This window comes from Mammaliicoccus sp. P-M58, assembly GCF_022386165.1.
GTDB classification, from domain to species: Bacteria; Bacillota; Bacilli; order Staphylococcales; family Staphylococcaceae; genus Mammaliicoccus; species Mammaliicoccus sciuri.
Map to the genome: position 1 here is coordinate 403,701 of NZ_JAJNJI010000001.1, position 46,753 is coordinate 450,453.

At 32.0% G+C, this 46,753-nt stretch carries 43 protein-coding genes and 18 tRNA genes (1 of these 61 running past the window's edge); 11 read left to right on the plus strand and 50 right to left on the minus strand.

Annotated elements, in window-relative coordinates; all coding sequences use genetic code 11:
* Together ecsB and LQ694_RS02040 are read right to left on the minus strand one after the other, a co-directional pair.
* A protein-coding gene (gene ecsB, locus LQ694_RS02035) for an ABC transporter permease EcsB (protein ID WP_058612720.1) crosses the window boundary here: on the minus strand, positions 1 to 473 show its beginning. The gene continues 748 nt to the left of window position 1, outside the view; 473 of the gene's 1,221 nt are visible here — the first part of the coding sequence; its start codon is at positions 471 to 473; its stop codon lies beyond the left edge, outside the window.
* Positions 466 to 1,203: an ABC transporter ATP-binding protein gene (locus LQ694_RS02040; RefSeq protein ID WP_058612719.1), complete on the minus strand. Its 738-nt coding sequence runs from the start codon at positions 1,201 to 1,203 to the stop codon at positions 466 to 468. The genes ecsB and LQ694_RS02040 overlap by 8 nt, the downstream gene beginning before the upstream one ends.
* A gap of 128 nt (positions 1,204 to 1,331) precedes the next feature.
* Here LQ694_RS02040 and LQ694_RS02045 point away from each other — a divergent pair, with 128 nt between their 5' ends.
* The 5 genes from LQ694_RS02045 (at position 1,332) to LQ694_RS02065 (ending at position 4,483) form a co-directional block, all read left to right on the plus strand.
* Positions 1,332 to 1,754, plus strand: coding sequence for an HIT family protein (locus tag LQ694_RS02045; RefSeq protein ID WP_049320886.1), 423 nt, complete (start codon positions 1,332 to 1,334; stop codon positions 1,752 to 1,754).
* Positions 1,755 to 1,818: 64 nt separating this feature from the next.
* Positions 1,819 to 2,196: a YtxH domain-containing protein gene (locus LQ694_RS02050; protein ID WP_025904818.1), complete on the plus strand. Its 378-nt coding sequence runs from the start codon at positions 1,819 to 1,821 to the stop codon at positions 2,194 to 2,196.
* 96 nt (positions 2,197 to 2,292) lie between these two features.
* A complete protein-coding gene (locus LQ694_RS02055; RefSeq protein WP_025904817.1) occupies positions 2,293 to 2,838 on the plus strand; it encodes an HTH-type transcriptional regulator Hpr in 546 nt (181 codons plus the stop codon).
* Between the two features lie 38 nt (positions 2,839 to 2,876).
* Positions 2,877 to 3,440: a DUF3267 domain-containing protein gene (locus LQ694_RS02060; protein ID WP_025904816.1), complete on the plus strand. Its 564-nt coding sequence runs from the start codon at positions 2,877 to 2,879 to the stop codon at positions 3,438 to 3,440.
* Positions 3,441 to 3,511: 71 nt separating this feature from the next.
* Positions 3,512 to 4,483 carry a peptidylprolyl isomerase gene (locus LQ694_RS02065; protein WP_048539850.1) on the plus strand — a complete coding sequence of 324 codons (972 nt, stop codon included), beginning with the start codon at positions 3,512 to 3,514 and terminating at the stop codon, positions 4,481 to 4,483.
* 51 nt (positions 4,484 to 4,534) lie between these two features.
* Here LQ694_RS02065 and yhaM read toward each other — a convergent pair whose 3' ends face one another.
* From yhaM to LQ694_RS02115, 10 genes are all read right to left on the minus strand, one after another.
* Positions 4,535 to 5,476, minus strand: a complete 942-nt coding sequence (gene yhaM, locus LQ694_RS02070; protein ID WP_065381351.1) for a 3'-5' exoribonuclease YhaM — start codon at positions 5,474 to 5,476, stop codon at positions 4,535 to 4,537.
* Entirely contained in the window at positions 5,473 to 8,406 is a 2,934-nt protein-coding gene (locus LQ694_RS02075; RefSeq protein WP_096791776.1) for an ATP-binding protein, read from the minus strand. Before LQ694_RS02075 ends, yhaM begins: the two co-directional genes overlap by 4 nt.
* A gap of 4 nt (positions 8,407 to 8,410) precedes the next feature.
* The gene (locus tag LQ694_RS02080) at positions 8,411 to 9,595 is read right to left on the minus strand and encodes a metallophosphoesterase family protein (protein WP_239771797.1); all 1,185 of its coding nucleotides are present in this window, start codon (positions 9,593 to 9,595) and stop codon (positions 8,411 to 8,413) included.
* Between the two features lie 493 nt (positions 9,596 to 10,088).
* Positions 10,089 to 10,454, minus strand: a complete 366-nt coding sequence (locus LQ694_RS02085; protein WP_025904811.1) for a YlbF/YmcA family competence regulator — start codon at positions 10,452 to 10,454, stop codon at positions 10,089 to 10,091.
* 74 nt (positions 10,455 to 10,528) lie between these two features.
* Positions 10,529 to 11,659, minus strand: coding sequence for a DUF445 domain-containing protein (locus LQ694_RS02090; protein ID WP_058612556.1), 1,131 nt, complete (start codon positions 11,657 to 11,659; stop codon positions 10,529 to 10,531).
* 75 nt (positions 11,660 to 11,734) lie between these two features.
* A complete protein-coding gene (xdrA, locus tag LQ694_RS02095) occupies positions 11,735 to 12,193 on the minus strand; it encodes an XRE family transcriptional regulator XdrA (protein ID WP_025904809.1) in 459 nt (152 codons plus the stop codon).
* A 162-nt stretch (positions 12,194 to 12,355) separates the two neighbouring features.
* Positions 12,356 to 13,633, minus strand: coding sequence for a dicarboxylate/amino acid:cation symporter (locus LQ694_RS02100; protein ID WP_135016582.1), 1,278 nt, complete (start codon positions 13,631 to 13,633; stop codon positions 12,356 to 12,358).
* A 159-nt stretch (positions 13,634 to 13,792) separates the two neighbouring features.
* Positions 13,793 to 14,422 (minus strand): response regulator, encoded by a 630-nt coding sequence (locus LQ694_RS02105; protein WP_037589723.1) that lies wholly within the window; start codon positions 14,420 to 14,422, stop codon positions 13,793 to 13,795.
* 18 nt (positions 14,423 to 14,440) lie between these two features.
* Positions 14,441 to 15,550 carry a GAF domain-containing sensor histidine kinase gene (locus tag LQ694_RS02110; RefSeq protein WP_049320877.1) on the minus strand — a complete coding sequence of 370 codons (1,110 nt, stop codon included), beginning with the start codon at positions 15,548 to 15,550 and terminating at the stop codon, positions 14,441 to 14,443.
* A gap of 17 nt (positions 15,551 to 15,567) precedes the next feature.
* Entirely contained in the window at positions 15,568 to 17,106 is a 1,539-nt protein-coding gene (locus tag LQ694_RS02115; RefSeq protein ID WP_025904805.1) for a bifunctional GNAT family N-acetyltransferase/carbon-nitrogen hydrolase family protein, read from the minus strand.
* Positions 17,107 to 17,210: 104 nt separating this feature from the next.
* Here LQ694_RS02115 and LQ694_RS02120 point away from each other — a divergent pair, with 104 nt between their 5' ends.
* Complete coding sequence (locus LQ694_RS02120) at positions 17,211 to 18,032, plus strand: RluA family pseudouridine synthase (RefSeq protein WP_218697381.1); 822 nt, start codon at positions 17,211 to 17,213, stop codon at positions 18,030 to 18,032.
* Positions 18,033 to 18,079: 47 nt separating this feature from the next.
* On the opposite strand, the gene LQ694_RS02125 is transcribed toward LQ694_RS02120, so the two are convergent.
* The 6 genes from LQ694_RS02125 to nagA form a co-directional block, all read right to left on the minus strand.
* Positions 18,080 to 20,245, minus strand: coding sequence for an RNA degradosome polyphosphate kinase (locus LQ694_RS02125; RefSeq protein WP_196968346.1), 2,166 nt, complete (start codon positions 20,243 to 20,245; stop codon positions 18,080 to 18,082).
* A gap of 71 nt (positions 20,246 to 20,316) precedes the next feature.
* Complete coding sequence (gene ppx, locus LQ694_RS02130; protein ID WP_239771799.1) at positions 20,317 to 21,843, minus strand: exopolyphosphatase; 1,527 nt, start codon at positions 21,841 to 21,843, stop codon at positions 20,317 to 20,319.
* 88 nt (positions 21,844 to 21,931) lie between these two features.
* Complete coding sequence (gene fumC / locus LQ694_RS02135) at positions 21,932 to 23,320, minus strand: class II fumarate hydratase (RefSeq protein WP_096791768.1); 1,389 nt, start codon at positions 23,318 to 23,320, stop codon at positions 21,932 to 21,934.
* 152 nt (positions 23,321 to 23,472) lie between these two features.
* Positions 23,473 to 23,685 (minus strand): SAS053 family DNA gyrase inhibitor, encoded by a 213-nt coding sequence (locus LQ694_RS02140; protein WP_370688581.1) that lies wholly within the window; start codon positions 23,683 to 23,685, stop codon positions 23,473 to 23,475.
* Positions 23,624 to 24,223 (minus strand): 6-phosphogluconolactonase, encoded by a 600-nt coding sequence (locus LQ694_RS02145; protein ID WP_025904800.1) that lies wholly within the window; start codon positions 24,221 to 24,223, stop codon positions 23,624 to 23,626. Before LQ694_RS02145 ends, LQ694_RS02140 begins: the two co-directional genes overlap by 62 nt.
* A gap of 48 nt (positions 24,224 to 24,271) precedes the next feature.
* Positions 24,272 to 25,423, minus strand: a complete 1,152-nt coding sequence (gene nagA / locus LQ694_RS02150) for an N-acetylglucosamine-6-phosphate deacetylase (RefSeq protein WP_096791767.1) — start codon at positions 25,421 to 25,423, stop codon at positions 24,272 to 24,274.
* 86 nt (positions 25,424 to 25,509) lie between these two features.
* On the opposite strand from nagA, the gene LQ694_RS02155 reads away from it, so the two are divergent.
* Positions 25,510 to 25,650, plus strand: a complete 141-nt coding sequence (locus LQ694_RS02155) for a hypothetical protein (protein WP_162841915.1) — start codon at positions 25,510 to 25,512, stop codon at positions 25,648 to 25,650.
* A 34-nt stretch (positions 25,651 to 25,684) separates the two neighbouring features.
* Here LQ694_RS02155 and trmL read toward each other — a convergent pair whose 3' ends face one another.
* The 9 genes from trmL to LQ694_RS02200 form a co-directional block, all read right to left on the minus strand.
* Positions 25,685 to 26,158 carry a tRNA (uridine(34)/cytosine(34)/5-carboxymethylaminomethyluridine(34)-2'-O)-methyltransferase TrmL gene (gene trmL / locus LQ694_RS02160; protein WP_025904798.1) on the minus strand — a complete coding sequence of 158 codons (474 nt, stop codon included), beginning with the start codon at positions 26,156 to 26,158 and terminating at the stop codon, positions 25,685 to 25,687.
* Between the two features lie 3 nt (positions 26,159 to 26,161).
* Positions 26,162 to 27,289: a tRNA epoxyqueuosine(34) reductase QueG gene (queG, locus tag LQ694_RS02165; RefSeq protein WP_048539836.1), complete on the minus strand. Its 1,128-nt coding sequence runs from the start codon at positions 27,287 to 27,289 to the stop codon at positions 26,162 to 26,164.
* A gap of 451 nt (positions 27,290 to 27,740) precedes the next feature.
* Positions 27,741 to 28,502 carry an acetylglutamate kinase gene (gene argB / locus LQ694_RS02170; protein WP_049320866.1) on the minus strand — a complete coding sequence of 254 codons (762 nt, stop codon included), beginning with the start codon at positions 28,500 to 28,502 and terminating at the stop codon, positions 27,741 to 27,743.
* Positions 28,503 to 28,516: 14 nt separating this feature from the next.
* Positions 28,517 to 29,755 (minus strand): bifunctional glutamate N-acetyltransferase/amino-acid acetyltransferase ArgJ, encoded by a 1,239-nt coding sequence (argJ, locus tag LQ694_RS02175; RefSeq protein WP_218697378.1) that lies wholly within the window; start codon positions 29,753 to 29,755, stop codon positions 28,517 to 28,519.
* Between the two features lie 15 nt (positions 29,756 to 29,770).
* Positions 29,771 to 30,805 (minus strand): N-acetyl-gamma-glutamyl-phosphate reductase, encoded by a 1,035-nt coding sequence (gene argC, locus LQ694_RS02180; RefSeq protein ID WP_218697377.1) that lies wholly within the window; start codon positions 30,803 to 30,805, stop codon positions 29,771 to 29,773.
* A gap of 25 nt (positions 30,806 to 30,830) precedes the next feature.
* A complete protein-coding gene (locus LQ694_RS02185) occupies positions 30,831 to 31,556 on the minus strand; it encodes an amino acid ABC transporter ATP-binding protein (RefSeq protein WP_048539832.1) in 726 nt (241 codons plus the stop codon).
* Complete coding sequence (locus LQ694_RS02190; protein WP_070368830.1) at positions 31,549 to 33,012, minus strand: ABC transporter substrate-binding protein/permease; 1,464 nt, start codon at positions 33,010 to 33,012, stop codon at positions 31,549 to 31,551. Before LQ694_RS02190 ends, LQ694_RS02185 begins: the two co-directional genes overlap by 8 nt.
* A 97-nt stretch (positions 33,013 to 33,109) precedes the next feature.
* Positions 33,110 to 34,108: a D-2-hydroxyacid dehydrogenase gene (locus LQ694_RS02195; protein WP_065381356.1), complete on the minus strand. Its 999-nt coding sequence runs from the start codon at positions 34,106 to 34,108 to the stop codon at positions 33,110 to 33,112.
* 456 nt (positions 34,109 to 34,564) lie between these two features.
* A complete protein-coding gene (locus LQ694_RS02200; RefSeq protein WP_058612568.1) occupies positions 34,565 to 35,617 on the minus strand; it encodes a PTS sugar transporter subunit IIC in 1,053 nt (350 codons plus the stop codon).
* Positions 35,618 to 35,757: 140 nt separating this feature from the next.
* On the opposite strand from LQ694_RS02200, the gene LQ694_RS02205 reads away from it, so the two are divergent.
* Entirely contained in the window at positions 35,758 to 37,851 is a 2,094-nt protein-coding gene (locus tag LQ694_RS02205; RefSeq protein ID WP_231493093.1) for a glycoside hydrolase family 31 protein, read from the plus strand.
* Between the two features lie 43 nt (positions 37,852 to 37,894).
* Here the strand turns inward: LQ694_RS02205 and uxaC are convergent, their stop codons facing one another.
* Genes uxaC through LQ694_RS02225 form a run of 4 tightly spaced genes read right to left on the minus strand, consistent with a single transcriptional unit; the run spans position 37,895 to position 42,094 of the window.
* Positions 37,895 to 39,301: a glucuronate isomerase gene (uxaC, locus tag LQ694_RS02210; RefSeq protein WP_065381358.1), complete on the minus strand. Its 1,407-nt coding sequence runs from the start codon at positions 39,299 to 39,301 to the stop codon at positions 37,895 to 37,897.
* Between the two features lie 15 nt (positions 39,302 to 39,316).
* Positions 39,317 to 40,612, minus strand: a complete 1,296-nt coding sequence (locus LQ694_RS02215; protein WP_239771801.1) for a TRAP transporter large permease — start codon at positions 40,610 to 40,612, stop codon at positions 39,317 to 39,319.
* Entirely contained in the window at positions 40,612 to 41,100 is a 489-nt protein-coding gene (locus tag LQ694_RS02220; RefSeq protein WP_096791759.1) for a TRAP transporter small permease, read from the minus strand. The genes LQ694_RS02215 and LQ694_RS02220 overlap by 1 nt, the downstream gene beginning before the upstream one ends.
* Positions 41,093 to 42,094 (minus strand): TRAP transporter substrate-binding protein, encoded by a 1,002-nt coding sequence (locus tag LQ694_RS02225; RefSeq protein ID WP_218697375.1) that lies wholly within the window; start codon positions 42,092 to 42,094, stop codon positions 41,093 to 41,095. Before LQ694_RS02225 ends, LQ694_RS02220 begins: the two co-directional genes overlap by 8 nt.
* A gap of 160 nt (positions 42,095 to 42,254) precedes the next feature.
* Here LQ694_RS02225 and LQ694_RS02230 point away from each other — a divergent pair, with 160 nt between their 5' ends.
* Positions 42,255 to 43,205, plus strand: coding sequence for a LacI family DNA-binding transcriptional regulator (locus tag LQ694_RS02230; RefSeq protein ID WP_218697374.1), 951 nt, complete (start codon positions 42,255 to 42,257; stop codon positions 43,203 to 43,205).
* A 28-nt stretch (positions 43,206 to 43,233) separates the two neighbouring features.
* Here the strand turns inward: LQ694_RS02230 and LQ694_RS02235 are convergent, their stop codons facing one another.
* The gene (locus LQ694_RS02235) at positions 43,234 to 43,572 is read right to left on the minus strand and encodes a nuclear transport factor 2 family protein (protein ID WP_325167125.1); all 339 of its coding nucleotides are present in this window, start codon (positions 43,570 to 43,572) and stop codon (positions 43,234 to 43,236) included.
* Positions 43,573 to 43,662: 90 nt separating this feature from the next.
* Between LQ694_RS02235 and LQ694_RS02240 the strand changes: the two genes are divergently transcribed.
* Positions 43,663 to 44,628 (plus strand): LacI family DNA-binding transcriptional regulator, encoded by a 966-nt coding sequence (locus tag LQ694_RS02240; protein ID WP_159314937.1) that lies wholly within the window; start codon positions 43,663 to 43,665, stop codon positions 44,626 to 44,628.
* Positions 44,629 to 44,688: 60 nt separating this feature from the next.
* Positions 44,689 to 44,904 (plus strand): hypothetical protein, encoded by a 216-nt coding sequence (locus tag LQ694_RS02245; protein WP_065381363.1) that lies wholly within the window; start codon positions 44,689 to 44,691, stop codon positions 44,902 to 44,904.
* 55 nt (positions 44,905 to 44,959) lie between these two features.
* Here the strand turns inward: LQ694_RS02245 and LQ694_RS02250 are convergent.
* The 18 genes from LQ694_RS02250 to LQ694_RS02335 all read right to left on the minus strand — a co-directional run bounded on the left by LQ694_RS02250 (position 44,960) and on the right by LQ694_RS02335 (position 46,752).
* Positions 44,960 to 45,044 (minus strand) — tRNA-Leu (locus LQ694_RS02250).
* Positions 45,045 to 45,196: 152 nt separating this feature from the next.
* Positions 45,197 to 45,271, minus strand: a tRNA-Gly gene (locus tag LQ694_RS02255).
* Between the two features lie 11 nt (positions 45,272 to 45,282).
* Positions 45,283 to 45,357: transfer RNA gene (locus LQ694_RS02260), tRNA-Cys, on the minus strand.
* Positions 45,358 to 45,363: 6 nt separating this feature from the next.
* A tRNA-Gln gene (locus tag LQ694_RS02265) sits at positions 45,364 to 45,435 on the minus strand.
* A 15-nt stretch (positions 45,436 to 45,450) separates the two neighbouring features.
* Positions 45,451 to 45,523: transfer RNA gene (locus LQ694_RS02270), tRNA-His, on the minus strand.
* Between the two features lie 2 nt (positions 45,524 to 45,525).
* Positions 45,526 to 45,599: transfer RNA gene (locus tag LQ694_RS02275), tRNA-Trp, on the minus strand.
* Positions 45,600 to 45,617: 18 nt separating this feature from the next.
* Positions 45,618 to 45,701: transfer RNA gene (locus LQ694_RS02280), tRNA-Tyr, on the minus strand.
* A gap of 6 nt (positions 45,702 to 45,707) precedes the next feature.
* Positions 45,708 to 45,783: transfer RNA gene (locus LQ694_RS02285), tRNA-Thr, on the minus strand.
* Positions 45,784 to 45,797: 14 nt separating this feature from the next.
* Positions 45,798 to 45,870: transfer RNA gene (locus LQ694_RS02290), tRNA-Phe, on the minus strand.
* Between the two features lie 19 nt (positions 45,871 to 45,889).
* A tRNA-Asp gene (locus tag LQ694_RS02295) sits at positions 45,890 to 45,965 on the minus strand.
* Positions 45,966 to 45,978: 13 nt separating this feature from the next.
* Positions 45,979 to 46,052: transfer RNA gene (locus LQ694_RS02300), tRNA-Met, on the minus strand.
* A 26-nt stretch (positions 46,053 to 46,078) separates the two neighbouring features.
* Positions 46,079 to 46,171 (minus strand) — tRNA-Ser (locus LQ694_RS02305).
* Positions 46,172 to 46,183: 12 nt separating this feature from the next.
* Positions 46,184 to 46,257: transfer RNA gene (locus LQ694_RS02310), tRNA-Ile, on the minus strand.
* Between the two features lie 36 nt (positions 46,258 to 46,293).
* Positions 46,294 to 46,367, minus strand: a tRNA-Met gene (locus LQ694_RS02315).
* A gap of 20 nt (positions 46,368 to 46,387) precedes the next feature.
* A tRNA-Ala gene (locus LQ694_RS02320) sits at positions 46,388 to 46,463 on the minus strand.
* A gap of 25 nt (positions 46,464 to 46,488) precedes the next feature.
* Positions 46,489 to 46,562 (minus strand) — tRNA-Pro (locus tag LQ694_RS02325).
* 18 nt (positions 46,563 to 46,580) lie between these two features.
* A tRNA-Arg gene (locus tag LQ694_RS02330) sits at positions 46,581 to 46,654 on the minus strand.
* 9 nt (positions 46,655 to 46,663) lie between these two features.
* Positions 46,664 to 46,752: transfer RNA gene (locus tag LQ694_RS02335), tRNA-Leu, on the minus strand.
* Position 46,753: the final 1 nt, after the last annotated feature.

Below are 46,753 nucleotides of genomic sequence, written 5' to 3' on the forward strand. Positions count from 1 at the left end.
TTTAACCAGAACCATTTCATCATAAGTCCTAGAATTGGAAAGATGAAACTCAAAACCATTACCGTGATATATAAATAAAATTTACCACCCATTAATTGATAGAATAATGGTAGACCTATCACTAAAATCACGACTGGTAAGTATAGTCGATTAAAATAACTATATGTTAGAGCTTTTCTAATATAGAGCGTTAAGTGTTTCTCAAATGGTAATAAATATAACTTATCCGCTTCTCTAAAGAATGTCCTCATCGGAAATATCGAACAAATAGATAATATAACCGAAAAGATTAATCGATAGTTAATATTTTGTGGAATGTCTTTTAACCAATTACTATATCCCAACGCAAAAGCGCCTATCATAATGGTTATAAATATTAAGAAATGACCATTAAAGATGAATTTATTGTAATTCATTTTCTCTAATACTTCTTCTCTTTGTCTAACCTTATATAAAGTATTTACATCATTCATACGCTTCACCTTGTGTTAAATGTATATAAATATCATCCAGTGTTGCATTGTTAAGACCTGTTTTTTCTCTCAGTTCTTCTAAGTTACCCATCGCTACTAAACGACCTTGATGTAATATAATAAATCGGTCGCAATATCTTTCAGCAGTTGCAAGTATATGTGTAGACATTAATACTGAAGAGCCTTGATTACGTCTTTCTACTATTAAATCTAACATTGTTTGTATACCTAATGGATCTAACCCTAAGAATGGTTCATCTATGATATATTGTGCCGGTTCAACTAAGAATGCACAAACAATCATAACTTTTTGTTTCATACCTTTTGAAAAATGTATCGGAAAGACTTTTAATTCATTTTCAAGTCTTAGTCTTTTCAATAACGGCATTGCCTTTTCAAGCGCTGTATCTTTATCAATACCATATGCCATTGCAGTCATGTAAATATGTTCTTCTAAAGTTAATTCATCATATAAAACTGGACTTTCTGGTATATATGTAAGATTTCTTCTATAAGATTCTATATCTGCTTTAATATCTATATTATTAATGGACATCTCACCTTGTTGTGGTGTTAATAAGCCAAGTATATGTTTAATTGTTGTACTTTTCCCTGCACCATTTAATCCAATAAGTCCCACGACTTCACTTGGTTTACATTCAAATGAGATATCATGGATAACAGCTTTTTTACCGTATCCACCTGTTAAATTATTCACTTTAATTGTCACGTGAACACACCTCCAAAATATATTGTAGCATGTTCTCAATGTTACATTCATTAAATATTATCTTTATCAGTGAGATGATATTACGAGCATGATATAATAAAACTAATATTTACATAGGAGATGATAGTATGTCAGAAACAATATTCAGCAAAATTATCGACGGTGAAATCCCATCATTCAAAGTTTACGAAAATGATTATGTATATGCATTCTTAGATATTTCTCAAGTAAGTAAAGGACACACATTACTTATTCCAAAGAAAGCTTCACCAAATATTTATGAAACAGACCCAGAAACAATGAAACATATAGCTGAAGCTCTACCGATCGTTGCGAATGCCATCAAGAAAGCTTTCAACCCTGATGGTTTAAATATTATTCAAAATAATGGTGAGTATGCTTCACAATCTGTATTCCATATCCACTTCCACTTAATTCCTAGATATAAAGAAGATATCGATGGTTTCGGTTATATTTGGAATACGAATGAAGATCAATTAGATGATGATAAAAAAGCAGAAATCGCACAAACAATTCAACAGCATTTTTAATACACTGCATGTTTACAAAAATTCAGGGTATATATTTAAATAAGAGATATCAAGGAGGATAATTATGAAATTTTCAAGACTCGCAATTGGTGTTGGTGTAGGATTTGTAACAGGTTTTACAACAGCCATATTAAATACAGACCGTTCAGGAGATGCTTTAAAGACAGATTTAAAATCAACAGCTGACGGATCTAAAATTCAATTAAGTGAAATTAAAGACAATGCTATTGAAATAAAAGATTATGTATTAAAGACTAAAGACGAAAGCCAAATCGCCATTCAATCATTAAGTGAAGAAATCAAAACGATGATTAATGAATTTAAAGCTGATATTAACCCTAATATTGAACAAATTCAGAAAAATATTGAAAATATTAGCAATCGTGGCAATGAAATTCAAAAAGAAATTCAAAATACTAAGCTTCCATTTCTAAAAAATTAGAAAACGTGTTAAAATTATTATATTATTAAAGTGTTATAACGAAGCATGATACATTAGTATCATGCTTTTATTATACAAACAAAGGGGGATTTAACTATGTCGAATGAATTGGACATGATTGAAAAAATGTTATTTACTCATAAGGTTTCACAGTTATCTAAAGCTTTATGGAAGACAATCGAGAAAGATTGGCAGCAGTGGATTAAGCCTTTCGACTTAAATATTAATGAACATCATATTTTAATTATTATTAGAAGCTTAAATGAAGCTACAATATCTGAAGTGAGTAAATATGGCGTTATGCACGTATCTACTGTTTTCAATTTCGCTAAAAATTTAGAAAAACGTGGCTATTTAACAATGCCTAAAAGTCAGCACGATAAGCGTACGACTTATTTAGAACTAACAGATAAAGGTCTTGCAGTGTTAAGAAAGACATATTTAAACTATTCAAATGATACGAACAGATTATATGAAATTGCTGCAGATTATGAGAAAGTCATGTACAATATGCCAGAATTTACAGATGTGAAATATATCGTTGGTCAAATATATGGTAGCGACTTTATTCATCACATTGAACAAAACCATGAGCAATTAAGAAAATATTTACTTGACGAACAGTCTGAGGATGATGCATAATATCAAGATAAATCATATCTTAGAAGGTGACATTAATCATGTTTTTGTGTTCTAAATCAATTAATATACAGTCTCGTTATGGATTGCAGAGAATTGTATTAATTAGTGCTTTAGTTTCATTCTTAACATTTATCGTCACTTACGAAATATTCAATTATATACAAACAGAACCTTTAAAGGACGATAAGTTTATTCTATTCTTATTCGTCCTTTGCTTAATTTATCCAATTCATAAATTGTTGCATTTGATTGTATTAATGTATTATCGTAAGTCATTTAAAATGAATAAAACGACTAAAGCTAAACGTGCTTTACCTTTATATAATATTAGAGTAGATCAACCAGTTAATAAGATTGTATTTTGTTTTGCACTTATTTGCCCGCTCGTTACGATAACTACCCTATCTATTGCACTCGTAAATATAATTCCACAATATGGACATTACATTTTATTTATCATGTCTATTAATATTGGCATATCGATTATTGACTTACTTTATTTAAAGATTATTTTATTTACAAAAAAAGGCACTTATATTGAAGAAAGAAAAAATGGTATCGAATTGTTAACAAAACGTTCACTGGATGCCGAACATTTATAGGTTATTTTTTGTATTTAAAATAGTAAATATGCTATATTTATCATTGTATTCTTACAAAAGGAGTTCTATTTATGAAATCAATTAAAAAAATAGTGTTACCTGTAACACTTTCAGCATCAGTATTAACTTTAGGCGCTTGTGGTAATGGTTCAGATAATTCTGGAGAAACTTTAGTAGAAACTAAAGCCGGAAACGTAACTTCACAAGACGTACTAGACAAAATGGGTAATAACGAAGTCGCACAAAATGCATTTCAAATTGTACTTAACAAAGTCTTAAAAGATAAATATGAAGACAAAGTTGATACGAAGAAATTAGACGAACAAGTTGATAAACAAATCGAGCAATATGGTGGTAAGAAGAAATTTGAAGAAGCACTACAACAAGAAAAACCAGGTGCTACTATTAAAGACTTTAAAGAATCTCAAAAGACTTCTAAATATCAAGAAGAATTTATCAACGATGCCGTAAAAGTTTCTGACAAAGAAATCGATGAAAACACTAAAAAAGGTTCTCATATCTTAATTAAAGTTAAATCAGAAGATTCAGAAGAAGGCTTAAGTGATAAAGCAGCTAAGAAAAAAGCTGAAAAATTACTAGCTCAAATTAAGAAAAATCCAGATGATTTCGAAAAAATCGCTAAGAAAGAATCACAAGATGAAGGTACTAAATCTAAAGGCGGCGCTTTAGGATTTGTATTGAAAGGTCAAATGGATGAGTCATTTGAAAAAGCATTATTCAAACTTAAAAAAGATGACGAAATTTCAGATGTTGTTAAATCTCAATATGGTTACCATATTATAAAAGCAGATAAAGGCGAACCATCTAAGAAAGAAAAAGCTAGCCTTAAAGAACAATATCGTCAACTAAAAATCCAAAAAGAACCTAAGATCATCATCAACGCTTACAAAAAATTATTAGATGAATACAAAGTTGACTACAAAGATAAAGATATTAAAAAAGCAATCGAAGATAATATCTTAAACGAAAAAGCATTACAGCAACAACAAATGCAAGCAGCACAACAATCATCAGCAAGCTAAAATTAAAAAGCTATGAAGAAACATTAAATGTTTCTTCATAGCTTTTTTTGATTAATCTAAAGTTTCAGGTTTATAAAATTGTCTATTTTCTAAAGCAAATATGCGCTCTGTAAATTGACCTTTATCTACTTTTTTAAGATGTTTTTCAAACATCATCATTCTTGCATCAATATTATCTATAAAATGAAGAATTTCTGCTTCTTTAACCATAGGTAATTTTGGAGATCCATACTCTAATTTACCATGATGACTTAAAACTAAATGTCTCAATAAGAGGACTTCTTCCCCTTCTATATTGTGCTCTTTTGCAACTTGAGCAATTTCATCACTGACGATTGAAATATGTCCTAATAAGTTTCCTTCAACTGTGTATGATGTTGCAACTGGTCCTGACAATTCTTTTACTTTACCTAAGTCATGTAAGATAATACCACTATATAATAAACTTCTATTTAATATTGGATAAATATCACACAATGCTTTCGCTTGTCTTAACATTGTAACAACATGATAGCTTAAGCCAGAAACAAAATTATGATGATGTGAACTAGCTGCTGGGAATGTAAAATACTCTTTTTGATACTTTTTCAGTAATATACGTGTAATTCTTTGTAATTTAGCATTTTCAATATCTAGTATATACGTCATAATTTCTTCTGACATATCGTCTATTGATAATGGCGCCGCTTCTAGAAAGTTTTCCAACTTCACATTATCTTCATCTACAGCCACTCTAAATTGATTAACTTTCATTTGTTTTCTTCCGCGATAATCAATAATGTCACCTTTCACACGAATAATCGTTTCAGGTACGAGTAATTGAATATCCTCATTTGTTACCGTCCATACTTTTGCTTCTATATCACCACTTTTATCTTTAAGATAAAGTGTCATATATGGTTTACCTTGAGCTGTAACACCTTGAGTCGCTCGATGAATCAAAAAGTAATGATCTACTGAGTCTCCTGGTTTTAATGTCTCTATAGTTCTCATTTGCTCTTAGCTCCTTCTATTTTTGTCAGCGTAATTGTTTGTTTCTGAGGTACATTTTGATCTTTATTACAAGTGAAATAAAGTATTTGAATATCATCTTTCATACTCATTAAATATTTAATCATAATTTCTTTACGATGTTTATCAAAATGCACGAATGCATCATCAACGATAATTGGAAATGGATAATATTTTTGTAAAGATTTAATTAAACTAAATCTTAACGCGATATATAATAATTCTTTCGTTGACTGACTTAATTCAGTAGGATGGAATATTTGTCCATTTTCATGTCTAACTTGTACATTTTGTTCCTCATAAATAACTTGATTATATCTACCTTCTGTTAATGCTTTTAAGATATCTGTAGCATCTTTCACAACATAAGGTAGTCGTTTATCTTTAATTTGTTTAATATGAGCTTCAACTAAGTTTTGTAAATAACTTAATGCTGCCCAATCATTTGCAGTTTCATTCACTTTATCTTTAAGTAAATGGTATTCATGTCTTAAAGCTGAAAGTGTTTCATCTGTTTCCATATGATTGATTTGCGCATTTAAATCACTTAATTCTGCTTGAACATTTAAATAACGATCATTGTATTCATCAACTTGACCTTCTAACTGAGTACGTTCATTTTCTAAGTCTGTTTTGGTCATATAACTTAGTTGTGTATTTTTATCGTAATCGTAATTTTGATTGTTCAATAAATCTGTTAAATAATTAAATCGTTTTAAATCCTCATGATAAGACACATAGGCTTTATGATGACGATAATAAGCTTCTTCATTATCTACACTAATGAAGTCAAATAATGATTGAATCACATTGTTATTTTCTTCTAAACGTTCATTCAATGCATTTATTTCATTGGTTAATAATGCTTGTTGGTCGTTATTACGTGATTGAATATTAAATTCTTTTTGATGTTCGTCTAAAGCTTGTTTGACATCATGAAATAGTGAAATCTCTTGATAATGTAATCCAGCATGACTCACAATGCTATCAGCTTCTCTATAAAATGCTTCTAAAGCTGCTTGTCTCTCATCTCTTATTTTAGTAATACGTGTAATTTCTAATCTATTTTGTTTGATTTTTCTAATTGTCGACAATGCATCATTTAATAATTGAGAAGAAATTTGATTAGAAACATGTAAACTTACTTTAGTTTCTTTAAGTGCTCTTTCTTTGTTCTCAATAATTTCTTCTACTTGTTCAAGTTCTTTGTTTAATTCAGTTTGCTTAGTAGATAAAATCTCTTGAGACTGATAATAACTTTCTAATTCTTGTCTAATTTTCGTTTGTTCATCAAGATTAAAGTCTAAATCATAAAATTGCTTTAAGTGTTGTACTTTTTCTTCTAATTCATCTATTTCCTTAGAAAATGCTTGATCATGATTTAACTCTTTAGATTTAATCATAAAGGCTAATCCAACTAATACGACACCTACAACAGCAAATATAGCACTAAATACGATTTGTGATGCGATAAACGCATAAATGGCAATTGCGATTAATAATATGCCACCAATGCCAGAAGCAAGTCTATATTGTTTACTTCTCTTTTCACTTTCTTCTTTTTGCTTATTAAAGCTTTCTTCCATTTTTTTGTATAGTGATTTCTTTTCGCCGAGCTCTAACGCTTTTTGATTATATACTTTCTTTTGTTCATAGTTTTCATCGGATACGAGATCATTATGCAATTTATCAACATTGTTAGTATAACGCTCTTGTTCAATTGATAATTGGTTGAGTGAACGTTTAATTTGTTCTCGTTCTGCAACGTTTTCTTCTCTTATACGATTGACTTCAGCTATATGTGTCTTCATCGCGTCTGACGTATCAACATCTAAAAATTCTTCATTCCAGCCGATATCTTGTCTAAGTAATTCATTATCACGTTCAGCATTATCGATTTGCTGGTTTAATTGTTTTAATTCTTGATGTTTCTCTTTAATATCAGATTCTCTTTGTCTAATACTATTGAGCGCTTTTTCATCTCGTTCAGACATAACTTTAACATTTTCTAAAGTATGTACGACTTGTCCAAGCTTTTCATTTCTTAGCGTTAAATCACGTTTAATACTTTCATTTGAACGTACAGCTGATTCGTAGCGCTCTATCCCTTGTTCAGGGAATTCATATGGTTCTATATTTAAATTGCTTTCTAACTTCTTCCATTCAACCACTTCGTTATGTAGTGAAATTTCCTTTTCTTTACTCGTTAACCTGTCAGTAAGTTTGCCGAGATTCTCTTTTAATTGATTTAATCTTCGAGATGTTTTATCACGTTCATCTTGAAGTCTTTCATATTCTGAAAGTTTCTTTTCTTCATTTTTGATCTTAATTTCTAAATCATTCAACTGCTCTAATTGAACATTTAGCACTGGATTTTTACCATTTTTCTTATATAATGCATCTTTCTCAACTTGCATTAAATCGCTCATACCAGTGAACTCAGTTGAACCTAGTGCACCTGCTTGAAGTAAATACATTTGAAGTTGGTCTTCAGATAAGTTCTTATGAATATCTTGTAATCCTAATACATTAAAAGAGAAAATACCTTGATAAGTTCGTTTATTAATGAAATTCAACTTTTGTTTCAGCCATTCTTCATCTTTAACTTTACCATTAGACAGATATACTTTAACGTCGCCTGTTACGCGACCTTTAACTCGTTCAACTTCAACAATTTGACCATCGAAGTCTAACACTAACTTACCGCCGTATTGGTTCCCTAGTCTTGGTTCCAATCTTGGTTCATTTTCTTTTTTAGTTGGAAAGCCAAATAATATAGAATGAATAAATGCTTGTATCGTTGATTTTCCTGCTTCATTCTCACCATAAATTTGCATAAAACTTTGATCAAATTTTATTTTTCTAGACATGAGTTGGCCATAGCCATAAATTTCTAAAGATTTAATTTTCATCGCTTTAACCTCTCATTCTTCTTTTTAAAATTGCTTCCCCACGTTCAATAAGTGCTTGTTTATCAACATCACTAAATGGTTCTAAAAATCGATTTGCTTTTGGATTCATATACAAATCACTGAGTGCTTCTTCAAGAATGTTCTCATCTTGTAAAATATCATCATTGAACTCATTCGCTAATGCAACTTCTGAATCTTGATCAAAGAATACATTCAACTGTTCAACGAAGATAAAGTTCGTTTGATTCTCTTCATACTCTTGAATCAATTGTATAACTTGGTTAATTTCATCTTGTTTTAAAATTTCATCATGCTTAACATAAACATCTAATTGATAAAAAGCCTTACCTTCAGTTCTCACACTATCTTTGAATTTTTGTATCGCTTCGTATAATGCGTGTTTACCTTTAGCTTGTGTTTCAATGACTGCTTTTTCAAACCTAATATATTGAGTTGGTTTGAATGATGCTTGTAATTTAGACTCATCGCCTTCAACAAGTAAATAACCCTTTTCACCTTTTTCTTTAAAATGACGGGCTTGTATATTACCAGGATAATGAACTTGAGATAACTCACTGATCATTGCTCTTTCATGAATATGACCCAATGCCCAGTAATGATATAATTTGCTATTTAAATCTTCAATATTGAATTCAGTATATCTTTGCTTCACACCTGAAGCTTGTGAATATGTACCATGTAATACACCAATATGTATCCCTTTATTACCTGTAGATTCAGGATATTCATCAATCTTATTCTCATAACTTTGATCTTTTTGATAACTAAATCCATGTAAATAAACAACTTGCCCATTTTTCGTAATGAGTTGATATGTAGAAACTTTATCAGAGAAGACTGTTACATTCTCTGGCCAAACTGTATGGACACCGACAGATAAAGGATCGTGGTTACCATGTATGATATAAACAAAAATTTGTTCATCTTGTAATCTAAGAAATTGCTCTCTTAAAAACACTTCTGCACGCAAAGTTCTATTATTTTGATCAAATAAATCCCCTGCAATTACGATGAAGTCAACTTGCTCTTTAATTGCGTCGTCAAAAATTTTTCTAAAACTATTATATGCACTTTGTTTTACATCGCTTAAAATAGAAGGGCTTAAATAATGTCTAGACTTAAATGGACTATCAAGGTGTAAATCCGCACAATGTATAAATTTAATCATATACCTAACCTCTTTCAATATTAGCTCATTTCTTAATTATTATATTCAAGCTCAACCAATAGAATAATCAGATTTATAAAGATTTTTAATGCTTTAATTTTACCATATTCCGCGCGTATACGATACATCGCACATATAAGAATGAACAACAAAAAAGTGACATATGAATTATTACTATGGAAGATAGTAATGGATATGTTATGAACACTTCTGGCTAAACTTGTTCGTAACGAGGGTGTTGGTTACAAATCTCAGTCGAAGTGTTACTATAGACCGCCTTAATTACAAATCTCAGCCGAAGTGTTACTAACGCACTCACCATTTGCAGTTCTCACCAAAATTGCTAATAACGACACCACTATTTTCAATTCTCACCACAACTGCTAATAACAGCCTACTCTCATCAACATTCCCCGCTCTTTATAACCCTTCATAAAATTCCAACAAAAAAAGCCGACAAAATCTAATGACTTTGTCGACTCATAAAAGTTAATTAACCTTGGTTTTCTTCAAGGCTACCGTAGATATCTTCTAATGGTTTCATGATAACACGGTTTAAATCTTGAATTAATTGACTCATTGCTTGTTCAGCTTGCATTAATTCAGCGATTGTTTCGTTTTGTTCAATTTCTTGAGCAGATTTTTGAGCTCTAGCGATATCTACTTCTGAAATTTCTTCGCCTTGCATTTGTTTAGTTTGTAATTCTAATTGAATTTCACGGAATTCATCGAATAATTTTTTTGTTTCTGGGTTTGCATTAACTTTTTCATATTGTTCTTTAATTTTGTTATATTCTTCACTTGCACGTAAAGTTTGTTCTAGTTCATTCGCTTTGTCGTAAATGTTTACTTCTGCCATAATTAATTCGCTCCTATAATAAATAAATGTATTAGAAAATCAATTCCAATAATACTGTATCATAATTCTAGGTCTTATACAAAAATAGCGATTATTCCTTGTAATAATCCAATAATTCCACCTAATACAAAGCCTAATAATGTAATTAATTTTAATTCTTTATTAGAGATTTCTATGACTAGTTTTTCTAAATAAGATAATTCAAATCGGTCAATTTGATCTTTAATTAATTCTGCTAATTTCATTCTTTCCAAAATTAAGCTAATATTATCTCCGACCTTACCAATCATATAGTCAATAAATCTTTCTGTTCCTCTTCCTTCCATATATACAAATAAGTTTGGAACGAGTTCATCTAAAGGTGTATTTAAATATTTATTAACATTAATAGATTCTGTAATCTCAGTTGCAAATAATGTTTTGGCTTTTTCTTTTCTTTCGTCTGTTAATACTTCTTGTAAAGGTTTAGCCATCCATTTGTCGTATTGATTATGCACTTGTAGATCAATCATATTTTTGATTTTTTCTTGTTTAATGACATTTCTTAGTTCTTTTTTAACTCTATATACGATATCTTCAGTTGTCATAAACATTTGAATCATGCCGACCATTCTACCTTTTTGTTCAAAAAATTCTTCAACCATCGAATGGATATCTTGTTCACCTTTTTCAGAAACTAAATATTCATCAATCTTTGTTAAAATTTCTGGTGTTACACGATTCAGTTGAATATTTAATTGTTCAAGTATTTCTTCTGGAATGAGTGATTTAATGTCTTCATTTTTATGAGATGTATAATATTGATCAATCTTTTCTTTAATAGTAGATTTAATCGTTTCATTTAATTTCTCTTCAAGTGGATAATCAATTCGATCCACAAAGTTTTGAATCGTATATTTTTTCTCTTTTAAAGTATTAAATTGAACTTTTATCGTATCTTCAAGTACTTTCTTCGTACTTGGGTTCACAAGTTTTTCTTTAAATACTTCAGGTGTTAAGAGATGTTTAGTAACCATCTCACCTACTTTTTCTGATAATTCATTTCTTCTTTTTGGTATTAAGCCTGGTGTGAACGGTAATTTATATCCGAACCATCTAATTTCATGGTATGGATGAAATAACATTTTAATTGCGATAAAGTTTGTAAATCCACCTATTAACGCTCCAATTACCATCATACTAAATACGGTTATAATTGTTGTCATGGAAATTCTCCTTCTAAAAAAGCTACTTCTTTAGAATAATCTAAGAAGTAGCTTTTAACAAATATTATACAAATTTTAAACAAATAATGATTGCGTTTTACGTAAGAAATAAGTTTCTGCTTCACGTTTTTTCGCAGTACCGAAGATTGGTTGACGTTCTTCGTTTAATACTCTGTAAAGATCTGATTTTTTATTAGATTGTAAAATATAGCCAGATTTAGCATCAAGTGTTACCCAGTAAATATCGCTAGTATTATCATGGTTTGGATATGCACAATGATGACGAGATATGATTTGAATAACTTCTAATGGGTCACAACCAAAAGTAGTATTTAAAACATCTGAATCTCTGAATAATGCACAAATTGATACACATGTCGTCCAGTTAGGTAATACTCTCTCTTTTTCAATTTGCACTAAAGTTTTCTTAGATAATCCTACTGTGTTCGCCATAGTATCTTGAGTGTATCCAGCCTCAATACGAACCATTTTGAATTTTGTTTGGATTATTGTTGTAAATGTTTGTTTATCCATCTATATCTACCTTTCTTTTTAATATTTATATTAATTGATTTAATATGTTGCAAAAATACACGATTTTTTCAAGCACAAGTAACATCATAATACATTTTTAACCAAATTAAAAGAGGTAAATTGAATTTAATATCAATTTACCCCTTTAATACATTAAATTGTTTATTCTTTTACAAATTTTGACTTTTCTCTTTCAGATAAAATTAATGCACATGCAGCATCTCCGGTAATATTTACAGAAGTTCTTGTCATATCTAACAATCTATCTATACCTAATATAATACCAATTGCTGCGGGGTCTAAACCGACTGAAGTCAGTACCATTGCTAACATAACAAGGCCAACACCAGGAACACCTGCAGTACCGATTGAAGCAATAACGGCAACAACGACAACAGTAATCATTTGCATAATTGTTAAATCGATACCTGATACTTGGGCTATAAATATCGTAGCAACACCTTGCATAATAGCTGTACCATCCATATTTATTGTAGCACCTAAAGGTTGTACGAATGAACTAATTTCCTTTCTCACACCCATTTCTTTAGTACATTCTAATGAAATCGGTAATGTTGCATTTGAACTTGATGAACTAAAGCCGACTGTCATAGCTGGGAAGAACTTTTTGAAGAACCAGAAAGGATTCTTACCTGCTAATAATTTAACGGCCCCACCATAGATCACAAAGAAGTGAACGGCTAACGCTAATAATACAACAAAGAAGTACATACCAAGTTGTTTAATTGCGCCAAATCCTGCGTTTGTAAAAGCTGTTGCGACTAATCCAAATGTACCAATTGGTGCGAAGTAATTCATAATCATTGTAACGATATACATGAGTATATCATTGGTCTGCTCGAAGACTTTTTTCACCGCTTCAACCTTACTACCGAGTGCAATCATTCCAATACCAATAAAGATTGCAAATGTAATAATTGGTAGCATATCTTGTTCCACCATAGATTTCATTGGATTTTGAGGGAACAAATTAATCAAAGTTTGGTCAAATGTTTGATTTTCTGGTGCAGCTTGATCTGATGATTTAGCTTTTTGTTCAGCACCATATTTTTTAACATCATCACTATTTAATAAATCTGATTGACCAACACCTGGTTTAAATACTAAAGCTAATAACATTGCGATAATAATCGCAATTGCCGTAGTACATAAGAAGAATGTAACGGTTTTTAATCCTATACCACCTAGTAATTTTGGATCACCTACGCCAATAACCCCTAATACAATTGAAACAAATACGACTGGTACCACAAGCATGAAAATGAGGTTAAGGAATATTTGACCAATTACATTAAATACGTATTGATTCGTACCTTGAACGAAACCCGTTCCGGCAAACATATTAAAAATCGATCCAACTGTTATACCTAATACTAAAGCGATAACAATTTTTAAAGTTAAGTTTTTCCTGACTTTCATATTAAACTACCCCCTATAAAGTAAGTAAAATCATTTCTCCCATGTAACATATTATACTTTAAGGGCTTTCATTTTGTAAATTTATTTTTGTAATTTTACATAAAAACGAGTAAGTATTGAATATGACAATACTTACTCGTAAAAATATTATATCTGTAATTAAATTAATAATTGGTGTTCCATTGCATAAACGGCAGCTTGTGTTCTGTCTGATACTTTTAATTTATTCAGTATGTGACTGACATGTGTTTTGATTGTTTTTTCGGATACAAATAGTGTTTCTGCAATTTCTTTATTCGTCTTACCTTTCACCAATTCTGCTAGTACTTCAAGTTCTCTTTTTGATAATTTATTTTCTCTATGTGGTTTCCGTTCACTTTCAGAAATAACAGACTGTACTTTTGGATGAATTTTCTTCTCACCATTTAATACAGATCTAATTGTTTGAATAAGTGAATCAGGTTCTACATCTTTAATTTCATAACCATCTGCACCTTTATCAATTGCTGATATGACATGTTCTTCATCATAAAAGCTTGTTAAAACTAATATCTTTATGTTTGGGTATTTCTTCTTCATGATACTTGTAATTTCTATACCATTCATATCGGGCATAACTAAATCTAACAGAACGATATCTGGTGATTCATGTTGTTCTAAATATTCTAGCAATAACACGCCACTTGAGAAATCAGCTTGTATATTGAAATCTGGAACAGTATCTAGTAAGAAACTTAATCCTTGTCGCACAATATGATGGTCATCTACTAAGATTATATTATAACTCATGTGTGATACTCCTAACATTTAAAGTGGAATAGAAATCACAATTTCTGTTCCTTCATTCAATTTTGATTTAATATCTACATGTCCCTTCATTCCTTGAACACGTTGTTTAATATTTCTCAAACCGTGAGATAGCTTATTGTCTAAATCTTGACTTTCAAATCCTTTACCGTTATCTACAATTTTAAATTTAAACGTTTTTTTATTTTGTTCTAGATATATTTTCGCACTGTTTACACCTGAGTGCTTATGAATATTATTTAATGATTCTTGAATAATGCGATAAACATTCTCTTCAATTGTATTCGGCAAATCAATAAGCCCTTCAACTTCAAATTCAGGTTCAATATGGATTAACTGGCTATATTGTTTAATAGCTGATATTAAACCTTGTTCCAATCCTATCGGTTTAAGTTGCCATATTAGTGCTCTCATTTCATTGACAGCACTTTGACTCGTCTCTTCAATTGTTTGAAAAGCTTTCTTAGCCGCTTCATGGTCATCAAGACTTTTCGCTGCATGCGCAGTGATTTTTAAAGAAAATAACATTTGATTAACAGAATCATGTAAATCTCTCGCTAACCTATTTCTTTCATTTATACGAGCTGCCTCTTTTTCTTGATCCGTTAATAATATACGTTTAATCGCAGAGCCGATTTGAAATGCTACTGACTCTAGTAATTCTAAATCTTCTTCTGAATATCGTTTCGTATTTGGTGTCGCAATATTAAGCAGTCCAAACTGTTCATTACCAGAACGCAGTGGCACAGTTGCATGATGTGTAATGCCATCCGTCTTGTCATGATGTTCTTTAGTAGCTTTTACAATTCGTGAACATGTAATAATATTTGATGCTTTCGTTAGTTTTTTATTTTGATATGCTGTTACACACCAACACGTACCTTCTGTCATGTATTGGCAGCTATTATGTGTTAAAGCGGGCGGTAACGCTTCTTCAGCAACAAGTTCATGTTTACCTTCTTCATCTATAAAAAATATCCAACCTGTATGAAAGTTACTGCCACTCACTAATTTTTTAAGTGCGCCATGCATCATACTATACATTTCAGTCTCTTCATTTAAAAATTCCGCAATTTCTTTTAAAAGGCTTGTACGCGTTGGTTTTTCCATATCAATCACCTTTATTATTATTGATTATACGTAATATTATATACGTCATGTCGTCTATCTCTAAGATGTCTAACAGTTCCGTTTTCTCTACCTCTTCGTAATACTTCTAAGTCAACTTCACCGATAGCAACCATTTCTAAATTCTCACCTGTTTCACTCACGATACCATCACGAGCAAAACCATAGTCTGAAGGAGAATATATCGCTGAAGCACTATACTGGATATCCATATTCTCAGTTTGTGGCAAGTTACCACATGTTCCTGAAGTTACTGTGTAAACTTGGTTTTCTATAGCGCGTGCCATACAACAATATTTTACACGTAAATAACTTTGTCTATCTTCAGTTGAGAATGGTGTAAATATAATTTTTGCTCCTTTTTCCATTGCGATTCTCGCCATTTCAGGGAATTCACTATCGTAACAAATTTGAATCGCTATTTTACCACAATCTGTATCGAACACTTCAACGCCATTACCAGGTGATACACCCCACCATTTTCTTTCATTTGGTGTTACATGGATTTTATATTGTTTTTCGATAGAGCCATCCCGTCTAAATAAATATGAAATATTATAAATATCTTCGCCTTCTTCAACGAAATGAGAACCACCAATAATGTTAATATTATATTTCATCGCAAACTGATTGAACATCTCAATATATTGAGATGTATAAGTTGTTAATTTTCTAATAGATTCTGCTGGATTACTTTGTTCATCAAAGCTCATTAATTGCGTCGTCAACAACTCTGGAAAGACAATAAAATCACTATCCGCATCGTATGCAACATCAATAAAGTATTCAATTTGGTTTGCAAACTCTTCAAATGAATTAATTTTACGCATCATATAGTTTACTGTACATATTCTGACAGGTTCACTCGTTTTAAAATGAACATTACTTCTTGCTATGTAATCAGGATTATTCCATTCCATCAAAGTAGCAAATTTCATACTTTTTACATCATCATTTAAATAATTGGGATTAATACGCATTAACGTAAAATCATTCATCAATTGAAATGTTAATACGGGATCTTTAATACGATGTTTAATGACACCTTGTACATATTCACGTGGCGTTAATTCATCACTATATTGATGATAGTTAGGAATTCTACCGCCTATAATGATACTCTTTAAGTTTAATTCATAGGCAATTTCTCTACGCGCTTCATACAATCTTGCGCCTACTTTCATCCCTCTATAATCAGGATGAACCATGACTTCAATACCATATAAATTATGACCGTGATCATTATGGTTTGTAATATAACCATTATTCGTAATACTATCCCAAGTATGTCTGTCATCATATTCATCAAAATTGATGATAAGTGAAGAACATGAACCTATTATTTCACCTTCAAATTCTACAACAATTTGTCCTCTCGGAAACATTCTTAAATGACTTTCAAGGTGTCCTCTCTCCCACGGTTCCATCCCTGGAAAACATTTAGACTGTAATTCAATAACTTCATCAATATCATCAAAAGTCATCTGTCTAGTATTAATACTTACGTTAAATTCATTATTATCGATTGATTTTGACATGAAACATACTCCTCATCTCTTTTTCTTGTTATAATAATTATAACTTATTTTTTGTTATAATATAATTTTTCCCGATTTTGAGAGAAATATTCCTGGAGGGCGCTATGCTAATTACAATACCATCAAAATTTGAAGGTCAAACAATCGAGGAGATGTTTAAATCTTTACATCTACCAAAGAAAGAACTTCACCTTTTAAGAATGTCAAAAGAACTTACGATAAATGATGAAGCGTGTACATTAAGAAATACTATAAATGCTGGAGATAAACTCAATATCCCATTATTTGACGAATCAAGCCAATATGTTTCTAGTTACCGATTAGCTGAAATTAAATACGAAGATGAATACTTAGCTATTGTTGTTAAACCTAAAGGTGTTAAAACACATCCAAATGATTTAAAAGAAGCAAACACACTTATGAATCACGTGATCTATACGTTAGATTCAGATTATGCTGAGCCTGTCCATAGACTTGACCAAGAAACTGTTGGTTTATTATTAGTCGCAAAACACCCTATCGCTAAAAAAATATTAGATCGTATGTTAGAAGATAGAGAAATTACAAGAACATATAAAGCACAAGTTGATAGTCTATTGCCTCTTAAACCACAAACAATTGATATGCCAATTGGTAAAGACAAGTTCCATCCAAACAAAAGACGTGTATCACCAACAGGTCAACGTGCGATCACACATATACTTGAAAGTCATATGATTGATGAACATACAGCAGAAGTAGAATTAAAATTAGATACTGGTAGAACACACCAAATCCGTGTCCACCTTGCAGAAATAGGACATCCAGTTGTCGGTGATCCACTTTACAACAACAGTAAACTTAGAAAATTAAAATTACACAGCTACAAAATAGAATTCGAACATCCATTTAAAGATGAATTGATTTCAGTTACATTAGACGATTAAATAACGCGAAAAGCCAACAAAGCTTTAACTTTGTTGGCTTTTTCTATTTATCTCTTTAATCTTTCTTTAAATTTATTAATAAAGTTACTTCTTTTACTCGTTACAGGTCTCCCTATATTTAAATGAGACTTTCTCATTTCTTTGGCTGCTAACATTGCCTCATCCATTAACATTTCTTGTGAATTCATATGTTTGTTGCCTGCATCATTATATTGATATACACCTTCATTATTTTGAATACGACCTTTTAGTCCATCATTGAGTTGTAAATCAACAATTCCTTTTAAACGTTTAACTAAATTAGGATCTAATACTGGGAATAATATTTCAACACGTTTAATCATATTTCTTGTCATCATATCAGCTGAAGAAAGATACATTTTTTCTTGTCCATTATGGTAGAAATAATAGATTCTTGAGTGTTCTAAAAATCTACCTACAATACTGATGACTTCGATATTCTCACTTACACCTTTAATACCTGGTTTAAGACAACAAATACCACGAATAATCAGTTTAATTTTAACGCCACACTGTGATGCTTCAAATAATTTTTTAATTACTTTTTTATCTGTTAACGAATTCATTTTAGCTATAATGAGACCATTACCATGTTCTTTATGAGATTCCATTTCTTGTTCAATATGTTCAACAAAGAAATCTCGTATTTCAAATGGTGCGACGATTAGCTCATTATAATCAGGCTTTAATGAATAACCACTTAAATAATTAAAGAAGTTAATCGCATCTTGTCCTATTTTCGGGTTAGTCGTAATAATTCCCATATCTGTATATATTTTAGCTGTCTTATCATTGTAATTCCCTGTTCCTAGATGCACAAAAGGTGTCACTTTTCCTTTAACTTTCTTAATAACTAGCGTAATTTTACTATGTGTTTTAAGGAATGTCATACCATAAATAACATTACAACCTGCATCCTCCAGCATTCTTGCCCACTGAACATTGTTTTCTTCATCAAATCGCGCTTTCAATTCAACAAGCACTGTAACTTGTTTACCATTTTCAGCTGCATTTTTTAAAGCTTGAATGATCGGTGAATCACTACTTACACGGTAAAGTGTTTGCTTGATAGCAAGTGTATCTGGATCTTCTGAAGCTTCTTTTATAAATTCAACAATCGGCTCAAAAGATTCATATGGATGATGGAAAAATACATCTCTTTCCAATGCTAATTCAAAAACATTATTTTTACTTAATGAGGAAGGTATTTGTGGTGTATAAGGTTTAAATAGTAGTTCTGGGAATAAATCTTCTAATTGTCCTACAAGAGAGAATAACACTGTTAAATCTAGTGGACCATTAACTCTGTATATATCTTCATTTGATAACTCAAGTTCATTCATTAAGAAAATACTCTTCACTTCTGAATCTATATGTCTACTATCAATTTCAAGTCGTACTGCTGCACCACTTTTTCTTTCTTTTAAAAATCGTTCTATTTCTATTAATAAATCTTCTGCACCTTCTTCATGAATTGTTAAATCTGCATTTCTTGTCACTCTAAATGTGTACGTATTAATTACTTCATATCCATTAAATAATTGTTCTATAAATAATGAAACGACATCTTCAAGAAATACAATATATTTAACGCCTTCATGTTCTAACTTAATAATTCTATCTAATAATGTTGGAACAGGAACGATTGCCGATTTAATTTCGCCATCATTTAGCCTAATATCTACAAATAAATTCAACATTTTATTATTTAATTTTGGAAACGGCCTGTATGCATCTATTCCTAATGGTGAAAGTGTTGGTAATATTTCAGTGTTAAATTGATGTTGAAGCTGTTCAATTAAAGGTTCTGGCAACCTTTCTGGTTGTGTAATAAATATTTTATAGCTCTTTAACAATTCTTTTAATTCATTAAATCGCTTATATTGAAGCTCGACGTTCACTCTATTTTTCTTTTCAATGCCGATTAGTTGTTCTTTAGGTGTCAATTGCGCTTTATTCTCTGGTTCATTAAAATTCATCTTAACTTGGTCTTTCAACCCCGCTACTCTAACCATAAAAAATTCATCTAAATTAGAACTATGAATTGCTAAAAATTTCAACTGTTCTAATAAAGGATTGTTAGGATCAATTGCTTCTTCAAGAACACGATAATTAAAGTCTAGCCAACTTAATTCTCGGTTGTTGTAATATTCTGGATTGTCTAAAAAAATTTGTTCCGCTTGTGCTTCCATAATTATCTCACCCTTTACAAATTTCCAATCAAGATTATAAAATCACACTACTTCATTTAAACGTAAGTTTATTAATCTTGTGTAAATATAATATTAAGTTTTTTCGGTAGTAACTTTTCTAAATGTTTTTTCTGTCTATCAGATTGATATTCTTCAGCAATTGGGTCTGTAACATATTTGGCTCTTAATTCAAATTCGTTTTTCTTTTCAATTAATGCCATAGATTCGATGCAATCGGTATTAGAAACATTTAAAGCATGCGCAAACTTAATGATGCCGCCAAGCTTTTGAATTAGTTCAATTTCTTCATCATCAAACCAAGGCGTCCCTTTTATATAGAATTTCAATAATGTCTTGTTTTTAAAACTTGCCAAAAGTGCTAATTTAACCCTTTCTTTATGCGATAAGCCATTAATACTTGAATTGGCTATAATATAATACGTATGTTGTGAACTAGAATCTGCATCAATAAATGAACCTAAATAATATAAATATGCCGCTTCTTTAAATATTTCTCTATCTTCTTTTGAAATTTTGAAACTAGTGATTTCTTCTAATTTATTTAACAAATCTTCAGCTAATTTCATGCGCTGTTTTCCGTTTGAAGCATTGATATTATATTCACTTGCTATATGTTTTAATGCATCACTTGTGACATTATTTTTATTAAATGCCTTTGGAAATTCTTCTTTAATTCTAGTCATCACGAAGCCTTCACGAAGACCTTTTCTTGAGAATGTAAAACGTTTTGCATCTGCGATATCATATAATGTATTAAAAACAATAGAACTAGGTAAAATGATATCTGTACGGTCTCTACTTAAACCATCTAAATCTTTTAATTCACTTTTATCAGATTTTTTCAAGACATCAAATACTTCTTCAAGGCCTTTTTTAGTCATGTCATACCCATGTACACCAGCAATTGGATAGTTATTTAAAGACTGATGTATACGCGCATTATTTCGGGCAGATCCACCAATACCAATAATAGGAACGTTTTTATCCTTGATCCATTTTTCAGACTCAAACTGTTCTTTAACATACTTCTCACATTTTTTTATCGCATTTTTATCATTGTGATCTTTATCAGCGAAAAACATTTTCTCTAAAGTTACAACACCAAAAGGAAAACTTATTGCCTCTTTTAACTTTTTATCTTCAAAATAAGTTATTTCTGTTGAACCACCACCTATATCAACTGTAATACCATTATTTATATTTAAAGTATGTGTTGCTGCATAAAATCCGTAAAATGCCTCATCTTGTTCTGGAATAATTTCAATGTCAAGATTCGTTTTGTCTTTTACACTTTTAATAATTTCATCTATATTTTTAGATTGTCTTACTGCTGCTGTAGCTGCAGGGACAAGTTCTTCCACTTGAAATTTTTCGGCAACTTTTTTAAAACTATTTAATGTTTCTACTAAAATATTGATTCCATCTTTGTTCATTGTTTTATCTTCTTCTAAATATTGACTCAAACGTGCTGGTGTTTTAACGTTTTGTAGTTCATTTAAACCTGTATCTTTAGAGTATTCAAAAATAACAAGTCTTATAGTATTGGAACCTATATCTATTAATCCTAATCTCTTCATAAATTGCCTCCAAAGTTATATTTTGATACAGAAAAAGGTGCCTATAGCACCTTTTTCTGTTCTTTATATTTGTGTCTTAAAGCTGCTATTATTTTTTAGAGCTTATCATATCTTCTGGTTTAATCCACTCATCGAATTGTTCTTCTGTTAGAAGTCCTGATTCAATTGCAGATTCTTTTAATGTTAATCCATTTTTGTGAGCATTTTTCGCAATTGCTGCTGCATTTTCATATCCAATATGTGGATTTAAAGCAGTAACAAGCATCAATGATTGATTTAAATATTTATCGATATTTTCTTCAATTGGTTCAATTCCAACTGCACAATTGTTATTAAATGTTTCAATACCATCAGTTAATAAATAAATAGATTGTAATGTATTGTATAAAATAACTGGTTTAAATACATTTAATTCAAAGTTACCTTGTGATGCTGCTATACCTACTGCTGCATCATTTCCTAATACTTGAACAGCAACCATTGTTAACATTTCACATTGAGTTGGGTTTACTTTACCTGGCATGATTGATGAACCTGGTTCATTCTCTGGAATTGAGATTTCAGCTAATCCAGCTCTTGGGCCAGAAGCTAACCATCTTACGTCATTTGCAATTTTCATTAAGTCACTTGCTAATGCTTTAAGTGCGCCATGAACATAAACAACTTCATCATGAGCAGTTAATGCATGGAATTTATTTTCAGATGATACAAATGGATAACCTAATTGTTCGCTAATCTGTTTAGCCACTTTATCGCCGAATTCTGGATGTGCATTGATACCAGTACCAACTGCTGTACCACCAATTGCTAAGTTTAATAATTGACCTTTAGATTCATTTAATAATGATTCACATTTATCTAACATATACCTCCAACCACTAACTTCTTGACCTAAAGTTAAAGGTGTTGCATCTTGTAAATGTGTTCTACCGATTTTAATAATATCTTTAAAATCTTCTTCTTTTTTCTTAAATGTATCTCTTAACGTACCAATTGCTGGTAATAATTTAGATTCAATTTCATGGTATAAAGCAACATGCATTGCAGTTGGATATGTATCATTTGAACTTTGAGACATATTAACATGATCATTTGGATGAACGGACTCTTCTGAACCTTTGTCTTTCAAGTATTCATTTGCAACGTAGCTCACAACTTCGTTCACGTTCATATTACTTTGTGTACCACTACCTGTTTGCCAAACTACTAGAGGAAAATGTTCATCTAAGTTCCCTTTTAAAATTTCATCAGTAGCATATACAATGGCATCTTTCTTATCATCAGATAATTTACCAAGTGCATGATTTGAAATCGCTGCTGCTCTTTTTAAATGTGCAAATCCATAAATCACTTCAATTGGCATTTGTTCTTTACCTACTGGGAAATTCTGTTTACTTCTTTGTGTTTGTGCTTTCCAATATTTCTCACTTGGAACTTTAATTTCACCAAATGTATCATGTTCAATTCTGTAACTCATTTCAATACTCCCCTTTATTTCTTGAATTCATCATTCTTTATTCATCTTTATTATATCGTATAAAGAAAGCGATTTAAACTCTCAGTTGTCAGATAATTTAAATTAACGAAAAAAAGAGACTGAGACATTACATTATGTCCCAGTCTCTTTTTTTAAGACTCTTGTTCAGATTTCTTTTCTTCAAAAGCTTCATCATTTTGTTCTGATATTTGTTCCATTTCTTTACCTAGTTCTTTAACATCTTCTAGGTCTTGAACCATTTCATTTTCTTCTTCTAGATTTTTATTCAAATTTCTCACCTTCTTATGAAAATTGAATTGAGAAGTAAGATCTAACGTCTTCAGGTAACCCTTGTGCCGCTTCATTATCTAATACAACTGTTACCATTCTATGTTGTTTTAATTTAGCGGATTCAACAGAACCATTTGCAGGTTCTTGATATAACTGACTTACTGCTTTAGCTTTTTCTTTACCAGTGACAAGTACGATAACTTCTCTTGCTGGGTGAATTGCTTGATCATAGTCTAATCCCGTTCTGCTATCTTCAGTTAAAGTGACAACATCTAACATCAATTTGTTTTTCTTTTTGTCAGTATTCACTTTTTCTTTAATAAATGCTTCAACATCACTACCGACATCAGTTTTTAATACTTGTTTAGCTGGGACACCTAATTCTGTGTAATAATCTTCTTTACCGTCAAAGTCTAAAATATGAATTTGACTGAAGTTCACAGGATTTTTCTTAACATCATCTAATAGTTCATCGAAAAATGATGTTTGTTCTGCTTCTAAATGAACACCGACAACTGAAGTGCTATCTGAATTAAATTGTTTGCGAACTACATCTGCAGCATATCGTGCAGCAATATCTTTTGTTTCAAATACTTTAAAGTTTAAAGCCATTTTGTCCACTCCTCATTTCAACTTGTCTATTTACAAAAATCATAACCTTTAGTCATTATCTATAATATACCCTTTTTTAATAGTAGTTAAAACATTTAATTCTGAATCAGCTATAACAAGATCGGCTTGTTTTCCAACTTTGATTGAGCCAATTCTATCATCAACTTTCAATCGAATAGCTTGATTTAAACTTGCAGTACGCCATGCTTCTTCAAGTGAAATATTTGCAAAGTCCATTAAATTTTTTAAGCCTTTATTCATAAGTAATATACTTCCTGCAAGTGAACCAGTTTCTAATCTTGCTTCGTTATTTTTAACAAATACATCTTGACCACCAAGATCGTATTTACCATCTTTCATTCCTTTTGCACGCATTGCATCTGTAATAATACAGAAATTCTCATTTCCTTTAGCCAGATATGCTAATTTCACTGCAGCAGGATGTGAATGAATGCCATCAACAATGACTTCTGTTGTTAATCTTTCATCAGTCAGAGCGGCACCAAATACGCCTGGTTCTCTATGTGTAAATGTTGTTTGTGCATTATATAAATGAGTAATATGCTTAAGACCATTTTGAACTGCTTTTTCAATACCATCGTAATCAGATACGGTATGTCCTGCTGAAAAAATAACATCTTCATGAAGTGCTTTAATAACTTCCTCTGCACCTTCAACTTCTGGCGCAATTGTCACTATTTTAATCGCACCATTTGATTTATCTTGAAAATCTTTAAATTTTTGTACTGTAGGTCTTGCAACAAATGCAGGATTTTGGGCACCAACTTTATGTTCTGAAATAAATGGGCCTTCTAAATGCACACCGAGTATTTCAGCACGTTTATCATCTATCGGTTTATAGTTTGCAACATTTTCTAATGCAGCACTGATGGCTTCAGTTGATTGCGTCATTGTTGTGGCTAAAAAGCTAGTCGTACCTTCAGATAATAATTTCTCAGACAATAAATTCAATGTTTCTGGTGTTGCATCCATTGCATCTTGGCCATAACCGCCATGAATATGTATATCAATAAATCCTGGAAGTACATGTTTACCATTCGCATCAATGGTTTGTAAAGTACCTGTATATTCCCCTTCTTGAATATCGTGAATACACCCATTACGCACTTCGATATAGCCATGATCAATTTTATATGTTTCAGTATAAATTTGTGCATTTTTCAAAATATAATTATCCATATCAATGTCTCCTTAAAAATGTATTTAATTATTGTCTTAATTCGTATATAATAAAGATAACATAACATTACGAGGGGGCTAATTAAATGAACACGCTATTAATCTGTATGGTTGGTGTAGCATTTATTACTGCGATGTTAACTGCTGGTCGCGATTCTAAAGACTACGGTCTTAAGGAAGAAGATTTAAACAAAGAACTTGAATCTTTAAAATCAAATAATAATTAATAACTGAGACCATATGGCCTCAGTTTTTTTATTTCTATGATAAATTAGGATAGTTTTGTTGTCTTAACGCTTCATAAATTAATATTGCAGCAGTATTAGATAAATTTAAAGATCTTACATTATCATTCATTGGAATTCTTAATGCTGTATCTTTATATTTTTCTTTAACCCAATCTGGAAGTCCTGTTGTTTCTCTACCAAATATAAAGTAATGATTTTCTTCAACATTACTGTAATCAAACTGAGTATGTGGTTGTGTACCAAACTTCGTTAGTAAGTAATAGTTGCCGCCTTCAGTCTTTTCGAAAAATTCTTCAATACTATCATAATAAACAATATTTACAAATTTCCAGTAATCTAAACCCGCTCTTCTTAACATTTTATCATCCGTACTAAAACCTAAAGGTCTAATTAAATGTAAAGTTGTATCTGTTGCTGCACAACTACGTGCAATATTTCCAGTATTCGCTGGAATTTCTGGTTGATATAAAACTACATGATTTGTCATAATTTATTTTCTCCTAATCTCTAATCCTTTTATCATTTCTTCTTGGACTTCTTCTATTTCACGTTCATAGTGTGACATAATGAATGGTCTTGCCTCTTCACCTTGTATTTGACCGATAGCCCAAAACGCAGTACCTCTTATCATTGGTCGCGGATCTGTTAACGCAACATCTTTTAAATCAGGTATTGCACTTTCTTCATTAAAGTGAGCAAGTGCGACAATAGCATTTCGTTGAATCGGCTTTTTACCTCTCCATGCTCCAGCTAAATGTCCATAAGTATTTTTAAATTCTTTATTAGACATTTTGAGTAGTGGTACAAGTCTAGGTTTTAGTACCTCAGGTTCTAATATAATGTCGTCATGTTCAGTATTAATACCTCTATTTCGTGGGCATACTTGTTGGCATGTGTCACATCCGTATAAACGATTCCCTATTTTATAGCGGTATTCATCTTTTAAATAACCTTTTGTTTGTGTTAAAAAGCTGATACATTTTTGACTATTTAATTGACCATTACCTACTAATGCACCTGTCGGACATCTATCAACACAAATGTTACAATCACCACAACTATCAATAACTGGATCATCAGGTTTAAATGGAATGCTGACTAACATTTCACCAAGATAACTCCAAGTACCTAGTTCTTCATTAATAATAAATCCATTTTTACCTGCAAATCCTAACCCAGCTCTTTCAGCTACTGAACGGTCAGACAAGACACCAGTATCGACCATTGATTTAATTTCTACATCAGGTACTTTTTCTTTTAGGAATAAACTGAGTTTATCAAGGCGATTTCTCATAATTGTATGATAATCTTGGCCCCATGAAGCACGCGCAAACATGCCTCTTCTATCTCCTCTAACACTTTTAGGAGCACCCTTTAATTTATTCGGATACCCTACAGCAATTGCTATAATTGAGCGAGCAGATGGTAATGATAATTTAGGGACTGTTCTTAACTCAATATCACTTTCTTCAAACCCAGAAGCATATCCTTTAGAATGATAATCTTCTAACTTTTTCTTTAATTCATCAAAAGGATCAGCAGTTGTAAATCCAATACTATCAATACCAATAGAATGTGCATAATCTATCACTTCTTGCTTCAATTGATCTAAATTCAAATTTATTCACCTCACTATCAAACATGCTAATACATTTTAACACATTTAATAAATAAATTTACGTTATTCGTATTAATTCAATTAAATAAGTATATAAAAAATTGCTATCATATACTCCATGGCAAATGGTATGACAATTCAGTATTTAGCTTGTTTGAGGTGGGGGCTGTTATGAACACTTCTGGCTAAACTTGTTCATAATGGGGTTCTTGTGAACACTTCTGCCCAAACTTGTTCATAACGAGGGTGTTAGTTACAAAACTCGGCCGAACTGTTACTATGGATAGCCATAATTACAAAAGTCCTGAGAAATGTAAACAAGACACTCGTTATTTGCACTTCTAACCCAATCTGCTAATAACGACACTCAGTATTTGCACTTCTAACCAAATCTGCTAATAAGCGAACAAAAAATCCGACAGTGCTCAAAAACGCTGTCGGATTTTTTAATTTATAATGTAATTGTTGTACCTATTTTATTTGAATGAGAACTTTTTAATAATGCATGGTCTGATGATCCTGAAATAATCTTGACGCTTTTACAGCCTTCTTTTATTGCAGAAATTGCGCCAGTAACTTTAGGGATCATACCTCCATATATTTCAGTTGTTTCTATATAATTATGAATATCATTTATACTTAAATGACTTTGTACTTCATCTTTAATCAGTACACCTGGAATATCACTTATTAAGAATAAGTCGCCTTCCATTTCACTCGCTATTTTATATGCAAGGCTATCTGCATTAATATTATATCTTTGACCAGTATTTCTATCGATACCAATTGGTGCGATAACGGGAATACTGTTCGAACATATATTAGCCAGTGTTTCTTTATTAACGGATGTACATTCTGCTACAAATCCATATTTAGTATCTAATGGTTTAATGTCAAATAGATTCATATCAATGCCATTTATACCTAATGCTAATGAGTCATGTTGATTAATTTGAAACACAACTTGTGGATTGACCTCACCTATCAAAGTACTTGAAGTTTGTAGTAACACTTCTTCATCAGTAACACGTAAGCCATCTACAAATTTACTTTCGATACCAATTTTAGTTAGTTGTTTATTAATAAACGGTCCACCACCATGGACGATGATTGGCATATAATTTTGACTTTTTAAAGTAAGTATATCTTCTATTATCGTTTGACTTAAGTTGCTTAATACACTTCCACCAATTTTAATGACTGCATAATTCACTTAATGACCTCCTATTAAGTTCTATATAATGCATTAATTTTTACGTAATCATAGCTCAAATCGCATCCGAAAGCGGTAGATGAATGCTGAGAATTTCCAACTTTTGCTTCTATTTCAATTGTATCTTGCTCCATCTTAGCTTTTAAATCTAACTCATCAAATGATACATTCATACCTTTACTGACTAATAAATGTCCACAAAGCCAAACGTCTACTTCGTTAGTATCTACAGTATGATCTGCATAACCAATTGAAGTTACGATTCTTCCAAAGTTTGGATCAGCACCGTGTATCGCTGTTTTCACTAAACTCGAACCAACAATTGTTTTAGCAATTGCACTATTTTGAGCTTTAGTCTTAGCACCTTTGACATTAACTTTGATTAGCTTCGTCGCACCTTCACCATCTCTTGCAATACTCTGAGCTAAATATTGACTCACATATTGGACAGCTTGAGCGAACTTCTCCCATTCTGGATGTGATTTAGCTAATGTATGTTGGCCACTTTCACCGTTAGCTAAAAGTATAACCATATCATTTGTACTTGTATCACCATCAACTGTAATCATATTAAACGTTTCATCAACAGATTCTTTTAATAAGTCATTCAAATCTTCAGAGTCAACATTTGCATCTGTAGTCATAAAGCCAAGCATTGTAGCCATATTTGGATGAATCATGCCTGATCCTTTACATGAACCGCCAATCGTAATAATTTCATCATCAATTTTAATTTGTACTGCTATATGTTTAGTCTCTTTATCAGTTGTTAAAATAGCTTCATTAAAATCAGAAGAATGCGCATTATTGAGAATATCAATATTATTCACACCATATTCAATTTTTTGCATAGGTAAAAATTCACCAATCAAGCCTGTAGATGCAATTGCGATTTGATGTTCAGGTAGTTGTAGTTTAGATGAAATCCATTTCTGAGTTTGCTTTGCATCATCCAAACCTCTTTGACCTGTACAAGCATTTGCGATGGCAGAATTAATAACAATTGCCGAAAGTTTGTGTTCAACATTAATACTTTCTTCAGTGACTTTTAATGGGGCTGCTTTAAAAGCATTTTGTGTATATACCGCTGCACAATTAGCTGGAACTGATGAATATAACCAACCAAAGTCTTTCTTTTCTCTACGTAAACCAACATGCATGCCGCCAGCAATGTATCCTTTAGGTGATGCGACATCACCTTCTTCTATAATGATCATTTCAGAGTCAATTAATTCTTCAGTCTTATCTAACATCAAATTCCTCCTATTCTATGGGTATATTGGTAATAAATTTAATCCTTCATCTTCATTAAATCCAAATAATCTATTCATGTTCTGAATTGCTTGACCACTTGCACCTTTAACGAGATTATCTATAACTGCAACGATAATAGCTTTTTGTCTGTCTTCATCAACATAAATACCTATATCGCAGTAATTACTGCCTAGAACTTCTTTTGTTGTAGGGAATTCGCCAAGGTCTCTTACACGAACAAATGGTTTGTCATCATATTTCTGTTTATATATTTGATGTAATGCTTCTTCACTTGTTTGATCTTTTAAATCTACATAAATAGTTGCCAATATACCTCTTGTCATAGGAACGAGATGAGGTGTGAATGTCACTTTTATGTCTGATTTCGAGACTTGTGATAAATACTGTTCAATTTCTGGTGTATGCTTATGGGATCCTAATTTATAAGCTGAAAAGTTTTCATTTACTTCGCCAAAATGAACATTTTGACTTAATGTTCTACCAGCACCTGAAACACCAGTTTTAGCGTCTATTATAATCGTGTCTTTATTAATTAAGTCACTTTCTAAAAGAGGGTGTAAAGATAAGAGTATTGCCGTTGGGAAACAACCCGGGTTTGCAATAATTTGTGTCGATAATCCATCCACATTTGACCACTCAGGCAAGCTATACACCGCTTCATCCAATACACTCTGAGGAGCTGGCTTTTCTCCGTAATATTTTTTATAAATTGTGGGGTCTTTTAACCTAAAGTCTCCAGATAAATCGATTACTTTAATACCACGTTCTATTAATTTAGGAATAAAATTCTTGCTCACATTTGAGGGGGTCGCAAAAAATATTAAATCACATTGCACTGTTTCTACATCTAAACTTGTGAATTGTTCAATAATATTATTTTGTAAATGTGGATATGTTTCCTTAATATCTTGACCAGATTTCGAATGTGAGAATACATATTTGATGTTCACTTCTTTATGCTGATTTAATAATCTCATCAATTCTATTGCACCGTATCCACTTCCACCGACTATACCTATATCTAACACGAAAACACCTCTTCTATTTTTAGTATTATAATACTTTAGATAAAAATTGTTTCGTTCTTTCGTTTTGAGGATTATCAAATATTTGTTCAGGTGTACCTTCTTCTTGAACAATACCTTCATCCATAAAAATCACATGGTCGCTGACATTTTTAGCAAATCCCATTTCATGTGTTACAACGACCATTGTCATACCTTCTTTGGCTAAATCTTTCATAACACTTAATACTTCACCAACAACTTCCGGGTCTAATGCTGATGTTGGTTCATCAAATAAAATAACTGCTGGGTTCATCGCTAACGCACGAGCAATCGCTACACGTTGCTTTTGTCCACCTGATAATTTAGAAGGATAAACATCTGCTTTATCTTCTAGACCAACTTTTTGAAGTAATTGTTTAGCTTGATCTTCTAATTCGGATTTTTGTCCTTTTTTCAAAGTTAAAGGTGTTAGTGTAATATTTTCGATTACTTTTTTATGTGGAAAAAGATTAAAACCTTGGAAAACCATGCCCATTTTTTGTCTTAATTGATCCAACTTTGCACCTTTAGTATTTGTTAAATCATTATTTTCAAATACAATCTGTCCAGAGGAAGGTTCTTCTAATAAATTCAAACATCTAAGAAGCGTACTTTTACCACTACCAGAAGGGCCGATAATCGCAACAACTTCCCCTTTTTCAATATTTAAATTAATACCTTTTAATACTTCATTTTTACCAAATGATTTGTGTAAATCGTTAACTTTAATCACTTACACTAAACCTCCTTTCAGCAAAGTACATCACTCTAGATAACGTAAACGTTAAGATAAAGTACAATACTGCTGCTACTAATAATGGTGTAAATGGATCAAATGATGCCCCTTGAACAACTTGAGCATTAAACATCAATTCACTTACGCCGATAACAGAAACTATAGAAGATTCTTTAATTACTGTTACAAATTCATTACCTAATGCAGGTAAAATATTTTTAATTGCTTGTGGCAAGATAACTTTAGTCATTGCTTGCGATTTATTTAATCCTAATGATCTAGCCGCTTCCATTTGGCCATTATCTACTGCGTTAATACCAGCTCTAATAATTTCTGCAATATATGCACTACAGTTAATGATGAGTGCGATAATACCACAAATTAATGCTGATAAATCTAATCCAAGTACTGCTGTTGTACCGAAATAAACTAAAAATACTTGAACAAGTAATGGTGTGCCTCTTATAAATTCAATGTAAACTGAAGCAATCGATTTAAATATTTTACTATTACTTAATTTCATAAGTGCTAAGAAGCAACCAATTAATGCCCCAGCTACTACACCTAAGAATGATAATAATATCGTATAACCTACACCATGTAAGAAATATGAACCATATTTACTGAAGAAAGAACCATCATCGAACATCGCTTCAGTTGCTTTATCTTGATAGTCTTTAATCAAATTATTGTCACGAACTTCTTTAACACTCTTATTAACTCTCTTCATTAATTCAGGTGAATTTTTCGGTAATGCAATAGCTGTTGTCTTGTCTGCATCTGAAAATGTTACATCTGAATATGTTAAATTAGGATTCTTCTCTAGGTACGCATCAGCAACTGGCCCTTCAATAATCATGCCATCTACTTTTCCAGAATTAAGTGACATAATAACTTCCGGTACTCTCGTTAATGAGCTAACTTGAGATTCTGGCATTTCTGTTTTTGCCAATTCTTCTTGAGTCGTTTGCTTTTGTACACCGACCATTTTTCCTTTAAAATCATCAATCGTTTTTAATTTGTCTTTATCTTTTTTCTGTATAATCATTCTCTGATTAACTTCCATATAATCATCAGAAAAATCAACTTGTTTCTTTCTCTCAGGAGTTGGAGCCATACCAGAAATAATCATATCGATTTTTCCAGTTTTTAAAGCACCTAGTAAACTATCAAATTGCATATTCACAATCTTAAGTTTAATATCATTGTCTTTTGCAATTTTTTTAGCAAGTTCTATATCTATCCCAGCATATTCACGTTCACCATCTTTAGTGTGCTCAAACTCATAAGGTGCATAATCTGCTGATAATCCTACTCTTAACTCGCCTCGTTCTTTAGCTTTTTCCCATTGATCAGTTTCTGCAGCTTGTGACTTTATGGGGGCTAAATAAGGAATTGTAAGTAGTAAACAAATTGTTGCTATAACTACTTTAGTAAATACATTTCTTTTCAAATTCGTTACCTCCTGAATTAATAATATTCATTATTATACGCATTTATGAAATTTTATGCAATAGCTTTTTATAAAAAAAGTATGAACGAACGTTCATTCATACTCTACTTAGTTGAACTTCATTTTCACTGTATCCAGTTGTGATAACTTCAAGTGCACTTTCCAATGAAATTTGAACCATATTTTGTACGGCTGTATGCGTATAAAATGCAATATGAGGTGAAATTAATACATCGTCACGTGACATCAATTCTTTTAAAGTAGGATCTTCAATTTCTTTGTCTGTATAATCATATGAGAAATATGCAAACTCATTTTCATATACATCTAAAGCGACACTATGTAATTTACCGCTATTTAATGCTTGAATGACATCAATAGTCTTCACTGTCGCACCTCTAGCTGTATTCACTAAATATGCACCATTTTTCATATAGTTAATCGTTTCTTCATTAATAATGTGTGTCGTTTCTTCATTTGCTGGAACATGTAATGTGATTAAATCGGCTTTAGATAATCCTTCTTGTAAACTTTGTACATATTCAATATCGCTTAACGACTGGTCATAAGGGTCATACCCGATAACTTCCGCACCAAATCCTTTAAATAATCGTGCTGACACTTTACCTATTCTACCAACACCTATAACCAGTACCGTCATATTTCTTAGTTCTTTAGCGATAACTGTTTCATCCCAAGTAAAATCTTGATGTGCTAGTTTTTTATTTATTTTATTAATGTTTCTTATTAATTCTAAAGCTCTACAAACTGCAAATTCCGCAATAGCATTTGGACTGTATGAAGGAATATTTGTAATTTTTATATCATGTTTAGCAGCTTCAGCTAAATTAAACATATCAAACCCAGCAGCACGACCAGCAATTTGTTTAATACCTACATCTTTAAGCGCTTCATATATTCTGTCATCAAACTTAAATAACTGTTGAGTACTCACACCATCAAAAGATGATAAAGTATGTACATTGTCTAAAGTTAAATCCTCTTCTGTGCATTCAATTTCATGACCATTATTTTGACCCCATTGATATGCATAAGGCTTTTCATCTTCTCTTATATTAAATAATTTAAATCGCATAACACGTACTTCCTTTCCACAATAAAATAAATAATGATTAATTCTACAACACTTTATGAAAACAAACAATCTCTTTTTCATAATATTCTTACAATTAAAAGTGTAGGTATGCAGTGTGGTTAATAACACAACTAACAAGAAGTGTTATTAATAGAGTCCTTGTGAACAGTTTTGTCTAAACTTGTTCGTAACTAGGGTCTTGTGAACACTTCTTGCCAAACTTGTTTATAACGGGGTTGTTAATTACAAAAGTCAGCTGAAGTGTTACTATGGACAGCCTTAATTACAAAACTAATGAGAATTGTAATTACTGATCTCCTTATTTGCACCTCTTGCCAAAACTGCTTTTAACGACACCAGTATTTGCACTTCTCGCCAAACTTGCTAATAACGGCACCAGTATTCAGACAAATTTAAAGGCTGAGACATTTTTCTTGTCTCAGCCTTTTCTTCATTCTAATTATTTTCTTTAAATAAAAACATTTCTTGATTGTATTTTGGAAGTATTTTTAAACAAACTTTATGTACGATATATGCAAATACAAACGGTATGACGAAATATGCTACGCCTAGTATTAATATATTTAAGAATACTGATCCTTCCATAAATTTCAATGCATTTGCTGGTCCAACAAACCCTGTATATCCAAATCCTGTAGACATTGGTGTACCTTTTATCCCTACGAAATAAGTGAGTAATCCACTCATTAGTCCATTTATGATTAATGGTACTGCGATGATAGGATTTTTGAAATATACTGGAATCATCATTTTAGCAGCACCGATTATAAGTACGATATTGATACCTTTTTCGTTTACTTTCCATGAACCCATTAAGAAAGTCACACATGCTGCTACAATACCCATATTGCCAGCTCCTGAACTTAAACCGTTTAAACCGACCGCAGTAGCTATTGCGACAACTGAAATTGGCGTTACCATTAATAATGCATATGTAATCGCGATCAATATACACATCATTAGAGGATTCAATGTAGAAAATTGTTCTATTAATTTGCCTATTCCTTTAGTTACATTACTAACATATGGAAGTGTCAGCATACCTATAAATCCACTGACAACTGAAATAATAATTGGCATAATCAACATATCTAAAGAACCAAATTTACCTTTTAATTTAATCATCAAATAACAACTGATAATTAACACAACGATTAAATTGACGACATCCCCTATACTCACAAATATAAATTGACCATTTTGTATTTTCACAGCGCCTGAACCTATTAATCCCGCAGCGCCAATCATAACTGCATCAGTAGCTTGGAATTTAAATTGATGTGCTACAACGATTCCTATAATAAAACTCATCGCAAACTGCATGAGTAATAATGCTTGATTAAACATTTCTAATAGCGGATGAAACTGTGATAAATAACTAAATAACACACCTAGTATGGCATTAGGTATTAATGCTATAACAATACCTACACCTATACCATTTAAAATATTAGAGAAAAATTCCTTTACTGTGAAATGTTTATCCATAAAAAGCCTCCTGAAATCATATGTATTAATGATATATGACTTTATTTTCATAGACAATGCTATTTTTACTATTTTACTTTACTTTGGTATATATTAATGTAATAGTTTAAATAACAACGTTGTTATAGGAGGCTATTTACATGTTTAATATGATTTCACAAGATAAAAATACAATTGTAATCAGTGACAAGCAAAACGAGCATTTCTTTACAATCCGCATATTAGAAGATTACTTAATCAATATTAAATCTTCTACAGAGAAAGAGATCACTTTACCAACTTGGACCATTACACCTGGAGACACTGACTTACCGTTTGAAGGTCTCTCTAGATACGATCAATCTAACTTTTCATGTCTTCAATATGAAATTTCAGAAGAGCAACACCATATTATAATTAAGACAAAGTTATTAAAACTCGTCATTGATAAAGAAGATTTCTATTGTAGTTGGTATGATTTAAGTTCATCTGACAAAGAAATTAAAATCATGCAAGACCGTAAGACAGGCAGTTATCATCATCAAATATCAAAAAATCATCCGACTTGTCATTATTTAAATAGAGATAAAAATGAAATGTATTTTGGACTCGGAGAAAAAAGTGGAAAAGTGAATAAACATGGCAGACGATTCAGAATGAAGAATATAGATGCTATGGGTTATAATGCTGAAACGACTGATCCTCTTTATAAACATATTCCTTATTATCTCACATACAAAACTGATGAAAATATATCATTTGGTATCTTCTACGATGATTATCAAGACTCTATTGTAGACCTTGGACAAGAGTTAGATAATTATCACGGTCATTATAGATATTATGAAACTAAGTCAGATTTTCTTGATTATTACGTTATTGCCGGTCCGACTATTCAACAAGTAACGACGCGTTTTAGTCATTTAACAGGTAGACCAACACTGATGCCTGAATGGAGTTTGTCATATTCTGGCTCAACAATGCAATATACAGATTTACCAAATTCAGATGAAAGACTGTTATCTTTTCTAGATCAGTGTAACTCACATAATATAACGATTAGATCTTTCCACCTTTCATCAGGTTATACATCTATTCAAAATAAGAGATACGTTTTTAATTGGAATTACGATAAATTTAAAGACCCAAAATCTTTAGGTAAAGTTTATACAGATAAAAATGTAGAATTAGTAGCGAATATTAAACCTACCCTACTTACAGATCATCCTTTACTAGATGAAGTATTATCCATAGATGGATTTATTAAAGATATGAATGGCAAACCGCTTCTTGTACAATTTTGGGATGAAAAAGGATACTACTTAGACTTTACAAATAAAGACACTATTAAATGGTGGCAATCAAAAATAGAACAACAATTATTATCTAATCATGTCAATTGCACATGGAATGATAATAACGAATTCGAAATTTGGGATGATAAAGCTCTAGTAAATGGTTTCGGAAATGAATCAAAATTCCAAGATTATAAAGCAATTATGCCTATATTAATGATGAAAGCATCAAGAGAAATTCAACAACAATATCATAAAGAAGAATATCCTTATATCATTAGTAGATCTGGTGCAGCAGGTATGAGTAAATATGTTCAAACTTGGACAGGTGATAACTATACGAGTTGGCATACATTAAAATATAATAATGCTATGGCAATTGGTTTAAGTCTATCTGGTGTTTATAATTTCGGACATGATATTGGCGGTTTTTCTGGAGATAAACCAGAAGCAGAATTATTTTTAAGATGGGTACAATGTGGTGCTTATTATCCGAGATTTTCAATCCACTCCTGGAATGATGATGGTACTGTAAATGAACCTTGGATGCATCAAGAAGTATTATCTGAAGTTAAACAAGCCATGCACTTCCATGAAAAGCTTAAACCATATCTTCAGTCATTAGTTTTACAGGCACATGAATCGTATGAACCAATTATTAGACCTACTTTTTACCAATTTGAAAGTGATATAAATACTTTTGAAGAAAATAATGAATTTATGTTAGGTGAGCATATGTTAATTGCCCCTATCGTAGAAAAAGCTCAACAAGAAAGAACAGTCTATTTACCTAACAACAACAAGGGTTGGATTGATTTTCATAGCGGCGAACAATTTAAAGATGGTCAAACAATAACCGTAAAAACGACTTTACAACATATTCCAACATTTGTAGTAAAAGGCGCAACGATAACAGTTTATCAAGATGATTTAAAAACAATTGAAAATCTAAAGTTCTAAATGTAAAAGAACCTAAGACGATGCTGTCTTAGGTTCTTAATTATTATATAGCATCTTCGCCTTCGATATTATATAGAGACACGGCGTTATTAAAGCAAATATCCTTAATGATTTCAATAAGAATTTCATCATCATCAATGATTTCTCCTCTTTCCACACGTTTACCAATCATTTCACATAAAATTCTTCTAAAATATTCATGTCTTGTATATGATAATAAGCTTCTTGAATCAGTTAACATACCAACGAAAGTAGATAATAATCCAACATTTGCGTATTCTACTAAATGTTGTTCCATACCTTCTTTAGTATCATTGAACCACCATGCAGCACCAAGCTGCACTTTGACTTTATCCGAAGTAAAGTTTCCAGCTGTAGCTTGCACCATTAAGTGATCATTAGCATTATTAGGATAAATGATTGTATCTGATAATGCATCATTTTGACTTAAATGATCTAAAAATCTATTTAAATCAGTAGAACTGAGCATATCACCTACACTATCAAATCCAGCATCTGCCCCAACTTTTTCAAACAGTAATGTATTATTATTTCTCACTGGTCCAAGATGAAACTGTACAATCCAATTATATTTTTTATACGTTTTACTTACTTCAGTTAAAATATATCCAGATAATCTACTTAAATCTTCCTCATCTAAGTCTTCACCATGTTTAATTTCTTCAAAATACTGTTCAGCTTGGTCTCTAGTTACATCCACTTTAAGTACTTTAGCAAAGCTTTGATCAGAACTTCTTGCGCCATTTTGATGGAAGTATTCAATTCGTTCATTGAGCGCATTAATATATTCTTCCAAATGATTTATTTTTGATTCTGTAGCATTTTCTAATTGTTTAATAGTTGCTTCTGCATTATCTTTCGTTAAAGCGATATAACGATCCGGTCTAAATGTTGGTAATACTTTAACATCAAATGACTTATCTTCACGAAGTAATTGATGATATTTCAAATCATCACACGGATCATCAGTTGTACAAATGATTTGGACGTTGCTTCTTTCTATTAATTTTCTTGGAAGAAATTCTGGTTGTTGTAAACTATCATTTAACTGATTATATAATTGATCTTTATCAATTTTATTCAAATTTTCATTGATGTTGAAATACCTTGCTAACTCTAAATGACACCAGTGATACATCGGATTCATAATACTTTTTGGCAATAAACTTATAAAAGCATCGAATTTATCTTTGTCGGATTTATCTCCTGTAATATACGACTCATTTATTCCAAATGCGCGCATTAAACGCCATTTATAATGATCATGTTTTAGCCAAACTTCAGTAATCGTATTAAAAGGTTTATTCTCATAGATTTCTTTTGGATCAAGATGACAATGAAAATCAAAAATTGGTATATCTTTAGCTATATTGTATAAAGCCTGCCCTTTTTCAGATTGAACAATAAAATTTTCTTTAATTAAACTCATAAATACTCACCTTTCCTATAGCCCAAGTAATTTTGGTAAGAATAACGATAATTGTGGTACGAACGTAATTAATAACAATAGAATAATTAAAATAATAAAGTATGGTATTAATGTCTTAATGACACTTTCAATTCGAACATTTGTAACACTACTACCAACAAATAACGCACTACCTACTGGCGGTGTTATATTACCAATACATAAGTTAAATGCAATCACAATACCGAAGTGAATTGGGTCTAAACCGATACTATCTGCAATTGGTAAGAAAATTGGTGTGAATATAAGTACGGCTGGCGTTATGTCCATAAATGTACCAACAATCAGTAAAATTAAATTCATTAACAGTAATAATAAAATAGGATTTTCAGTTAATGATAATATGCCGCCAGAAATTGCTTCTGGTAATCCTGTAAAACTCATAACGAGTGAGAATAATGCAGATGCTGTAATTAAGAATAAAATCATACCTGTAATTTCAACCGTTTCTATAATAATCGCAGGTATATCTTTTATTTTTAAATTTTTATAGATAAGCGACAGTATAAATGCATATAGAACTGCGACGGCTGCACCCTCTGTTGCTGTGAATATTCCAGCTACAATACCACCGATTACGATAATAATTAATAGTAAACTTGGAATGGCATCTAAAGTTAAAAATAATTTATCTTTCCAACTCACTTTTTCAGAAACTGGATAGCCATGTTTTTTTGCTAAAAAGTAAGCAACAACCATACAACCTAGACCCCATAGGATTCCAGGAACGTAACCAGCAATGAATAATGCAGCAATTGATGTTCCACCACTTACAAGTGAATAGACTATCAACAATGAACTTGGTGGAATTAATAATCCTGAAGGGGCTGATGCAATATTAGCAGCTGCAGAATATGATTTTTTATAACCTTGTGTTGTTTCCATCGGTGTCATGATTCTACCCATTGCTGCAGCAGCTGCAACACTTGATCCTGAAATCGAACCAAACAACATATTCCCTACAATATTCGTATGTGCTAAAGAACCAGGTAATCTACCTACTAATACTTTCGCAAAGTTAATTAATCGAAATGCAATACCACCGTTATTCATCAATATTCCAGCAAGTACAAATAGCGGAATGGCAAGCATTGTAAAGTTATCAATACCCGTTATCATTCTTTGAGCAGCCGTAAGTATTGTGACATCAAACGGGAAAATAAGTATTAACGTTAATAATGAACTTAAAATAATTGAAATAGCGATTGGAATACCAAAAGCTAAAAATACGGCTAAAGATACAAATAATACGATTCCAGCAATTGTCGTCATTACACTTCACCGCCTTCATCATTTTCAGGTAACTCATTTGTTATAATGCCTCGTATTGAATAAAAAGCAATAAAGAGTCCTGAAATTGGTAATGCACCATACATTAATGCCATTGATACACCAGTTGATGGCGCTATTTGAGTCCATGTAAGGGCAACAATTTTAATACCACCAAAAATCATCAAAATTAAAGCAACTAATAAAATAATGATATTCGTCAGCCTTTCTATAAATAGCTGGGCTTTAAGTGGAAACTTTTCTCTAATAAATAAAATCGCGATATGCTTTTTCTTACCAAATACATATGCTGCACTTAATAATGCAAACCAAATTAACAAGAAACGAATGATTTCTTCACTTGTCGTACTTGGCGTGTTTAATATATATCTTGTTATCACTTGCCAAACTGATAAAATGACCATTACTGTTACCAATACACCTGACACAGAAAGCAAAGTTTTATCGATATAATGTGTTAATTTATTCATTTTGTTCTGCCTCCTTAATCAATTTGTATTGTTTTTCAGTTCCTTTATTATTTTTAAATTCTTCTTGTAAAGGTTTTACAGCTTTTTTGAAAGAAGTTTTATCTACATCATGAAACTTAACATTCATATCTTCTTTAGCTGTTTTAATTGCCTCTTTAATGGCTTTATCCCAGATGACTTCATGCTTTTCAGTAGATGATCTTGCTGCGCTTTTTATCCATCCTTTTTCTTCTTTCGATAAATCATTGTATGCATCCTTGTTCATAATTAAAATATCAGGAACGATAGCATGCTCAGTATTATAATAATTTTTTGCAACTTCTCCATGTTTATTGTCAGTCAATGCTGTTTCATTATTCTCAGCCGCATCAATAACACCAGATTGAAGTGCTGTGTAAACTTCACCAAAAGCCATTGGTGTTGGTGTACCACCTAATGATTTAATAAGTTCAACACTTGTTTTACTAGGTTGAACACGTGTTTTTAAACCATGTAAATCTTTATTCGTCTTTATTTCTCTATCTTTTGTATAAATATTTCTTAATCCTGCGTCATAGTAAGTAATACCTACAAACCCGTTGTCTTTTGTCGTATTAAAGAATGAATTTTGTACTTCAGGTTTTTTCATAATAGAACGGAAACTATCTTGAGATTCAAATAGATATGGCATACTAAATAAAGAATACGACTCAGAAAAACTTTCAAGTGCACTTGCTGACACTTTTGTAAATTGAATAGCATTTGTTTGTGTCATCTCAATTGCTTCCCGTTCACTTCCAAGTTGTCCGTTCGCATATATTTTAATCTTTAATTTACCATGAGATTTTTTTTCTACTTCTTTTTTAAATTCTTCTAAAGATTTATGTACTGGATGTGTTGTTGATTGATTGTGTGCTAATGTTAAAGTCTTAACATCTTTATCTTGTGCGTCACTTTGTTGACATCCATACAAAGCAGTGAATACGCTTACAATTAACAGTAAAATTTTTTTCATCTCTCATCCCCCATTAATTCTAAAAAAGTAATCAATTTGATTACATCTTTAATTCTTATTGATAAGTATAAATGAAATGAAACAAAATAACAACGTTGTTATTTATAGAAATTGTGTGCTTATGGTATAATATAGAAAATAATATTTAAAGGAGACTCCCATGGCTGTAACATTAAAAGACATAGCAAATGCCTGTGGTGTTAGTTATTCAACAGTAAGTAAAGCTTTAAAAAATTCTCCTTTAGTTACTGCTGAAACAACAGAGCGCATACAGCAAAAGGCAAAAGAAATGAATTATATTCCCAATAATTCCGCTCGCTCTTTAGTCTCAAACAAGAGCCAAACAATTGGACTCATTTGGCCATCAGTAGACAGAGTTGCAGTTTCAACTCTTGTTTCAGAAATCAATAACTTTTTAAAGAATACTGGATATTTTATGTCAGTATCAATCGATGATGTGGAAACTGCTGCACATAAATTTTTAGAATTACGTTTTGATGGCATCATCGTATTTGATGAAGGTGAAGCTTCTACCCTACCAAGTATCATTAGTTCAAATATCCCAGTAGTAGCTTATGGTACAGACCGAGAGCTCGAATATCCTATTGTAAATGTAAATCATAAACAAGCAATGATTCTTTCTTTAGATGATTTAATGCAAAATAATATAACAAATATTTGCTATATTGGTGATCTCAACACCGATGATATTCGACAAATTATAAAGAAAGAAACTTTTGAAAGGTATTGTAAAGAGCACAATCTTGAATATAATATGATTGATTCAAAAGGACTATCTGCTGAAGATACATTTTTTGCATTAAAGTCATATTTAACCAATCATAAGTTGCCAAAAGGTATCATTTGCGGAAGTTACGATATTACTTTAGGACTCGTGCACACTTTAAAAGATTCACTAGATCAACATATTGTATACTCATACGACAATGTACCTCAATTTGACCATATGGATACTGTGATTCATTCAGTCGGTGTCCCTACTAAGAAAATTGCTGAAACATTAGTTTATATCCTTATCAATGCAATTGAATATAAGGAAAATCAAACAGATGTCTATCATCTTGAGCCTGAATTAGTAAAGCGGAAATAAAGACAAAAAAATGACTACAATTTTGTAGTCATTTTTTTACTATTGTTCCTTGATGGAATCTCATCTTCCACTCAGATTGTTTTCTAATCCATAATGTACTCCGTTTAGTTGTTATATGATCAGTTTTATTGTTTAATTCATAAGTCGTTAGTACATTACCTTTTTGGATTTTTTCAACTATAAAATCCGAAATCTCATAATCAAATGTATGTAAAGTGCCCTCTTCAATATCACGTTTATAAATCATTCTGCCAGACTTACCTATTTCTTTAAAATCATCATCAAGTAAATTTAAGATATACGACTTATCCTTTCTATTACTAGCATCCAAATGTGCACATTCTAATTCATAAAATTGCTGTTTAATAAATTACACCTACTTTATCTTTGTAAATATAGTTTCACTTATATGCTAAAATAATAACATAGTAATAAGTATAATCGAGGGGGTATGCAAATGACAAATTTAAAAGAAGTAGCTAAACGAGCTGGCGTTTCACCAAGTACCGTATCACGAGTAATTAACAACCACCCTTATGTTAATGAAGAAAAAAGACAAAAAGTACTTGATACTATAGAAGAATTAAATTATATACCAAATATCAATGCAATTCATTTAAAAAAAGGCAAAACAAATTTAATAGGTGTCGTTTTGCCATTCTCTAATCACCCCTACTTTTCACAGTTATTACAAGGTATTTCTGAAGAAGCGATTAAATCAAACAAAAAAATTGTTTTGTTCCAAACTGCCTACGATACTGATCAAGAAATTGACGCTTTGGAAATGCTAAAATTAAAACAAATAGACGCACTTATTATATGTTCAAGGAATATTTCATTAAATATAGTTGAACAGTACATAGAGTATGGTCCAATTTCTATATTCGAAAATATTTCAAACTCTAAATTTAGAACTACATATATTGATCACTATAATGCCTTCAAACAAGCATTAAATCATCTATACAATAATGGACATAGACATATTGCATGTGCCATAAATAGAAGAAATAGCACTAGTTCAATTTTAAGAATACAAGCATATAAAGACTTTTGCAGTGAGAATTCTATAACTTACAATGATCAAGATATATATGAGAATTTTGTATTATTAGAAGATGGTCAAAGACTCGCACAGGAAATTGAAAATAAAGAAAATACACCAACAGCAATTGTTGTTTCTGGAGATAACACAGCTGCTGGATTGTTTATTAGTTTAAATGAAGAAAAGAAGAAAAACATATCTATCATTGGGTTTGAAAATCATAAAATATCTAAGTTGCTGAACCTTACTACAATAGAGATTCCCCTCTTTCAAATTGGTAAAAGTTTGTTTAATCAACTATATGAAGATAAACTGAATAACTATTTATTTGAAACAAAACTTATTAAAAGAAACTCAGTATTTAAATTAAACCATTGACATGAAATGCATTTCATAGATTATCCTTTAATCAATCACAAAAATTAGGGGGTAATTAAAATGAACAAACAAAAAGTTGGTATTGATGGTTGTAATATTACTTCAGAAATTTATGTAGAAATACTTCAACACACTACTAATATTGATATTGTCGCTTGTACTGATGAGAGCCTATCAAAAGCAATTAGTATGAAAAACAAATATGATATCCCTCAAGTAATGACAAGAAGTAAAATGTATAAAGATAAGAAAATTGATTATATTATTAAACTTTAAAAGAACAAAAAAAGTCTTAAGCTAATAGCTTAAGACTTTTTTCATTAATTATATATACCGGTGGTCGGGTTCGAACCGACACGTCCTCAACGGACACGGGATTTTGAGTCCCGCGTGTCTGCCAATTCCACCACACCGGCTTAATAAAAATCCTACAAAAAAATCTTCCCAATGGAAGAAATAAATGGAGCGGAAGATAGGACTTACACCTATATCTCATTCCGGGAAGGAATGTATTCTAAGAGTTGAAATACTCCCGCATTTTAATAAATAACAGTATTAATAATAATAATGGAGCGGAAGATAGGACTTGCACCTATATCTCATTCCGGGAAGGAATGTATTCTAAAAGTTGAAATACTCCCGCAAAGTTATTAATGGAGGCGGCAACCGGATTTGAACCGGTGAATAGAGGTTTTGCAGACCTCGGCCTTACCACTTGGCTATGCCGCCAGACTACTGGGCTAGCTGGATTCGAACCAGCGAGTGACGGAGTCAAAGTCCGTTGCCTTACCGCTTGGCTATAGCCCATTAATATAAAATAAGGGCGGCTGATGGGAATCGAACCCACGAGTGTCGGAACCACAATCCGATGCGTTAACCACTTCGCCACAGCCGCCATGGCAGGGGCAGTAGGAATCGAACCCACACCAAAGGTTTTGGAGACCTCTATTCTACCGTTGAACTATGCCCCTATTAAATTAAAATAATAATGGTGGAGGGGGGCAGATTCGAACTGCCGAACCCGAAGGAGCGGATTTACAGTCCGCCGCGTTTAGCCACTTCGCTACCCCTCCGTTAGATGGTGCCGGCCAGAGGACTTGAACCCCCAACCTACTGATTACAAGTCAGTTGCTCTACCAGTTGAGCTAGGCCGGCAAAAAGTTAAAAGATGGCTCAGGACGGAATCGAACCGCCGACACAAGGATTTTCAGTCCTTTGCTCTACCGACTGAGCTACTGAGCCATACATTAATTTTTAAAAATGGCGGTCCCGACGGGAATCGAACCCGCGATCTCCTGCGTGACAGGCAGGCATGTTAACCGCTACACCACGGGACCATCATTAAAGCTATTGCGGGAGGCGGATTTGAACCACCGACCTTCGGGTTATGAGCCCGACGAGCTACCGAACTGCTCCATCCCGCGATAATAATATTAAGTTACAAATATAATGGCGGAGGAAGAGGGATTCGAACCCCCGCGAGCCGTTAAGCCCCTGTCGGTTTTCAAGACCGATCCCTTCAGCCGGACTTGGGTATTCCTCCAATATATAAGTATGGACCTTGCAGGACTCGAACCTGCGACCCAACGGTTATGAGCCGTTTGCTCTGACCAACTGAGCTAAAGGTCCAAAATTTAAAATATGTATTCATATTGAAAATTTTAATGGCGGCGGAGGGGATCGAACCCCCGACCTCACGGGTATGAACCGTACGCTCTAGCCAGCTGAGCTACGCCGCCATAATGATATTATTTTTAAATGGTGGAGACTAGCGGGATCGAACCGCTGACCTCCTGCGTGCAAAGCAGGCGCTCTCCCATCTGAGCTAAGCCCCCATTTAATATGTAAATTTTTAAAGAGTCGGGAAGACAGGATTCGAACCTGCGACCCCTTGGTCCCAAACCAAGTGCTCTACCAAGCTGAGCTACTTCCCGTAACCAAAATGGTCATTACGCGCCCGAGAGGAGTCGAACCCCTAGCCTCTTGATCCGTAGTCAAACGCTCTATCCAATTGAGCTACGGGCGCATATTAATATGGTGCCGAGGACCGGAATCGAACCGGTACGGTAATCACTTACCGCAGGATTTTAAGTCCTGTGCGTCTGCCAGTTCCGCCACCCCGGCA

What these genes read in the sequence shown, in the direction of transcription:
- LQ694_RS02045 (WP_049320886.1), top strand. Translation starts at nt 1,332, where the DNA reads ATGTCAGAAACAATATTCAGCAAAATTATCGACGGTGAAATCCCATCA.
- LQ694_RS02050 (WP_025904818.1), top strand. Translation starts at nt 1,819, where the DNA reads ATGAAATTTTCAAGACTCGCAATTGGTGTTGGTGTAGGATTTGTAACA.
- LQ694_RS02055 (WP_025904817.1), top strand. Translation starts at nt 2,293, where the DNA reads ATGTCGAATGAATTGGACATGATTGAAAAAATGTTATTTACTCATAAG.
- LQ694_RS02060 (WP_025904816.1), top strand. Translation starts at nt 2,877, where the DNA reads ATGTTTTTGTGTTCTAAATCAATTAATATACAGTCTCGTTATGGATTG.
- LQ694_RS02065 (WP_048539850.1), top strand. Translation starts at nt 3,512, where the DNA reads ATGAAATCAATTAAAAAAATAGTGTTACCTGTAACACTTTCAGCATCA.
- yhaM (WP_065381351.1), bottom strand. Translation starts at nt 5,476, where the DNA reads ATGAGAACTATAGAGACATTAAAACCAGGAGACTCAGTAGATCATTAC.
- LQ694_RS02075 (WP_096791776.1), bottom strand. Translation starts at nt 8,406, where the DNA reads ATGAAAATTAAATCTTTAGAAATTTATGGCTATGGCCAACTCATGTCT.
- LQ694_RS02080 (WP_239771797.1), bottom strand. Translation starts at nt 9,595, where the DNA reads ATGATTAAATTTATACATTGTGCGGATTTACACCTTGATAGTCCATTT.
- LQ694_RS02085 (WP_025904811.1), bottom strand. Translation starts at nt 10,454, where the DNA reads ATGGCAGAAGTAAACATTTACGACAAAGCGAATGAACTAGAACAAACT.
- LQ694_RS02090 (WP_058612556.1), bottom strand. Translation starts at nt 11,659, where the DNA reads ATGACAACAATTATAACCGTATTTAGTATGATGGTAATTGGAGCGTTA.
- xdrA (WP_025904809.1), bottom strand. Translation starts at nt 12,193, where the DNA reads ATGGATAAACAAACATTTACAACAATAATCCAAACAAAATTCAAAATG.
- LQ694_RS02100 (WP_135016582.1), bottom strand. Translation starts at nt 13,633, where the DNA reads ATGAAAGTCAGGAAAAACTTAACTTTAAAAATTGTTATCGCTTTAGTA.
- LQ694_RS02105 (WP_037589723.1), bottom strand. Translation starts at nt 14,422, where the DNA reads ATGAGTTATAATATAATCTTAGTAGATGACCATCATATTGTGCGACAA.
- LQ694_RS02110 (WP_049320877.1), bottom strand. Translation starts at nt 15,550, where the DNA reads ATGGAAAAACCAACGCGTACAAGCCTTTTAAAAGAAATTGCGGAATTT.
- LQ694_RS02115 (WP_025904805.1), bottom strand. Translation starts at nt 17,106, where the DNA reads ATGTCAAAATCAATCGATAATAATGAATTTAACGTAAGTATTAATACT.
- LQ694_RS02120 (WP_218697381.1), top strand. Translation starts at nt 17,211, where the DNA reads ATGCTAATTACAATACCATCAAAATTTGAAGGTCAAACAATCGAGGAG.
- LQ694_RS02125 (WP_196968346.1), bottom strand. Translation starts at nt 20,245, where the DNA reads ATGGAAGCACAAGCGGAACAAATTTTTTTAGACAATCCAGAATATTAC.
- ppx (WP_239771799.1), bottom strand. Translation starts at nt 21,843, where the DNA reads ATGAAGAGATTAGGATTAATAGATATAGGTTCCAATACTATAAGACTT.
- fumC (WP_096791768.1), bottom strand. Translation starts at nt 23,320, where the DNA reads ATGAGTTACAGAATTGAACATGATACATTTGGTGAAATTAAAGTTCCA.
- LQ694_RS02140 (WP_370688581.1), bottom strand. Translation starts at nt 23,685, where the DNA reads ATGAAGCGGCACAAGGGTTACCTGAAGACGTTAGATCTTACTTCTCAA.
- LQ694_RS02145 (WP_025904800.1), bottom strand. Translation starts at nt 24,223, where the DNA reads ATGGCTTTAAACTTTAAAGTATTTGAAACAAAAGATATTGCTGCACGA.
- nagA (WP_096791767.1), bottom strand. Translation starts at nt 25,423, where the DNA reads ATGGATAATTATATTTTGAAAAATGCACAAATTTATACTGAAACATAT.
- LQ694_RS02155 (WP_162841915.1), top strand. Translation starts at nt 25,510, where the DNA reads ATGAACACGCTATTAATCTGTATGGTTGGTGTAGCATTTATTACTGCG.
- trmL (WP_025904798.1), bottom strand. Translation starts at nt 26,158, where the DNA reads ATGACAAATCATGTAGTTTTATATCAACCAGAAATTCCAGCGAATACT.
- argJ (WP_218697378.1), bottom strand. Translation starts at nt 29,755, where the DNA reads ATGTTAGATAAGACTGAAGAATTAATTGACTCTGAAATGATCATTATA.
- LQ694_RS02195 (WP_065381356.1), bottom strand. Translation starts at nt 34,108, where the DNA reads ATGCGATTTAAATTATTTAATATAAGAGAAGATGAAAAGCCTTATGCA.
- LQ694_RS02200 (WP_058612568.1), bottom strand. Translation starts at nt 35,617, where the DNA reads ATGGATAAACATTTCACAGTAAAGGAATTTTTCTCTAATATTTTAAAT.
- LQ694_RS02205 (WP_231493093.1), top strand. Translation starts at nt 35,758, where the DNA reads ATGTTTAATATGATTTCACAAGATAAAAATACAATTGTAATCAGTGAC.
- uxaC (WP_065381358.1), bottom strand. Translation starts at nt 39,301, where the DNA reads ATGAGTTTAATTAAAGAAAATTTTATTGTTCAATCTGAAAAAGGGCAG.
- LQ694_RS02215 (WP_239771801.1), bottom strand. Translation starts at nt 40,612, where the DNA reads ATGACGACAATTGCTGGAATCGTATTATTTGTATCTTTAGCCGTATTT.
- LQ694_RS02220 (WP_096791759.1), bottom strand. Translation starts at nt 41,100, where the DNA reads ATGAATAAATTAACACATTATATCGATAAAACTTTGCTTTCTGTGTCA.
- LQ694_RS02225 (WP_218697375.1), bottom strand. Translation starts at nt 42,094, where the DNA reads ATGAAAAAAATTTTACTGTTAATTGTAAGCGTATTCACTGCTTTGTAT.
- LQ694_RS02230 (WP_218697374.1), top strand. Translation starts at nt 42,255, where the DNA reads ATGGCTGTAACATTAAAAGACATAGCAAATGCCTGTGGTGTTAGTTAT.
- LQ694_RS02240 (WP_159314937.1), top strand. Translation starts at nt 43,663, where the DNA reads ATGACAAATTTAAAAGAAGTAGCTAAACGAGCTGGCGTTTCACCAAGT.
- LQ694_RS02245 (WP_065381363.1), top strand. Translation starts at nt 44,689, where the DNA reads ATGAACAAACAAAAAGTTGGTATTGATGGTTGTAATATTACTTCAGAA.